Raw genomic sequence first — 51,280 nt, 5'->3', positions numbered from 1 at the left:
CCCCGGTCCTGACCTCGGACCGGGGCGCGCCGCCGTCTCCTCACGTGACCGCCACCGCGGGCACGCTCACTCCTGCTGGCCCCACACCCGGGCGAGGACGCCGCTCAGCACCACCAGCGTCGCGAAGACGGCCGCGGGCGCCTTCCGCCACCACGCCGCGAGGGCTACCGCGCCAGCCCCGTACCAGAGCACCTCGAAGCCGATCCGCGGCCAGTCGCTCAGCATGTAGGTCGCGGTGGGCGCGCCGAAGAGGGCCCACAGCACGATCAGCAGGAGCGGGCCGCCCAGGCCCAGCAGCAGACGGGCGGAGAGGCGGGGGCGGGCGGTGAAACCCCAGCCGCCGACGGAGACGTAGACCACGAGCTCCAGCAGGAACGCCAGACCGAGATTCAGGTTCTTGGCCAGACCGGACACGATCGGGTCACCTTCCAGGCAGGCAGGCAGGCAGGCAGGCAGGCAGGCAGACGGGCCGGTCCCGCGGTTGGGGCGGGGCCGGCCGATCGGCGGGATGTCGGGACGATTCTACTGAACTGCCGTCACCAGGAAGGTGTTTCCAGAACCTCCAGGACGGCCACGGTCCACATGAAGCCGATTCCGGCGCCGGCGGTCACGATCAGGTCGCCCGGCTTCGGGCGGCCGGTCTCGAAGAGCCGGTTCAGGCCGATGATCTGGTCGCCGCCGCCCATGTGGGCGTAGTCCAGGCCCCACTCGTAGACGGTGCGGTCGGGGTCGAGGCCGAGGGCGCCGTGGAAGCCCCACTCGACGATGGTCCTGGACATGTTGGCGTGGACGAACCACTGGGTGTCGCCGAGTTCGCAGTCGGCGTCGGTGAGGGCCTGGGTGAGGACGGTGCCGAAGTTCTTGTTGATCCGGGCGATCGCCTCGTCGTAGGCGCCCTCGTTGCGGCCCAGCCAGTGGCTCTTGCGGCCGGCCAGGTCGACCGGCCCGCCGGTGTGGAACGGCGCCGGGGTCCACGCGTCCTCGCCGCGGTAGAGGGGTTCGAGCGAGGGGTCGCCGTGGCTGGCGGTGGACCGGACCTTGAGGAAGCCGCCCCGGGTGGAGAGCACCACGGCGCCCGCGCCGTCGCCGTAGACGACCTGGTCGTCCGCCTTCCAACGGTCCCAGTAGGGCAGCTTGAAGGCGTCGCCGGTGGTGACCAGGGCGGCGTCGCGGTCCGGGCGGGCCGAGATCCAGGAGGCCGCGACCTCGACGGCGGCCAGGCCGCTGTTGGATCCCTGCCGTACCTCGAAGGCGGCTCCGTGGCCGCCGACGGTCTCGTTCTGCACGTAGTGCGCGGGCGTCCACACGTCCTGGCCCTGGTGCCCGACGCTGGCGTGCACGACCAAACCGAACTCCTCGGCGGCGACACCGGAGCGCTCCACGGCCTGGCGCCCGGCCGCGGCGGCCATGACCGGACCGGTCTCCTCCTCGGACGCGACGCGGACGGCGCGGTAGCCGTTGGCCTCGCGCTCGCCCTCGCCGTAGTGGCCGTCGGCCACCGCCTGCTCGGCGGTGCAGACCTGCTCCGGCAGGAAGGCGCCGAGACCGGCGATGTACAGGTTCTGCCAGCGCATTGCGGGCTCCTCACTCAGGGGTGTGGGCGGTACCGGCCGGCCGCGGCCGGCGCAGCCAGCCTCGCCGCCGCCGCTCGAAGCCCTCTCGAACCGTGGTGCAGCTGCGGGTCCGGCACCGGGCTCAGACCGCCGTCGGCACCAGATCCTGCGTGTCGGCGACGAGTTGGCGGGTGAAGCCGGCGAACTGCTCACCCAGGAAGTAGAAGTGCCCGCCGGGGAAGAAGCGGCTGCGGAACCCGGCCGTGGTCTCCTGCTCCCAGGCGAGCATCGAATCCTGCGGTGCCCAGGCGTCCCCCAGCCCCCCGAGTGCGACGATCGGGCAGCTCAGCGGCGCACGCCGCGCCTGCGGACGGTACGACTCGACCGCCCGCAGGTCGGCACGGCTGATCCGCAGGAACCGCTCGACGAACCCCGGCACCTCGCGGACGCGCTCCGGAGTGCCGCCGAGCCCCAGGAGCTCGTCCAGCAACTCCGCGTCCTCCAGGGTGTGCAGGCGTCGGCGCACCTGCTCCTGGTGGACCGGTGCGACCCGGCCCGAGACGGCGACCCAGGACGGGACCGTGCCCCGCGCCTCCAGCCCGCGGGCGACCTCGACCGCGAGGATCGCCCCCAGGCTGTGGCCGAAGAGCGCGACCGGCGCGTCGAGCCAGGGCAGCACGTCCGCGAGCGCGAGCGAGACCAGTTCCCGCATGTCCAGCAGCGGTGGTTGGCTGTGGCGTTTACCGCGGCCCGGCAGGTCCAGCAGCACCAGGTCCCAGTCCCGGGGCAGGTCCCGGCCCATCGGGTGGTAGACCGACGCGGACCCGCCCGCGTGGTGGAAGCCGACCAGGCGAAGGGCCGGCCGGTCGACCGGGCGCGGTCGTACGAAGGGGGTCATGCGTTCTGCTCCAGGCTCCGACGGTGCGCAGGCACCGCTGCACGGCTGACGACGAAGGTGCTGAGACGGTGGAACATGACGTCCAGCGGGACGTCCTCCAGGAAGAGGTCCAGGGGGAGGTCGTCGACGCCGTACTCCTCCTCGACGGCGACGGTGAGCTGCATGGCGCCGAAGGAGTCGCCGCCCGCCTCGGCGAACGGGCGGCTGCCGTCCAGTTCGTCGGCGTGCAGGATGCCAGCCAGCCGGGAGCGCAGGAACTCCTCCACCCCCCGCTCGTCGTCCCCGGTCGCTGCGCCGGTGCCGGCGCCGTGCGGGGGATTCCCGACCGTGGCCCCGGTGCCCGCCCCGCCGGACGGCGTGGGCTCGTCGACCCAGCAGCGGCGCCGGCGGAAGGCGTAGGTCGGCAGGTCGCCGACCAGCATCTCGCCGGCCGGGCGCAGCGCCTCGAAGCGCAGGTCGGCCCCGGCGGTGAAGAGCGCGCCCAGGGCGGCGAGCAGGAGCTCCGGCGTCTCGGCGGGGTCGGCGCCGACCAGCGGGTGGAGCGTCCCGTCCCACTCCAGCGCCGCGTGCACGCCCGCCGGCAGTGCCGGGCCTCCGGGTTTCACTCGCAGTCCGAGCCGGGCCAGCGCCCCGATGAGCCCCGCCTCGGTCGCGGCCGGGCTGGCCAGCCCGGGGTGGGCGGCGGCCAGCGCGTCCAGACCGGCCCGCAGCGACGGCCCCTCGACGACGGTCAGTCGCACCACGGGCGGATCACCCACGGGTGCGGTCGGGTGCTGTTCGACCGCTGTGCGCAGCGCGCGGGCCAGCTCCGCGCCGGTGCGGCCGGTGACCGCGATCCGGTGCTCGAAGGGGACCCGGCCGACGCGCAGCGTGTGGCCGACCGAACGCAGCCGCTCCCCGTCCGCGTCCTCGACGGCCGCGGCCGTCTCCACGGCCAGTCGGTGGAGGCTGTCCGGGTGCCTGGCCGACAGCACCACCAGTTCCGGCCCGCCGACCGTGCCACCCGCGTCGGCCCGCGGTCGGACGGTGCTCCGGTGGGCCGTCAGCACGGCGTGGGCGTTGGTGCCGCTCATGCCGAACGCGCTGATCCCGGCGACCCGCCCGGCTTGGGCCCCGGGCCACGGCGCCGCCGCGCGGGGGACGGTGAGCCGCGTGCGGTCCCAGGGGATGAAGGTGTTGAGCTCGCCGTCGTCCGGGCCGAGGGCCGCCGGGATGATCCCGTGCCGCAGCATCAACGCCACCTTGATCAGACCGGCGACGCCGGCGGCCGCCTCCAGGTGCCCGAACCGGGACTTGACGCTGCCGATGGCCAGCGGCGACGTCCGGCCGGGGGCTCCGGAGCCGAGCACGGCGTCCAGCGCCCCCGCCTCGATCGGGTCGCCGAGGGAGGTGCCGGTGCCGTGGGCCTCCACCCAGCCGACCTCGGCCGGGTCCGTGCGGGCGTCCCGGTAGGCCGCCCGGATCACCTCCTGCTGGGCCGGTCCGTTGGGGACGGTCAGCCCGGAGGAGGCACCGTCGTGGTTGGTCGCCGAGCCGCGCAGCACGGCCAGTACCGGGCGGCCTTCCGCCTCGGCGTCGGCCAGCCGCATCAGCATCAGCATCCCGACGCCCTCGCCGCGGCCGTAGCCGTCGGCGGCGGCGGTGAAGGACTTGGACCGGCCGTCGGGGGCCAGTGCACGGCTCTGGCAGAGGGAGACCATCAGGTCCGCGGAGAGCAGCAGGTTGGCGCCGCCGACCAGGGCGTAGCGGCACTCCTCGCGGCGCAGGCTCTGCGCCGCGAGGTGCAGGGCGACCAGCGAGGAGGAACAGGCCGTGTCGACGCTGACCGCCGGGCCGGACAGGCCCATCACGTAGCTGACCCGGCCGGCGGCCATCGAGTGGCCGGCGCCGATCCCGTAGTAGGGGTCGATGCCCGACTTGTCCTCGCGGCCGGCGAACCGCTCCGCGTACTCGGAGGTCATGATGCCGAGGAAGACCCCGACGGGCAGCCGGTCCTGACGGCGCATCGCGAGTCCGGCCCGCTCCGCCGCCTCCCAGGCGGTCTCCAGCAGCAGGCGCTGCTGGGGGTCGATCGCCTCGGCCTCGCGCTGCGAGATGCCGAAGAACGCGGGGTCGAAGCCGGCGATGTCGTCCAGGAAGCCGGCCCGGTCGACGTAGGAGCGGCCGGGCAGCCCGGGGCGCGGGTCGTGGACCGCGCGCAGTGCGGGACGGTCGGCGGGGATCGGGCCGCGTCCGTCGGCGTCGGAGAGCAGGAAGTCCCAGTACTGCTCGGGCGTGCTGAGGCCACCGGGCAGTCGCAGGGCGACGGACACCACGGCCAGGGGTGCGTGTCGGGCCTCCTCCAGCTCGCCGACCCGCTGCCTGAGCGAGCGCGAGAGCCGGAGCTGTTCCTCCAGCAGGGCGCGGATCTCTTCGAGTCGCATCGTCGTCCTCACTTCGCCAGGTCGTTTCGCACGGCGCTGAGCAGCTCGTCCAGGCTGAGGGCCCCGAGGTCGCCCTCGGGGCCCTGGCCGTTCTCGTCGGGCTCGTGGGTCCCGGCGGGCTCGTCCATCCCGTCGGGACGGGCGGGCCCGACGGTCGCCTCCTCGGTTCGCCGGTCCGCTGTTCGCTCGTCCTCGGTGGCGAGCAGTGCGGCGACGAAGCCGGCGAGCGCGGTGACCGTCGGGTGGTCGATGGCCACGGTGGCGGGCAGGTCCATGGCGAGGTCGTGGGCCAGGGCGGACCTCAGGTCGATCGCCATGATCGAGTCGAGGCCGAGGTCGGCGAAGCCGACCGTGTCGCGGACGGCGGCCGGGTCGCCCAGCAGCCGGCCGACCAGCGCCCGCACCTCCTCCAGCAGCAGCTCCTCGCGGGCCGGGCCGGCGGCCCGGGACAGCCTGTCCCGCAGCCCGCCCCGGCCTCCACCGGCAGCCGCTCCGGCGCCCGCGGCCCCGTCCGGGGCGCCCGCGGGGTCCGACAGCAGGCCCTGGACCAGGGCTGCGGCGGGGGAGCCGGCCAGCCGCTCGCGGTACCGGGCGGCGTCCAGGGCGACCGCGGCGAGCCGGGCCTGCCCGCCCGTGAGGGCGAGCGCCAGCAGCGGCCGGGCCTGGTCGTCGCCGAGCGCCCGTACGCCCATCCGCTCCGCCGCCCGGGCCACCACCTCGGTGCCGGCCAGACCGGCCCGGTCCTGCGGTACCCACGGCCCCCAGGCGACGGCCGTCGCGGGGACGCCGCGCGACCGCAGCGCGGCGGCCAGGCCGTCCAGGTACCCGTTGGCGGCGGCGTAGTTCACCTGCCCGGCGGAGCCCAGCAGGGCGGAGACGGACGAGAACAGCACGAAGGCGTCGAGCTCCAGCCCGGCCACGGCCGCGGCCAGCGCCTGCGCGCCGCCCGCCTTCGCCGCGAAGACCTGGGCGAAGGACTTCGGCGTGAGCTGCCCGAAGGGCCGGTCGTCGCTGCCGCCCGCGAGGTGGAAGACCCCGCGCAGCGGAGCCTCGGCCGCGGCGGTGCGCACCGCCGCGGCGCAGTCCTCGGGCCGGGTCACGTCACCGGAGACCACCGCCACCCGGACGCCCGCCGCGCGCAGCTCCGCGATCACCGACTCGGCCACCGCGTCCGGCTGCGAACGGGCCATCAGGGTGACGGCGGGCGCCCCCTGGGCGGCGACCGTCCGAGCGACGCTGAGCCCGAGCGCACCCAGGCCGCCGGTGATCAGCACCCCGCCGCGCCACTGCGGCTCGACCGGGGTCCTGACGACGGGCTCCAGCCGGGCCACCCGGGCTCCCTCGGCGCCGAGGGTGAACCGGCCCTCCAGGAACTCGCCGGAGACCGCCCGGCCGAGCAGCCCGCCCAGGGCCGCGGCCTCGAAGCCCGGCTCCAGCGCGATCCGCAGCAGGCGGCGCTCCCGGTCCTCGACCTCCAGGGCGGCCAGCAGGCCCCACACGCTCTCGCGCACCGGCGCGGCGGCGGCTCCGCCGTGGGCCAGCACCGCGTAGGGGGTGTGCCGCACCGGCTCGGCGGCGAGCTGCGCGGCCAGCTCCGTGGTGACGGCGAGCGCCTCGTCGGCGCCGACCGGTCCGTCGCCCTCGAACGCCAGCAGCCGGGCGTCCAGCACCAGGTCGGCTGCGCTCCCGCCGTCGACGTCGGCGAGCAGCCGGTGGCCGAGCGCGTGCAACTGCTCGGCGACGGCCTTGGCCTGCGGGCTCTCCACACCGAGGAGCCGGATCCGCAGCGGCTGCGGGTCGGTGGTCCGGGCCGCCGGCGGCAGCGGCTGCCAGCCGACCGTGTAGGCGTGCGCGGCACCGCTGCGCAGGCTCTGCTCCAGCACCCCGCGGGGCGCGTGCCGGACCCGGAAGCCGTCGGCGACCATGACGCTCTCGCCGTCGGCGCGGAACATGTGCAGGTCGGCCAGCTCCACCCGGCTGCGGCCGCGCGGGAGTTCGTCGGCGCGGCGGACGCGGACGTGGCCCCACAGCTCCTCCCTGCCTCCGGGGCGGCCGGGGAAGGAGAGGCGGTCGGCCGCGAAGGGGATCGCCAGCGAGGGCGCCTCCTCGGCGGTCTCGTCCACCATGAAGCCGGCGATGCTCTGGAAGAGCGAGTCGATCAGGCCGGGGTAGATCTCGTAGTCACCCGGTGCGTCCGGGAGTTGTGGTTGCGCGTAGCGGACCAGTGCCTCGTCCCCGCGGATCCACACGTCGGCGATCCAGCGGAAGGACGGGCCGAGGGTGTAGCCGAGCGCACGGAAGTAGTCGTAGAACTCCGCGCCGCCGACGTGTCGTTCGGCGGAGGCGACGAAGGCCTCCCGGTCCGGGGCCGGGTGCGCGGCCGGCCGCACTTCGCCGACGCGTCCGCTGATGTGACGCTGCCACAGTCCGCGGTCGGCGTCGAGCAGCGAGTGCACGCCGAGCTCGCGGGCGTCGTCCCGCGCGCCGACCAGGATCTGTGCCTCGTAGCGCTCGCCGTCCTTGATGACCAGGGCGCGCGGGCAGACCAGGTCCTCCAGGGCGAACGGCCGGCCGCCGGCGGCCAGTGCGGACAGCACGGTGGCCAGGTGCGAGGCCGCCGGGGTGACCACCGTCCCGTACAGCCGGTGGTCGGTCAGGTAGGCCGGGAAGTCGGCGCGCCGCTCGAAGGAGAACGCCCGCCCGGGCAGGGCGGGCGAGTGCAGCTCGGTGCCCCAGTGCCGGGTGCCGCGCGGGCCGGCGGAGGCCGGCGCCGGGTCGGCGGTCCGGTCGCCGGTCGTGGTCCAGTGGCGGGTCGGGGCGAAGGGGTAGCGCGGCGCCTCGGTGCGGTCGGCGCGGGTGGCGGCCTGGACGGCCGCCCAGTCCAGGGCCCGGCCGCGGTGGTAGAGCGTCTGCGCGGCGGTCAGCATCGTCTGCCGGTCGTCCCCGCCGCGCCGCAGTGACGGCGCGACTCCGCCGGCGGGCGCGAGCCCGGCCACGGAGACCAGGTGGCCGAGCGTGCGGTCCGGGCCGATCTCCAGGCAGAGGTCGACGTCCAGGTCGGCGAGCCGGGACGCGCCCTGGTGGAAGAGCACCGGCCGGCGCACGTGCCGCCCCCAGTAGGCGGCGTCGTACTCGTCCGGGCCGGCCAGCCGGCCGGTGACGTTGCTGATGATCGGGATGCGCGGGGCGGAGAACCGGAACGGCGCCGTGATCGCCACCAGCTCGCCCAGGATCGGGTCCATCAGCCGCGAGTGGAAGGCGTGCGAGACCAGCAGGCCGCGGGCGTGGGTGCGCTGCGCCTTCATCCGCGCCGCGAAGTCGGCCAGGAGCCCGGGCGAGCCGGCGACGACGACCGACTGCGGGCCGTTGACGGCCGCGATGTCCAGGCCGCTGCCGTGCACCCACTCCTCGACCTGCTCCAGGGGTGCCTGTACGGCCAGCATGCCGCCGTGCTCGGTTCCCTGCATCAGCCGGGCGCGCTCGACGACGAGGGCCAGCCCGGCCTCCAGGTCCAGCACCCCGGCGTGGATCGCCGCGGCGATCTCGCCGACGCTGTGGCCGACGACGACGGAGGCGGTCACACCCCACGAGCCCCACAGCTCGGCGAGCGCCAACTCCAGGGCGACCAGTGCGGGTTGGGTGTACCTGGTCTGGTTGACCAACTCCCTGTCCGCGCCGTGGAAGAGCAGCTGGTGCAGCGTGATGCCGAGCTCGGGCGCCACGATCCGGTCGCACGCGTCGAAGGTCTCCCGGAACACCGGCTCGTCCTCGTAGAGCCGGCGGCCCATGCCGAAGTACTGGCTGCCCTGACCGGAGAAGAGGAAGGCGACCTTCGGAGCCCGCTCCGCCGGGCCGTGGGCCTCCTCGCGGGCGAGTCCGGCGAGCAGGTCCGCGCGGGTCCGTCCGACCACCGCCCGGCGCACGCCCAGGTGGGCGCGGCCGCGTCCGGCGGTCGCCGCGAGGCCGCCCGTCTGCTCGTCCCCGGCCTGCTCCAGCCGCTCGCGCCAGGCGGCGGTCACCCGGTCCAGGCCGTCCCGGTCGGGCGCGGAGAGCGGCAGCAGGAACGGTCCCTCGCCGGTCCGCGGCGTCGGGCGAGGCGCGGCCTCGCCCACGACCACGTGGGCGTTGGTGCCGGAGAAGCCGAAGCCGGAGACGCCCGCCAGCCTAGGTCTGCCCCCGGATCGCCAGGCGATCGGCTCGTCCACCACCCGCAGGTTCATCTCCCGCCAGGGGACGCGGGGGTTGCGGGTGTCGCAGTGCAGGCCGGCCGGGAGCAGCTCGTGCCGCAGCGCGAGCACGGTCTTGACGACGGCCGCGATGCCGGAGGCCGACTCGCAGTGGCCGATGTTGCTCTTGACCGAGCCGACCAGCAGCGGACGCCCCGGCTCGCGCCCGCCGCCGAGCGCCGACCAGGCCGCGCCCAGCTCGATCGGGTCGCCGAGCGCGGTGCCGGTGCCGTGGGCCTCCAGATAGTCGACGTCCGCGCCCCGGATCCCGGCATCGGCCAGCGCGGCGGCGATGACCGCCTGTTGGGCCCTGCCGCTGGGGGCGGTGAGCCCGGAGGAGGCGCCGTCCTGGTTGACCGCGCTGCCATGCAGGACCGCCAGCACCCGGTCGCCGTCACGCTCGGCGTCACTGAGCCGCTTGAGCACCAGCACGCCGCAGCCCTCGGCCCGGACGAAACCGTCGGCCTCGGCGGAGAAGGTCCTGCAGCGGCCCGTGGGGGAGAGCATGTGGGCGCGGCTCACCGCGACCGAGCACTCCGGTGAGGCGATCACGTTGACGCCGGCGGCGAGTGCCGCGTCCGTCTCCCCGGAGCGCAGCGAACGCATCGCCAGGTGCAGCGCAACCAGCGAGGACGAGCAGGCGGTGTCGATCGCCAGGGCCGGGCCGTGCAGGCCGAGCAGGAAGGAGAGGCGTCCGGCGGCGGCGTTGAGCGCGGTGCCGGTGGAGTGGTAGGCGTCCAGGGAGTCCAGACCGTCACGCTCCAGCAGGCGCGCGTAGTCGGAGTTGGAGATGCCGAGCCAGACGCCGGTACGGCTGCCCCGGAGGCGGTGCGGATCGGTGCCGCTGTCCTCCAGGGCGTGCCAGGCGACCTCCAGCAGCAGCCGGTGCTGCGGGTCGAGGCTGCGCGCCTCGCGCGCCGGGATGCCGAAGAAGCCGGCGTCGAAGCGGGCCCGGTCGCCGAGCCAGCCGCCCTGGTCGCTGGTGATCCGCCCGGTGCGGACCGGGTCCGGGTCGGTCAGCCGGTCGCCGTCCCACAGGTCGGGCGTGACCGTGCCGACACCGTCGCGGCCCTCGCGCAGCAGGTCCCACAGCTCCTCGGTGGAATCGGCGCCGGGGAAGCGCCCGGCCATGCCGACGATGGCGATGGGCTCGTTCGGGGCGGGATCGGGAGCAGGATCGGGATCGGGCGCAGGGGTTGCGGCGGGTGTGGACGGAGCGAGGGGAGTGGACACGGACGGCGCGGCGGCCAGGGCCGTCGGGGCCGGGGCCGGTGCGGGAGCCGTGGTCGCCGGGGCGAGCAGCGCCAGCAGCCGGTTCGCGAGCTCGGTGACGGTCGGGTGGTCGAAGACGTCGGTGACCGACAGCGGCACGCCGTACCGGTCGGCCAGGTGCAGGGCCAGGTCCGAGGCCATGATGGAGTCCAGGCCCAGGTCCAGGAACCCCCGGTCCTCCGCCAGCGGCGTGCCCTCGGCGTGGCCCAGCTGCCCGGCCACCGCAGCGCCCACGCGGGTACGCAGCTCGGCCGCCCGGGCCTGCTCGGGCAGGGCGAGGACGTCCGCCGCGCCGGATCCGGCGCGGGGCGCCTCTCCCGGGGCGGCAGCGGTGGGCGGCGCGACCTCGGCGAACAGCGGCCGGGGCCGGCGCGCGGCCATCACACCGGCGAACCTCGGCCAGTCCACGTCGCAGGCGAGCAGCAGCGGGTCGGCGCCGGTCGCGGGCGTCGCCAGTGCCGCCGCGCCCGCGTCGGGCGCGAGCGAGTGCACACCCATCCGGGCCAGGTCGGCGCGGCCCGCGGCGTCGGCCATGCCGTCCAGGTCCCACGGGCCGAAGGCGATCACGCTGGAGGGCAGGCCCTGCCGGGCACGGGTCGCGCCGATGGTGTCGAGGCCGCCGTTGGCCGCGGCGTAGGCACCGTAACCGTCGGTGCCCCACAGCGCGGAGACGGAGGAGGTCTGCACGAAGAAGTCGAGCGGCCAGGCACGGCCGAGCAGGTGCAACCACCAGGCGCCGTCGAACTTGCCGCGCAACGCCGCCAGGTAGGCCGCGGTGTCGGCGTCCGCCAGCGCCCGGTGCGGCAGCGTGCCCGCCGCGTGCACCACGCCGCGGACCGGGGGCAGGTCCGCCGCCGCGCTCAGCGCCTCGGTGAGGGCGCGCGGGTCGGCGACGTCGACGGCCGCGTAGCGCGCCTCGACGCCGTCCTCGCGCAGCGAGGCGAGCAGGTCCCGGCCCGGCCCGGCGAGTGCGGCCTCGGGCGTGCGGCCGAGCAGCAGAAGGTGCCGGGCACCGCGACCGGCGAAGTCGGCCGCCAGCGCCCGGCCCACCCCGCCGAGGCCGCCGGTGAGCAGGTAGGTCGCGTCCGGGCGGATCGCCAGTGGCGCGGCGGGCGGGGTCCGCGCGGTGGTGACCCGGGCGACCAGCACCTCGCCGCGGCGCACCGCTGCCAGGTCCTCGCCGCCGGGCCGGTCGAGCAGCCGCAGCAGGGCCTCGACGTCGGCCTGGTCCGGCTCGGCGGGCAGGTCGACCACACCGCCCCAGGACTTCGCGGCCTCCAGGCCGAGCACCGCGGCCAGGCCGTGCAGCAGGCCGTGGTCGGTCGCGGCGACGGTGTCGTCCGCGTGCACCAGCCGGCTGCCCCGGGTGGCGACGAAGGCGCGGCCGGCCACCGACGAGCCGTCGAGCGCCAGGACGGCGTCGGCGGTCGCCGCGCACAGTGCCGCGCCCGCGGCCGCCGGGTCGGCGTCCGTGTCCGGCGCCTGCGGCAGCGGGGTCGCGCGCGGGGCGAGCAGCAGTGTCACGGGTGCGTCCGCGCGCTCCGCCCACAGCTGCCGCCAGCCCTCCCGGGACTGCGGCAGCGCCTGCTGCGTCCAGCCCGCGGGCAGCGCCAGCGGCCCGTCGGCCAGTACGGTCCCGGTACGGCCGGCCGCACCGGCGCGGGCCGCGAGCAGGGCGAGCACCGACGTGTCGTCACCGGCCAGCACCAACGCGGCCTCGCTCGCCCCGCCCTGCGGCGACCACGGGCGCCAGGCCAGCGCCGGACGGGCCAGCGCCGGACGGGCCAGTGCCGGACCGGCCAGTGCAGGGTGGGCCGGCGCAGGGTGGGCGGTGTCGGCCGGCTCCTCCGGGGCGTGGCGCTGCCGCTGCCAGGGGTAGGCGGGCAGGTCGAGAACCCGGCGCGGCAGCCCGGTCAGCGCCTGAGGGGTGGGGCCGTCGACGAGCTCGACCGAGGCGAGCGGCGTCCCCTCGGCCAGCGCCGCCAGCGCCGTCAGCGCGGCGGCGCGGTCGGCGGCGGTGACCCGGGCCCGTACGGCCTGCCGGGCCCGGCCGACGGTGACGGTGTGCGCGTACGCGGCGTAGTCGGTGTCGGCGGCCCGCCGCAGCGCGGCCTCGTGACGGCGCGCCAGCTGCCGCAGCGCGGTCGGCGTGGCCGCGGCCAGTTCGAAGCCCGTCACGTCGGGGGCGCCGGCGGCCTCGTCGGCCTCGGGCCGCGGCGCCGCGCCGAGGACGACGTGGGCGTTGGTGCCGCTCATGCCGAAGGAGCTGACGCCCGCGTACCGGCCGCCGTCCGCGGGCGTCCACGGGGTCAGCTCGGTGGCGAAGCGGATGCCGGTGTCGCTCAGCTCGATGCGCGGGTTGAGGGTCCGGAAGTGGACCAGCGGCGGGACCGCCCGCTCCTTCAGGCAGAGCACCGCCTTGACCAGCCCGGCGATGCCCGCCGCGGCCTCCAGATGGCCCAGGTTCGCCTTGACCGAGCCGACGTGCAGCGGGGCCCGGCCGTTGCGGCGGCCCAGTGCCGCGGCCAGCGCCTCCATCTCGATCGGGTCGCCGAGCGAGGTGCCGGTGCCGTGCGCCTCGACCAGGCCGATGTCCGCGGGCACCAGCCCGGCGTCGGCGAGGGCCGCCTCGATCAGCGCGGTCTGCGCGAGGACGTTGGGTGCGGTGAAGCCGGAGGAGCGGCCGTCCTGGTTGACCGCGGAGCCGTGGACCACGGCATGGACGCGGTCACCGTCGCGTACGGCGTCGGCGAGCCGCCGCAGGACGAGCACGCCCGCCCCCTCGCCGCGGGTGAAGCCGTTGGCGCGGGCGTCGAAGGGTTTGCACAGCCCGTCCGGCGCGAGCGAGCGGGTCTGCTGCACCATCCGGGTGGAGCGCGGCGACAGCACCAGGTTCACGCCGCCGACCAGGGCGGTGTCGCACTCGCCGCGACGCAGCGCCTGGCGGGCGAGGTGCAGCGCGACCAGGGACGAGGAGCACGCGGTGTCGACCGCCATCGCCGGGCCGGTGAGGCCGAGGGTGTAGGCGAGGCGTCCGGCCGCGAAGCAGTGGCCGTTGCCGGTGGCCCAGTAGGCGTCCGGCTCGCCCCGCATCCAGTCGCGGTAGTCCTGTGCGGTGATGCCCAGGTACAGGCCGGTCCGGGCCGCGGCCAGCCGCTCCGGGGCGAGCGCGGCGTCGTCGAGCGCCTCGGCGGCGACCTCCAGCAGCAGCCGGTGCTGCGGGTCCAGGCCGCGGGCCTCGCGCGGGCTGATGCCGAAGTGGTCGGCGTCGAACTCCAGTACGTCGTCGAGGAAGCCGCCGCGGTGCGGCAACGCCTCCCACTCGGCCGCGAAGCGGTCCATGCGCGAGCGCGGCATGGGGCGGACCAGGTCCCGCCCCTGGGCCAGCGCCTCCCAGTAGCCGCGGAGATCGGAGATGCCGCCGGGCAGTCGGAGCCCGACCCCGACGATCGCCAGCGGCTGCGGACCGCCGGCGGCGTCGAGCTGGGCCCGGAGCCGGCGGATCGTCTCCAGCGCCCGGGTCAGCGGGGTGGCGGCGGGTGCGGTGTTGTCGGGGCTGGGTTCCACGGTTCAGCACGTCCTCTCACGAAGGGGAGTGGTTCTGCGGCGCCGCCGGGTGCGACCCGGCGGCGGCCGAGGGCTCAGTCGGTCGTGGTGACCGCCTCCGAAAGCCGTTCGCAGAGCTCCCCGGACAGGGCCCTGGTGTTGCCGTAGGTCCACAGCAGCGTCGGCGAGAGCCTGAGCCCGAACGTCGCCTCCAGCCGGTTCCGCAGCTCCAGGCTCATCAGCGAGTCCAGCCCCAGGGCCTTGAACGGGGTCTCCCGGTCGATCGCCGCGCTCTCCAGCCGCATGACGCGGCCCGCCAGCTCCCGCACCTTCGACTCGACCGACTCAGGCCAGCTGTCGACCGCCGACGCCAGCAGCCCGTCCAGGAACTCGCTGCCCGCGCTCTGCCCGCCGCCCCGCTCGGCCGCCTGGCGCAGCACCTGCCAGCTGCGCAGCGCCGACGTGTCCGGGTAGGCGTCGAACCACTGGCGCAGGTTCAGCGGCACGTAGCCGAGCACCCGCTCGTCCCGGGCCAGGAACCGCTCCAGCGCCTGCCACGCGGCCTGCGCGGTGAAGCCGCCCATGCCGCGCTCCGCCAGCCGCGCACCGCGGCCCTCGTCCTCGGCGGCCAGACCGATGTCGCTGAACGGGCCCCACTGGACGCTGAGGCCCGGGGCGCCGCGGCGGCGCCGGGCGTCGGCCAGGGCGTCCAGGTAGGCGTTGCCCGCCGCGTACGCGGCCTGGCCGGCGTTGCCGAACAGCGCGGCCGCGGAGGAGAACAGGACGAAGAGGTCGAGGTCGTCGCCCCTGGTGAGCCGGTCCAGGTTGCGGGCGCCGTCGATCTTCGGGGCGAGGACGTGCTCGATCTGCTCGGGCCGGACGGTCAGCACGGTCGCGTCGTCGAGCAGCCCGGCCGCGTGGAACACCCCGCGCAGCGGCGGGAGTTCGGCGCGCACCCCGTCCAGTGCCGCGGCCAGCGCCTCGGCGTCGGCGACGTCGACGGCGTAGCTGCGCACCTGCACCCCGGCCGCCCGCAGCGCTTCGATCCGGGCCTGCGCCTCCTCGCCGGGGGCCCGCCGGCCGAGCAGGGCGAGCGCGCCGGCGCCGCCCTCGGCCAGGTGCTCCGCCAGCGAGAGGCCCAGCGCGCCCAGACCACCGGTGATCAGGTAGGAGCCGTCGGCCCGGAACCGGCCGTCGGGCATCGGCTCGGGGCGGATCGCGGTGACCTGCCCGGGGCCCACCAGCACGAACTTGCCGATGTGGTTGCCGTGCGACATCTCCCGCAGCGCCTCGGCGGCCTCGGCGAAGGTGTGCACGACGAGCGGGAGCGGTGTCAGCTCGCCGGCCGTCACCCGTGACCAGGCGTCCGCGAGCAGCCGGGCGAAGCGCTCCGGCCTGCGGTCCATCAGGCCCGCCAGGTCCAGCGAGGCGAAGGTCAGGCTCTTGCGGAAGTCGCCGAGACCGATCCCGCGGTCGGCGTGGATGTCCTTCTTGCCGACCTCGACGAACCGGCCGTCCTCGGCCAGCACCTCCAGGCCGAGCGGGATCGCCGCGCCGGTCAGCGAGTTGAGCACGACGTCGACGCCGCGGCCGCCGGTCGCGGCGAGCACCCGGCCGGCCCAGGAGAGGTCCCGCGAGTCGAAGACGTCGGCCACGCCCAGGCCGCGCAGGTGGTCGCGCTTGCCCGGGCTGCCCGCGGTGGCGATCACCCGGGCGCCGAGCGCCCGGGCGACCTGGACCGCCGCGAGGCCGAGGCCGCCGGCGGCGGAGTGGATCAGGACGGTCTCCCCGGCGCGGAGCCGGCCGAGGTCGACCAGCCCGTGCCAGGCCGTGGTGAGCACCAGCGGAAGGCCCGCCGCCTCCTGGTCGGCCATGCCCTCCGGGATCGGCCGGGTGTGGTCCGCCCGGACGGTGACGTGGGAGGCCAGTGAACCGAAGACGCAGGCCACCACCCGGTCGCCGACGGCCACGTCCGCGACGCCCTCGCCGACTGCGACGACCCGGCCGGCGCACTCGCCGCCGAGCAGGTCGGCCCCCGCGCTGGCGTCCGGATAGGTGCCCATGGCCTTCATGACGTCGATGAAGTTGAGCGCGGCGCAGGTGACCTGCACCTCCACCTCGCCGTGGCCCGGCGCTCGCCGGCTGAGCGGACGGAACTCCAGGCCGTCCCAGGAACCGGGCCTCGCGGGCAGCAGCCTGAACGGCTGGTGGCGGCCGTTCCAGGGGAGGGCGCGCTCCTCCTCCGGCGCGGCGCCGCGGGTGAGCCGGGCCGCCAGGCGTCCGGTCGGACGCAGCGCGACCTGGTCCTCCTCGTCCCCGCAGAGCAGCTCGGCCGCGGTCTCGGCGGCCCGGCCGGCCCAACCGGAGGGCGCGTCGAGCAGCAGCGGGCGCAGCTCCGGGTGCTCGCGGCGCAGCACCCGGGCGAAGCCCCAGAACAGGGCTGCGCCCGGGTCCGGCAGGTCCTCGTCGGCGGCGGCCTGGGCGTCGGCTGTCAGCACCGCCAGCCGGGGCGCCTCGGGCAGTTGGAGCGCCGCGCGGACCACCGTGGTCAGCGTGAACAGCCCAGCGCGCTGCGCCTCCTCGCCGTGCGCGGCCTCCGGCGCCAGGTAGGCGACGCCCTGCGGAGTCCCCGCTGCGCGCAGTGCCGCCGTCAGCAGGGCCGGGCCGGTCTCGGCGTCGAGCGGCTCGGGCACGGCGACGGTGACCGCCGAGCCGCCCGCCGCGGTGAGCGCGTCGGCCAGCTCACGGGCCCGGTCCTCGGCCGCCCCGGCGTGCACCACGGCCCAGCTGCCGGACGGCGCCCCGGTGTCCGGCCGGGGCAGTTCCCGGAAGCGCAGCCGGTGCAGCAGCTCCGCGTCGCTCTCCGGGTCCGCCTCGGGCGCCAGTGCCTGGAGGGTCAGCCCTTCCATGGTCAGGACCGGCCGGCGGTCGGCGTCGAAGAGCACCACGTCGAAGGCGGTGGTCCCGCGGCGCACCGCGTGCGACCAGCCGGAGGTGAGCGGCTCGGTGATCTCCGAGTGCAGCGTCACCCGGTCCACGCCGACCGGTACCACCGTCTCGTCGCCGCCGACCAGGGCCAGCGAGACCTGGAGGGCCGCGTCCCACAGCGCCGGGTGCACGCTCGCCGGGCGGGCCCCGGCGCGGCAGCGGTCCGGCAGCTCCAGCGCGCCGAGCGCCTGCGCACCCTCGGTGTGCAGGGCGGTGACGCCCTGGAAGGAGCTCCCGTAGTGCAGGCCGCGGGCCGCGCAGGCGGCGTAGAAGTCGGCGGGCTGCGCCGACTCGTGCGCCAGCAACGCCGCCGGGAAGAACGGGAGTTCGCCCTCCCGGGCGCGCCGGGTGAGCCGTCCGGTGGCGTGCCGGGTCCAGGTGCTCGCACCGGGGGCCAGCGAGAGCAGGGTGAAGCTGCCGCCCTCGCTCACGTCGTCGCGCCACAGCGCGGAGAGCCGGACCGGCTCCTCGTCCAGGGTGAGGTGGTCGCGGAAGGCGAAGCCCTCGACGGTGCGCGGCGTCGCGCCCGTCCGGGCGCGGGCGGCGGACAGCGCCAGTGCCAGCATGGCGGCCCCCGGCAGCACCACGGCCTCGTGGACCCGGTGGTCGCGCAGCCACGGCGACTGCGCCAGGGCCAGCTCCAGCTCACCCTGCCAGGCGTCCTGCTCCCCGGGGCGCGGGGCGAGGGTGAACTCCAGCGCTCCCGAGGCCGCGCCACGGCGCCGGCCCGGGGCGGTCCAGTGGCTGGCGCGCTGCCACGGATAGCCGGGGACGGGCGCGAGCACCCCGCGGGGCAGCAGGCCGAAGGGCGCCAGGCCGGCGGTGTAGCCGTGCGCCAGCGCCAGCGCCAGGTCGGCCGGGGAGCCCTGGCCGCGGCGCAGGGTGGACAGCACCCGGGCCGGCTCCGGCCGCAGCTCCGCGAGCTGCTCGATGGCGGGGGCCAGCACCGGGTGCGGGCTGACCTCGACGACGTGGGTGACGCCCTCGTCCAGCAGCCGGCCGAGGGCGTCGGCGAACAGCACCGGGCGGCGCAGGTTCTCCACCCAGTAGTCGGCGTCCAGCTCCGGGCCGTCCAGCACGGCGGCGCGGACGGTCGACATCAGCTCGATGTCGCCGCGGCGCGGGGAGACGTCGGCGAGCGCGGTGAGCAGGTCCTCGCGCAGCTCGTCCATCTGCGGGCTGTGCGAGGCGTAGTCGACCCGCACCAGGCGGCAGTAGACGCCGTCGGCCTCCAGGATCTCGCGCAGCATCAGCACGGCGTCGCGGTCGCCGGACAGCACGCAGGAGGACGGGCCGTTGTTGACCGCGAGCGAGACCTGCTCCTCGAACCCGTGGAGGGCCTCGCGCGCCTGCTCGACACCCAGGTCCACGGCGAGCATCAGCCCCCGGCCGGAGGTCCGGCGGGCGATGGCACTGCGCCGGGCCATCACCATCGCGCCGTCCTCGTAACTGAGGATCCCGGCCAGGGTGGCGGCGGTGATCTCGCCCTGGCTGTGGCCGATGACGACGTCCGGCTCCACTCCGGCCGCCCGCCAGACCTCGGCGAGACCCAGCGACATCGCCCACAGCGCGGGCTGGAGCACGTCGATGCGCTCCAGCCACTCCTCGCCCGCCGCGCCGGAGACCACGTCGGCGACGTTCCAGTCCACGTACGGGTCCAGCGCCTTGGCGCAGCGGTCGATGACGGCGGCGAACACCGGGCTGCCCGCGTAGAGCTCCTTGCCCATCGCGCTCCACTGGGAGCCCTGACCGGGGAAGACGAAGGCGGTGCGGCCGCGGGCACGGGCGCGACCGGTGACGGTGCCGGCGGTGCCGGCGGCCGGATCCGCGGCGAAGGCCCGCAGGCCCTCGGCGAGTTCGGCGGCGTCCGCGCCGACCACGGCGAGCCGGGCCGGGAAGTGGTCGCGGCGGTGCGCCAGCGTGCCGGCGAAGGCCCGCAGCGCGACCGGGTCACCGTCCTGCGGCAGGGCCTCGGCCAGCTCGGCGGCGCGGGTGCGCAGCGCCTCGTCGTGCCGCGCGGAGACCGGCAGCAGGACGGGCAGTCCGGGGTCGGCGTCGGCCGCGGCGGCGGGCTGCTCGGGGGCGGAGCGGAGCACCACGTGGGCGTTGGTCCCGCCCCAGCCGAAGGAGTTGACGCCGATGTAGACCGGACCGTCCTGCGGCAGCTCCAGCGGCTCGCGGACCACCCGCAGGTTCAGCTCGTCGAACGGGATCTCCGGGTTGAGCTCGGCGCTGTGCAGGCTGGGCGGCACCACGCCGTGCTCCAGCGACAGCAGCGCCTTGACCATCCCGCCCATGCCGGCGGCGGCCTCCAGGTGGCCGATGTTGGTCTTGACGGAGCCGACGCCGAGCGGGCCCAGGGCCCGGTCGCGCCGCCGGCCGAGCACCCGGCCGATGCCGCGCGCCTCGATCGGGTCGCCGCGGTAGGTGCCGGTGCCGTGCGCCTCGACGTAGGCGACGCGGTCCAGCGGGATCGCGCCGTCGCCGTAGACCTGGCGCAGCAGGTCCTCCTGCCCCGCCGGGTTGGGGGTGACCAGGCTCTCGCCGCCGCCGTCGTTGTTGACGGCGGTGCGCACCACCACGCTGCGGATGCGGTCGCCGTCGGCGAGGGCGCGCGACAGCGTCTTCAGGTAGAGGGTGACCACGCCCTCGCCGCGGACGAAGCCGTCCGCCTGCGCGGAGAAGGCCCGGGACCGGCCGGTGGGGGAGAGGCCGCCGAAGTGGGTGAGACCGATCGACACGTCCGGGGCGAGGATCAGGTTGACGCCGCCGACGAGCGCTCCGTCGACGTCGCCGGAGCGCAGCGCCTGGGCCGCGAGGTGCAGCGCCACCAGTGAGGAGGAGCAGCCGGTCTCCACGGTCAGGCTCGGACCGGTCAGCCCCAGGTAGTAGGAGACGCGCGCGGCGATCACGTCGAGCGCGTTGCCGACGGCGCTGTGCTGGGTCGCCCAGGCGCCCTGCTCCTTGCGGCGGAGCTCGTAGTCGTGCCAGGAGGCGCCGACGTAGACGCCGGTTCGGCTGCCGCCCAGATCGGCGGCCGGGCGGCCGGCGTCCTCCAGCGCGCGCCAGGCCGACTCCAGCATGAGCCGCTGCTGCGGGTCCATGCTCTCGGCCTCGCGCGGCGAGATGCCGAAGAAGGTGGCGTCGAACAGGTCGACCCCGTCGAGGAAACCGCCGACGGACTGGACGGTGCGCTCCGGGTCGAGCTGCGCGGAGGCGTCCCAGCGCTCGGGCGGCACCGTGCGGATGGCGTCGCCGCGCTCGCTCAGCAGCCGCCAGAAGGCGTCCGCGTCGGGCGCGCCCGGAAGCCGGGCGGACAGGCCGACGACGGCGATGAGCTGGTCGGGGTCGTGGACGGTCGAAACCTCGGGCATGTGGAAGACCTCACGTCACGAATGGGGCGGTCACGGTGCGTCAGGCGACGGTGGACGGATCGACGGGGGAGGCGGTGGTCGCCTCCCGGGCCAGGCGCAGATCCTCGGGGTCGATCGGGTGCGGCGCGTTGATGACCTTGCCGAAGACGCGGTACTTCAGCGGCAGCGCGTCCAGCAGCCGGAACCGCGCCCGGCGCAGTGCCACGCGCCACGGCGTGCGCTGGGCCAACGCGGCCTCCTGCAAGCGCTGGTAGCGCGTCACGAAGGTCTTGTGCCGCTTGCGTGCGGCCACGAAGGCGTCGAAGTCGACTGCAGGCAGAGCACCCTGATTGTCCATCAGGCTGCGGGCGACGACCGGTACCAGGCAGACCGCGTCCTGGATGGCCAGATTGACGCCCTGGCCGAGGATCGGCGTGCAGGTGTGCGAGGCGTCGCCGATCAGGACCAGGCCGTCCCGGGCCCAGCGATCCACCTCCGTGGTGAAGATCTCCAGGAAGCCGGTGTCGTCCCAGCTGGTCAGGTGCTCCTCCAGCAGCGGCCGCAACCGGGGATCGATCTCCGCGACGCTGTCGCGGAAACGCGGCAGGCCCTCCGCGCGCAGCTCGCCCAGCGCACGCTTGGGGAGGTTGTGGCCGATGCGCAGCAGGTCCGGGAAGGTCGGCAGGATCACCAGGTGCCGGTCGTCGCGGACCACCAGGTCGGCGCGGTCTCCCCAGTCGGCCGGGCGCGGCAGCCGGATCCACAGGAAGTCGCGCTCCATCGGGGTGACCCGGGCCGGGAGCCCGGCCGCCTTGCGGACCTTGGAGAAGCGGCCGTCCGCGCCGACCACCAGACGGGCGTCGACGAGCGTACGGCTCCTGTCGCGGTGGCGAACCACCGCGCCGTGCACCTGCCCGCCCTTCTCCACCAGCGAGGTGAACGTGGCGCCGGACAGGTAGGTGTGGTTCGGCAGTGCGTCTGCGGCCTCGTGGAAGATGCCGATCAGCGCGGGCTGCGGGATGTCGATGGGCAGCACGCCCACCTCGAACCGGCCGTAGTCCACCTCGAAGACGTCGTGGCCCTCCATCCGCATCGCGACGCCGGAGGTCTCCAGGTAGCCGTGCCCGCGCAGCGCCGGCCCGAAGCCGAGCCGCTCCAGGGTGACCACCGAGGGCGCGGCTATGGTCTCGCCGCGGAACTCGCGGTCGAGCGTGTCCTGCTTCTCGACCACCACGACGTCGATTCCGCGTCGTGCCAGCAGACAGCCGAGCAACGCGCCCGCCGGGCCGCCACCGACGATCAGGACGTCGGTGGTGAGCGTGCGGGTCGCCTCCGTGGCGTCGGTGCGCGCGGTCATGGGGTCTCCAGGTTCTCGAGCCGGTTCTTGGTCCTGGCCAGTACGTCCGCCGCCAGAGCGCCGTCGATGACGCGGTGGTCGAAGGCGAGGGAGACCGTGCAGACGGGGGCGACCCCGACCGAGCCGTCCACCGCCACGGGCACCTCGCGGATCCGGCCGATGCCGAAGCCGAGGGTGCCGGAGATCATCGGGTAGATCGCGCGGACCGCCTCCTGGCCGACCGAGGTGACCGAGAAGACGCCCTGCAGCGCGGCACGGCGCCCCGGATCGCGCATCGCGGTGCGGTAGACCAGCCGGGCCAGCGGCAGCGGCAGCGCACGCGTACGCCGCTGCGCTCCGAAGAGCCCTCGCGGGTCCTCCGGGTCGGCGTCCTTGAACGCGTCGAGGGCCTCCTGCACCTGGAGCACCGACAGCTCCGGCACCGACTTCACGACGCCGGACAGCACGCAGCGCTCGCCCGCCACCGTCCGGTCGAAGAGGACCTTGGCGTGCACGTGCTCCGCGACCGCGATCCTGGGCCGTAGCCCCGCCCGCAGCACCGCACGCGCTTCGGGGGTCGCCGCGACGACCTCGGCGGCGGCCTTGACCAGCAGGCTGACGTAGCCGACCTTGCCGTCGGCGGCCTGCCGCACCTCGCGCATCCGGGTGGCGTCCACCTCGGTGTCGAGGTGGACGTGGCAGGTGCTCCGGGCGTCCTGGAGGAAGACCCAGGTGCCGCGGCGGCCGACCGGAAGCGGGCGGAGCGCGGCGCTCATCGGGCCGACCCGAAGGCGTCGGCCGCCACGGCGGCGAGCTCGGCAAGGGTCCGGGCGCCGCTGAACCCGTCGAAGTCCAGCGCTTCGCCGGCCGCGCGCTCCAGCAGGACCAGCACGCGCATGGCGTTGACCGAGTCCCAGCCGGGCAGGTCCGGCAGGGCCAGCTCCGGGGCCAGTTCCTCCTCGTCCAGGTCCAGTACCTGGGCCACGACTTCGAGCACCAGGGGCTCGGCGGTGGCTGCGGTGGCGCGGTCAGAAGACATCGAGGGGCTCCTTCGTGGAGACGACCGAGATCGAGCTCGGCAGGTCGGCGAGGTCGCGCAGGTCGTGCCGGTGGACCTGGCGCTCGGGGGTCGATCCGGCGTCGGCGCGGAATCCGAGCCCGGGGTAGAAGCCGGCGAACGCGCCGTTCTTGGGGCCGGGGACGTGGACGCCGCGGACGGCGGGCGCCCGCGCGGCCCGGGCGGCCCGCAGCACCAGGCCGACCAGCGCCTGCTCCACCTGGCGGGAGAACACCCGGCAGCTGAGCACGAAGTTCTCGATCTCCCACGTCCCGGAGTCGTCCCGGGTCAGCGCGAGCGCCGCGACGAGACCGCTGTCGCCGAAGCGGTCGCGCAGCCGGGCGCCCAGGAAGGCGGCCTCGCCGGACTCGGCGCGGCCGGTCACCTCGTCCTCGCTGTAGCGGCGGACGGTCAGGTTGAACTGGTTCGTCTTGCCGAAGAGCTGGACGATCCGGGCGCGGTTGTGCGCGGTCAGGGCCTCGACGGCGAGCTCCGAGCCGAGCCCGGCCAGGTACTCCTCCAGACTGCCGGTACGCCGCTGCAGCTCGGTCCGGTCGGCCTCGGCCCGGTAGAGCGCGGTGCGCACCCGGTCCTCGGCGGTCAGGGTCAACAGGTTGAAGTCGCCGCGGGCGGCGACCGTCGCGGCGTACCGGGCGGGCTCCGCCGGCAGCTCCACCGTGGCGACCTCGGGCCGCAGTTCGCGCATCAGCCCGCGCTCGACCGGGTTGTCGTCGACGAAGACCATCGCGTCGGAGCCGATGTTGAGCCCGCGGGCGAGCCCCTGCACGGCCTCGGGCTTGGGGGACCAGGAGGCGGCGATCGCCACGAAGGCGTCCTCGCGCAGCAGCATCTCCGGATGGTCGGCCAGCGCCCCGCGGGCCACGGCGTCCTCGTTCTTGGAGCAGACCGCGAGCATCACGCCCTGGTTCCTGAGGTCCGCGGCCAGGGCCTGGAGCTCCAGGTGCGCGGAGCCGGGGTAGCCGCCGCCGACGCGCAGGGCGGCCACGCCGTCGTCACCGACCACCCCGCCCCACAGCGTGTGGTCGAGGTCCAGGACCAGGCACTTGCGGGCCTGCCCGCGGTCGGCGCGGACCACCCGGGCCAACTCGGCGGCCCAGGCCCGCAGGTACTCCGGCGAGTACGCGTGCCCGGCGGCGTGCCGCATCCGGTCGGTGGCCGCGAACCCGCCGCCGGCGTGCTGCGCGAGGGTCTCCCAGGGGACCACCACGGTGCGCTCGCGTACGGCGGCGAAGCCCAGGATCTCCGCGTTCATCCGCTGCCACGCCGCCGCCAAGCGGGCCTTGGACCGGTAGTCGACCAGCCGGTCCGCGCGCAGCGCGGTGAGCGGCACGGTGGCCAGCACCAGCAGGCCGCCGAGCCGGTCGCGGCACTGGTCCGCCCACTCGGCCAGTTCCACCGGGAAGGCGGCGCAGCGGCGCTCCACCTCGTCGAGGTCGAGGGCGTCGGCGACGCCCTCGAAGACGGCGGCGTCGTCGAGCAGCAGCGCGACCAGCTGCGGGCGGAGCGAACCCAGCGCGGGTGCGCCGGAAAGGATCTCCAGCCGCCACTGGTTGAACCCGGCCGACCTGATCTCGGGCATGGTCCGGGCCCGTACCAGCTCGGCGGTGAGCAGGTGCGGCAGGGCGTCCAGCGTGGAGGAGCCGAGGAGGGCGATCCGGCACTCGGCGAAACGGGACTCCGCGGGCGGCAACTCGTGCCGGCGGGCGTGGAGCAACGCCCCGGCCGACTCCAGGGCCAACGGGTCGCCGAGCGTGTCCAGTTCGTCGAGCAGTGCCACCACGGCGTCGCCCGCGCCGCGGAGGCCGGCCTTCCTGAGCGCGCGCAGCTCCTTGAGCGGGTTGCGCGGCGCGACGGCGGGGGTGCCCGGGACGGTCGTGGTCACAACTGCCCCTTCTCCGCCGCGCGGTAGCGCATGGCCAGGCCCGAGACGATCCACTTGGAGGACTCGATGGCCGTCGCCAGCAGTCGGGCGCCGTCCACGCCGCGCTCCTCGGCCAGCCGCAGGGCGCGGTGCAACTGGATCAGCGGGAGCGCGTTGCCGCTGTTCCCGGTGGTCTCCACGCAGTGCACCGCCTGCTCGGGCCGCACCCCGAGGTGCTGCCGGATCCGCTCCGCCATCACGCCGTTGAGCTGCGGGGTCAGCACGTGGTCCACCTGGCCGACCGGCCAGCCGGCGGCTTCGGACAGCTCCCGCAGCACGGCGTCGGCCAGTTCGGGCACGTGGCGCTCGATCGCCTTGTAGTCCTCCTGGCCCATCGGCTCGCGGCGCTCCTGGCCGTCCGGGCCGGTGACCATCGGTGCGCCGTCCGCGCCGTACCAGCGGACGGTCTGGGCGGGCGCGCGGCCCTTGCCGACGGCGCGCAGCACGATGCGCTCCACCAGCAGGCCGGGACCGTCCTCGTCGGCGTCGACCACCGCGGCTGCCGCGCCGTCGCCGAAGAGCGCGAAGTTGGCCAGCTCGGCCGGGCTGATCCGGCCGAGCCGCCGGTCGGCGGGCCAGAGCTTCACCACACTGTCGGCCCCGATGACCAGGCCCCGGTTCGCGCCGGAACACAGCAACGCCCGGGCGGTGTAGAGCCCCTGGACCGCGCCCGCGCAGCCCGCGGAGAGCTGGAAGGTCGGCAGGTCGTTCAGCCCGAGCCGGTCCGCGACCACGTTGACCGTGGACGGCATCAGATGGTCGGGCGAACCGGTGGAGAGGATGAGGAAGTCGACGGACGCGGGGTCGATGCAGGCGGCGTCGAGCACCCGCCGCCCCGCCGCGGTCGCCAGGTCGCCGGTGGTCTTCGGCAGATCGTCCGGGCCGTCGGGGTCGCAGAAGTAGCGGGACCGGTTGCCGGTCATCCGGTCGAGCCAGCGCTCGTGCAGACCGAAGCGTTCGGCCATGTCCCGGTTGCTGACGGGCTCGCCCGGAAGCACCTCACTCAGGGCTGAGATTCTCAAGGGGCCACCTATCTCCACTCGGGCCCGGTGCGGTGCCGGGCCGCTCCGGCGAGTTGGACGCTAGGCCCCCGATCTCGACAGGGACTTGAGACGCTGTCGAACCGGCCGGCCGGCGGTGGCCCGCACCCCGATGTGTTCGTCCACGGAGCGGAACGTTCCTCACTCACCGTAAATCTTCCGTACGGACAGTGGACGTGCCCGCGCAACCGACCGGGGGGAGAACGGGACCAGAGTGCGCCGAGCAGGAGTGGTGGGACCGGCCACCTCCTGCGAGGGGCTTGTGTCGTGCACCGAACCGGCGGAGGTTGTCTTGGGAGAGCGCAATGCCAGTTCCCAGTCGTCCCAGGCCCAGCCGCGGAACGCAGGACCGGCGGAGTTCGCCCCGCGCATGGCCCAGGGCATCACCTGTGCGGTCGTCGTGGGCATCTTCCTGGTCGCCGTCACCTTCGCGGTGAAGAACCACCTCCCCGCCCTCTCCCTCGTGGGCTTCGTCCTCGTCCTCGGCCTGCTGCTGGCGCTGCAACTGCTGCACTCCTTCCCGAGGTTCGCCCCCCGGGTCGCGCCGTACCGCCGCCAGACCCTGCTGCTCCAGGCGGTGCTCACCTACCTGCCGTTCCTCGTCTACGGCGACGCCTGGCTCGGCATGCCGGGCCTCCTCGCGGGCTCCGCGCTGCTGATCCTGCCGACGGCGATGGCCTGGACGGTCTTCGGGCTGGTGGTCGGCGCCGCCGGGCCGATCGAGTACCTGGTCGGGTACCACCTGGACGACCTGTTCTACAACGTGATCGCCGCGGCCCTCACCGCGTGCATCGTCTCCGGGCTGAGCCGGATGTCCGACCTGGTCAGCGAACTGCAGTTCGCCCGGACCGAACTGGCGCGGGTGGCCGTCATGCAGGAGCGCCTGCGCTTCTCCCGGGACCTGCATGACCTGCTCGGCTACAGCATCGCCACGGTCACGCTGAAGTGCGAGTTCGCCTACCGCGTGGCCACCAGCGAGCCGGACCGCGCGCAGGACGAGCTCCGCGAGATCCTGCAGATCTCCCGCCAGGCCCTCTCCGACGTGCAGACCCTGGCCGGCAGCTACCGCTCCAGGTCGCTGCGGCCGGAGGCGCTCGCGATCCAGTCGATGCTGCACTCGGTCGGCATCGAGGCCGAGATCGACATCCCCGAGGGACTGGACCTGCCGGGCGGCGTGGACGCGACCCTGGTCGCGGTCCTCCGCGAAGGGGTGACGAACATGCTCCGGCACAGCAGGGCCGGACGCTGCCGGATCGCCCTCATCCTCGATCCGCCGCTGGTCAGCCTCACGCTGTGGAACAACGCGGGCAGCGCACACCGGCCGAACGCCGCCGCCGACCACGCCCGCGGGCACGTCGCCGGGAGCGACGGGACCGGCGGAGGGAACGGGATCGCCAACCTCACGCACCGACTGGACGAACTGAGCGGCTCCCTGACCTCACGGGCGGTGGCGGACGGCTACCTGCTGCGCGCCGAAGTCCGGCTCCCCACGGCGGAGGGCGACGCCCACCCGGCCGGTGCGGTGCCGCTCGGGCGGCTGACCCCCGCCCGCTAGGCGTATGCGCGAGCGGTGTCGCCCGCCGTACGGCTTGATCACGGCGAAGACCTCCGGTGTGGGGGGAGGGGCCCGGGCTCCACACCACACCGGAGGTCTTCGTGTCCCACCACAACGCCCGGCCGGGGGTGCCGGCGGGCGACGCCCGGTCGAGCGCGTCCCGGCCGCGGTCCTTGGCCCGCGCCGCTGCCGGGGCGGGCGTCCCGCGGCACCGCCCGGGCGTGGGTCGGGCGATGGCGCGCCGCGGGCGAGGCGGGACGGCAGGAACGGCCGCCACAGCAGGACGACCACCGTCGTTGCCGCACCACGCCCGGTGGCCACCCGCGGATCAGCCGCGCCAACGGTCCTGTGGGTAGGGACGGTTGGCGCGGCTCACCCCCGGATGCCGGCGCGGCTCACCTCGGCCGCCGTCGCGGCCTACAGCCAGCCCGCCTCCTTGGCGATCCGGACGGCGTCCAGGCGGTTGCGCGCATTGAGCTTGGTGACGATGTTCGTGAGGTAGTTGCGGACCGTGCCCGAAGCCAGGAACAGCCGGGCGGCGATCCGTCCCACGTCCTCCCCCTCGGCGGTCAGCCGCAGCACCTCGATGTCTCGCGGCGTCAGCGGGCTCACCTCCGCCTCCAGGGCCGCCAACGCGAGTTTGGGGTCGATCGCGCGCCCGCCGCCGGCCACACAACGGATCGCGTTGGCGAGCACGTGCGGCTCGGAGTCCTTCATCATGTAGCCGACGGCGTGCGCCGCCAGGGCGCGCCGCAGGTTGCCCGGCTGCCCGACGCTGGTGAGGATCAGCGTCCGGCAGGAGGGAAGCTCCTCGTGCAGGTGCCGGCTCGCGGTGATGCCGTCCACGCCGGGGAGTTCGATGTCGAGGACTGCCACGTGGGGTCTCGTCTCCAGAGCCAGCGGCAAGATCTCGTCCCCCCTCGCCGTCTCCCCGACGACGTCCAGGTCGTGCTCAAGACTCAGCAGGGACACCAACGCCTTCCGAAGCATCACCATGTCTTCGGCGATCAGGATGTTTATCAACGCACTCCACCGTGTCTCCCCCGGGACTACTGTCGGAATGTATGACCACATGTCGTACGACAGCGTCAGCATACGGGCCAGCCGGCCGCGGCGGACGTTGTTGGATCGACGGGTGTGTGTGGGGTTGATTGACGGGTGGGTGCGGAGGCCACAGCCTGGCCGATCGCACTCCGCCGACCGGAAGGGTGCAGGCGCTGTCGGGCGGGCGGCGAGGCGCACGGTGAGGTTCGCCGAGCCGCAGCGGGTGGAGGCCGGCGACGGGCGGCCGTCCACGGGGTGCGGCCTGCGGACGCCCGACGGACGCCTCCTACCTGCAACCGTCCGCATCCGCACCGGGCGGCGGCGCCGCGCTACGCCGAACGGCCCGTCCGGGTGCCGGCGGCCCCGGGGGCCGGAGAGGTCATGCGCGGTTGATCCGGAAGACCGGGTAGCCGGGGGCGATGGCGAGCAGTTCCTCGTCGGAGGCGGTGGCGTCGACGCCCTGGAAGAACATGCCGACCTCGAACTTCCACCGCTTGAGGTAGGCACGGAGCACCTCGGGCTTCTCGGTGTCGACCAGCTCGACCGCGCCGAACTCCTCGGCGCGGCGGCCGAGCCGCAGTTCGCCGGTGCCGGTGACCCGCAGATTTCGCACCCACTGGGTGTGGCCGCGCGGGGCCACCAGGTACCGCTCGCCGTCGTGGGTGAGCAGGTTGACCGGGGTGGTGCGCCACTCGCCGCTCTTGCGGCCCCGGACGGCGAGGACCCGGGAACCCCAGACGCTGAGGCCGGCGCGGGTGAGGGCGGCGACCGTGCGGTTGGAGAGGCTCAGCATGGCGGCGTCGAACTTCTTGGTCGGGATGACGTAGCGGGCGCTGCTGTCGGACATTGGGACCCCCATGGTCGCCGGAGCCGCTCGGTGTGAGCAGTGCTCTCGTTCATGAGCACCACTCTGCCAGCGGTCGCACCGGCAGTCAAGAGCAGTGCTCTTGTTTCTGTGCATCGCTCCGGTCATGTGGCAGGCTGTCGGCATGACCGTCATCAAGACCGCCCGCGCACGGGCCCGCGAGGAGCTGACCCGCGAGATCAAGGAGGAGGCCCGCCGCCGCCTGGCCGCCGAGGGCGCCCAGCGGCTGTCGCTGCGCGCCGTCGCCCGCGAGCTCGGCATGGCCTCCTCCGCCCTCTACCGCTACTTCCCCAGCCGCGACGAGCTGCTCACCGCCCTGATCGTCGACGCCTACAACGACCTCGCGAACGCCACCGACCGGGCGCTCGACGCCGCCGCCCCGACCCCGCGCGCCAGGTGGCGGGCGCTCTGCACGGCGGTACGGGACTGGGCGCGGGCCCACCCGCACGAGTACGCCCTGGTGTTCGGCACGCCGGTGCCCGGCTACCGCGCCCCGCAGGAGACCATCGAGCCGGCCGCCCGACTCCCGCTCGCCCTGATCGGCGTGGCGGGCTCGGCGCAGCTCGACGGGGCGCCGGTCGGCGGGGTGCTCGGCGCCCAGCTGGCCGCCGTCCGCGAACAGCTGGCGCCCGACCTCGCGGAGTCGGTGCTCGCCCGGACGGCGATCGCCTGGACCCAGCTCTTCGGCATGATCAGCCTGGAACTCTTCGGCCACCTCGCGGGCACGCTGGATCCGGCGGACGCGTTCTTCGCGTACACCGTCGAACGGATGGCCGACTTCGTGGGCTTCCCCGAGGCGGAGTGAGAGCGTGCGGGGCCGACCGGCGATGATGTGTGCTGCAGTGAGTGAGTGCCCGGAACAGGTACAGGAACTCGTTCACAGTCGAGCCCTGTTCGTGGGGCCGTTCCTGCCGGCGGCCGCGGGCGACCGAGAGGCCGATCTCGTCCGGGTGCCGGAACGACTTCGATCGGCTCGGCGACGAAGGTCGCGACCTGAGGCGGGATTCGGTTGCGCGTCGCGCCGTGGTCGATTCACTCGGGGCCTGCCAGGTCCGCCGGAGCGGGAAGGGCGATGTCCCGGCGGGACCTTGGTCTGGGCGGGCGCGCCGCGTTGTGGCGCGGGCCCAACGTCAGTGGGCGCGTCTAGGCTCGGTTCGACCATGGAGTCCGAGTCAGGGACGTGAGCGTCATGTCGCGTGTTCGAGTGCACAACTTCAGCGTGTCGCTGGACGGGTTCGCCGCCGGGGAGGGACAGACCCTGGAGGCCCCCTTCGGGCATGCCGGGACTCGGCTGGTCGAGTGGTTCTTCCAGACCCGCGCCTTCAAGGCGATGCAGGGCCAGGAGGGCGGCACCAGCGGTGTCGACGACGTCCTCGCCGGGGCCTGGGGGCCCGGGATCGGGGCGGAGATCATGGGCCGCAACAAGTTCGGGCCGCAGCGCGGCCCGTGGACCGACGAGGAGTGGAAGGGCTGGTGGGGCGACAACCCGCCGTTCCACACCCCGGTGTTCGTGCTGACGCACCACCCGCGCCCGTCCGTCGAGATGGAGGGCGGTACGGTCTTCCACTTCGTCGACGCCTCGCCGAAGGAGGTGCTGCGGCAGGCTCGCGAGGCCGCGGGCGGCCTCGACGTGCGGATCGGCGGGGGCCCGGCCACGGTCAGGCAGTTCCTCGCGGAGGACTTGGTCGACCACCTCCACATCGCCCTCGTCCCGATCGTCCTGGGTCGCGGTGAGCGGCTGTGGGACGGTTTGGAAGGGCTGGAACAGCGGTTTCAGGTCGAGTCGGTGGCGACACCCGGCGGCATCACCCATCTGACCTTCACCCGGCCGTAGCTCCGCCGCATGGACCGATCTGCGGCCGCCCCGAGCTGTCGGGGCCGCCGCTTCAGCCGGGACCGCGCCGGCCGCACCAGGGCACCCGTCCCGGGGCCTCGCCCTACGGTGCCGGCGGCGGAGAGGGGTGCGGCAGCATCCGTTCCGTGTGGCGAAGCAAGCAGTCGTTCGAAGCCGGCCCGACCACCGTGATCGGTGAGACACCGCCTACAGCCGTGCGGTCAGCATGAGCTGACACCCCGCAGCCGTGCCGCAGCCCTTCCGGAACCGGCCGGAGGGGCTGCGACGGCGATTCCGGGAGGATCAGGCCGGTGGTGTCCAGACGTACCGGGTGATGGTGGTGATCGCCGTCAGCCCGAGGCGCTGCAGGATCGGGGCGCTGTCGGCGGAGGCGTCGACGTGCAGGTAGCGGTGGCCGTACTCCAGGGCGATCCGGGCGCGCCCCGCGACCAAGGCGCGGTAGACGCCACGGCCGCGCCAGGCCTCCAGCGTCGAGCCGCCCCGCAGCCCGGCGAACTCCCGGTCGCCGTCCAGCATCAGCCACGCGGCCGACACGATCTCCCCGCCGGCCTCGGCGACCAGCAGCGCGGTCTTCTCGGGACGGGCGGTCAGCAGGCCGAGCAGGTGGTCGGCGAGGAACCCCATGTCCTGGCCCCACACCGCGCTTTCCATCGCCACGATCCGCGGCAGGTCGGCTGGGTCGGCGGTGCGGCGGACCGTCACCCCGGCCGGCGGCGCCGCGTCGAGGTCCAGGTCGGCCGCCGGGCCGACCAGCACCGTCTCGCGCGGCTGGCGTACGAAGCCCGCGGCCAGCAGCCTGTCGGGGAGGTCGGCGGGGCTGTCATGGCCGCGGGTCTTCCATTCGAAGGCCTGGCCGTGCGCGGCGAAGTGCGCCGTCTGGCGGGCGATCAGGTCGTCCAGGTCGGCGCCGCGCACCCCCACGTCGCGCGGGGTGCTCACGAACCCGCGGTGGCCGCCGGTCAGGCGCGCCAGCGTGCCGTCGTGGTCCAGCACCGCGTCCGGCCCGGGGGAGAAGCCCCGCATCTGGTCGTCGTAGGCCGCGAGCAGGCGGCTCGGTAGTTCGTCGTCAGTCATCGCTTCGAGAGTCATCGCTTCGAGCCTAGGGACGGCGTCAAGGCGATTCTCCTGCTGGTCCGGGGCCGGGCGGCATCCGTTCCTCCCTCTCACCCGTGCCGGCGAAGCCGCATGGGGCATCTCGACGACCACGGGCGGTAGGACGGGGCCAGCACCGCGCCGTCCACCCGTCGGCTCCTCTCGTGGCCGGACGACGTGTGCTCGACCCAGCAGCCCCAACCGTCACCCGAGGAAGTTGCCGCCGTCAAGACTTCACGTCAGGAAACCCTGGCCACCACAGGCTTGCCCGATGGGGGCCCTTCTGCGGTTCGACAGAACGGCGATGTCGCGCCCGTTTGCGGTGCAGTAGCAGGGGGAATGCGACAACGCTCTTTCATCAAGTGAAGGCAAATCAGCGGCCTAACTCCCGCTTGCCTGCACCCTATTGACGCAACCTATTGACGCCACATGGCCCCGATGTTTCACTTCCCTCCGCGAGGAGAGCGCTCTCACGCCCTTGAGAACCTGCCCGGTCCCACTCCCCACCCGCCATGCCAGGGAGAGTCATGTCCTTCGTCCCGACCCGCCGCACCGTCCTTCGAGGTGCAGCGGTCGCCGCCGCGTTGCCGATGGTCGGCAGCCTCGCGGCCGGCCCGGCCGCCGCCGCGTCAGGCGGCCACGGCGCACCCGATCTGGGCGCCAACGTCCTGGTCTTCGACCCCTCCATGGGCGACGCGGCGATCCAGGCCCGGATCGACGCCGTGTTCAAGGTCCAGGAGTCCAACCAGTTCGGCACCGAGCGCTACGCCCTGGCCTTCAAGCCGGGCACCTACCACGTCGACATCAACGTCGGCTTCTACACGCACGTGCTCGGCCTCGGCGAGCGCCCCGACGACGTCGTGATCCACGGGCATGTCACTTCGGACGCACAGTGGTTCGAGGGCAACGGCACCCAGAACTTCTGGCGGGCCGCCGAGAACCTGTGCATCGTCCCGCCGGACGGCCTGAACCGCTGGGCGGTGTCCCAGGCGGCCCCGATGCGCCGTACCCACGTCAAGGGCGACCTGACCCTGTGGCCCAGCCCGCCCGGCAACCGCTGGTCCAGCGGTGGATTCCTCGCCGACAGCCTGGTGGACGGTCAGGTCGAGTCCGGGTCGCAGCAGCAGTGGCTGTCCCGCAACGACACCTTCGGCAGCTGGACCGGCGCCAACTGGAACATGGTCTTCGTCGGCACCCAGGGCGCCCCCGCCCAGAGCTTCCCCACACCCCCGATCACCACGGTCGACCGCACCCCCGTCGTCCGGGAGAAGCCCTTCCTGACCGTGGACGCCCACGGCTCGTACCAGGTCTTCGTCCCCGCGCTGCGCCGCAACTCCACCGGCACCACCTGGGCCTCCGGCAAGGCCGCCGGGTACAGCATCCCGCTGTCCCGCTTCCACGTCGCCCGGCCGGGCGACTCCGCCGAGACCCTCAACCGCGCCCTCTCCCGGGGCCAGAACCTCCTGTTCACCCCGGGCATCTACCCGCTCTCCGCCCCGCTGGAGGTGTCCCGCCCCGGGACCGTCGTCCTCGGCCTGGGCCTCGCCACCCTCCAGGCGGTCAAGGGCAACTCGCTGGTCGAGGTCGACGACGTCGACGACGTCACCGTCGCCGGCGTGCTCCTGGAGACCGCCTCCGCCGGCTCCCGCGTCCTGCTCACCGTCGGGGACGGCCGCAGCCGCAAGAACCACGCCGCCCGCCCCACCGTGCTCTTCGACGTCTTCGTCCGCGTCGGCGGCTTCGTGCCCGGCGGCACCGAGGTCGGCATCCGGATCGACAGCAACGACGTGATCGTCGACCACGTCTGGATCTGGCGTGCCGACCATGGCTTCGACGGCAGCGTCGGCTGGTCGGTCAACCCGGCCGGCGTCGGCTTCCTCGTGAACGGCGACCGGGTCACCGTCTACGGCCTGTTCGTCGAGCACTTCCAGAAGCACGAGGTGCTCTGGAAGGGCAACCACGGCCGCACCTACTTCTTCCAGAACGAGCACCCGTACGACGTCCCGACCCAGGCCGCCTGGGGTCACCAGGGCACCCGCGGCTACGCGGCGTACAAGGTCGCCGACTCCGTCACCGACCACCGGGCCTGGGGGCTGGGCAGCTACTGCTTCTTCAACCTGCAGGCCGACATCTACACCGACCGGGCCTACGAGGTCCCCGACACCCCGGGCGTCGTCCTCACCGACCTGATGACCGTCTGCCTCAACGGCCCCGGTGGCGGAGGGATCCTGCACTGCGTCAACAACAGCGGCGACCCGGTGCAGAACGGATTCGGCACCTTCTTCCTGAAGAGCTACTCGAACGGCGTGGCCACCGCCTGACGCACCGTCGGGCCGTGCCGCGCGACGGGTGAGGGCACGGGGCAGGGGACACGGGGGCGGCGCCGGGAGGAACCGGCCGCCGCCCCCGTGGATTATCGGGGGTGGGTTGCCGTGTTGATCACCCTTGGCGATGTCGTTCCCACGCCACCGGCTCACGGCTGCGGGGTGCTGTCCGGCAGGGCGACGCAACCGACCGGCAGTGCAGCCGGCTCGCTGCCCGTCGAGAGTTTCACCGGCCGCTCTCTGACGGAACGTGTGTCCCTGGCGGACGTCGCCGTGGCTACTCGCCGAGAGCAGCGCGAACCACCGCCAGGCGCTCCCGGGACTCGGCGATCCACTCTTCGCCCATGTCGAGCGGCACCGCTCGACGGGCTTCACCGAGGCCCGGCTGTCGATCATCGACGAACTGAGTGCCCTGCCGTTCGCCGAGCAGGAGCAGGAAGCCCCGCCACCGGCCGATTCCTGTCCGTCGACCCGGTGAACGGCGGTAGCGCCAACTCCTACGACTACAACTATGCTGATCCGATCAACCGTTGCGACCTGGACGGCAGGAACAGCTGGTCGGGCCGGCTGTTCCGGCCACAACCGACGTTTTCGTGGACGGCGGCCGCCAAACTGGTAGGCCGGGAGGCGCTCGCCAAGGGGAGGCAGCCCCATCAGGTCACCAGGATGCTGACCAACCGCTTCGCCGTACTGGGGGTGGACTACGCGACACCCTGCAGGGGCTGAGGTATGGCCCGGGCTTCCCCTTCGAGTGCTTCTCCGCCGGAGTTGACCCATGGACGAACCAGTGCGAGAAGCAGGCAGGCTGGTCGAAGGGCGGCTGCAGGCAGTGTCGGTGAGGCGAATCAGCGCAGCTGTCGGCGCGCTGACATGCACGGTCGGCCTGTCGGGGTGCTTCATGTCGGACCCGGACCCGTTCCCGTTCGGCTACCGGATGACGGAGGGGAGCGTCGAGGTGTTCGTGCCGATGTGCCCCGAGGACCGCTTGGAAAGCATTCGGGCAGCCGATGTCAGCGGGGAACGTGTCGAGCTCTTCTCTGCGACGCGTCCCACCCCCAGCCAGGCCGACAAGGGAAGCTTCATCATCCACGACAGCCGTGGCTGGGCGCCCGAGGGCTTCGAGGAACGCCAGATCTTCCACAGCTCGACCGACCTCCCCAAGTTGTTGGAAGTCGACTACGGAATCACCAGCGGTTCGGGTGCGGCTGACGTGGCTGACCTGGACAAGGTCGCGGCGGCCACGCTGGAGCCAGGCCAGTACTGGACCAGGAACGGCGTCATGACGGCCGAGCAGATCAACAAGCAATTCCACTGCAACAACCCCGCCTCCTGACTTGTCCGCGGCCCTTGCCCGCTCCCGCCCCTGGAGCGGGCAAGGGCCGCACCTACTGGTGGGTCTCCTGCCTTGACTCTGCCGGGGTTGGTGTTCCCGATGCGAGAGTATGCTCGGCGGGCATGCTCGGGCTGTTTCGTAGGTCGATTCAGCCCGGCCGGGGCGGCGCGGAGTTCCTCGCCCACGGCTTCGGCGAGCACGGCCTCACTCTCGCCGGGCGCCTGGCGGACGCGGTTCGGGCCTGGGACCGGCACGCCCGCGGCCGCGGCTACCCCGAACTGACGATCCACCCCGCCGCGACACCGGTCGAGGACCTGCCGGCCGGCCACGTCCTCGACAAGGCATCCAGTCGACTGGTCTTCCGCTGGCCAGGAGGTGACGCAGCGCCGGGACTCGCGGTCATGGCGGTCAGTGAGGTGGAATGAGTCCGATCGGGCCGTGAGTCGCGTGATCGGACTGGAGTGCGTGGATGGGGACGATTCTCAAGGGCGTAGGCCGCGTGCGCTGGCACGAGTTGAAGCATGCCTATGGATCTGCGGCCGATGTTCCCGGCGTGCTGTCACGGATCGCCTGGGGCGACCGCCGCGCGAGTAGGGAAGCTCTGAGCGATCTCGCGCTGTGGATCGGTGAGCTGGCAGTCTTCGACGCGACCGTCGCCGCTGTTCCCTTCCTGTGGGACCTCGCGGTCACCGAGACCGTGAACTCCCGGGCCGAGGTCCTCGCGTTGCTGCAGACGATCCTCGAACACGGCAACCCGCCGCAGCCGAAAGTGGAACGGGAAGCTCACCGGGCCGTGCTGAGCCGCCGGGTGACCGCGGACCAGCTCACCCACGACAGTGACCCCGTGGTGCGGGCAGCGGCTCAGGACCTGCTGGCTGGGATCGACAGCCATCCGGGCGAGTCCTGTTGCCGGGTTTGATGCAAGGGCGTTCCGTGCTGCTCCGGTGGCGGCCGTCGTACGGCGCGACCAGCTGGGAAGGGCCCGAGCACGGTCAGCTGACGGCCTGCTGCTGTTCGGCGCGGGCGCGGGTGGTGGCGATTCGGTAGGAGGCCTGGTCGATGGCCGCGCCGGCGGTCTGCTCGGTGAGTCCTCGTTGGCCGGGGGAAGGTCACGGCGCGTAGTGGATCACCGTTGCGAGGCCGGCGACCTGGTGCTCGCGGGGCAGGTGGCGGCTCAGCAGCAGGACCAACCGTACTGTGCCCGACCGCTGCCGGGCGCCCGTCCGTCCGGTGGCCCACCCGGGCGGCGTGGCCATCCTGCGAGCGCTTCGCCGTCGGGGCCTCCCGGTCCACCGGTCAGACCGGTAGGGCTCCGGCAGGGTGCCCGTGCTCGCGGCCGCACTCGGTGAGGGCGAGGACTCCATGCCCTTCCACCATGACGTTCGCTCCCAGCTCTCCGGGGTCGACCGAAAGGCGCGCCGCGATGTCGTTGGCGTGGCAGGTGTCGGGGATCCGGAGTTCCTCCTTCACCTGGCGGTACCGGGCACCGAACGTCGCGGAGTCCGAGGGGCTCACGCCGTCGAAGGCGTCGTCGGGGAAGCCGTCCTGATGGGGGAGGAGGTACCCGGATTCGGCCGGGTGCCCGGGGCTGTCGTCGTCGTCCTCCTCGGCGTCGTACGCGTCGTAGTAGCGCACCACCTCGCCGGCTTCGGCGATGCACCAGGCGGTCCAGTCATCGCCACAGCTCATGCCGTACCACTGTGCGGCTCCGAACCGCCGGCTGAGGTCGGCGCACCGCCGACGTACGACGTCGACCAGCGCCTCGTCGCGGTCATCGGCGTCGTCCACGTGGTGGGTGTCACGGGACGAGTCCCCGAAGACCAGCGTCCAACCGTCGAGAGCCGGGCTGACGAAGACGCGGGCACAGCGGTCGTGCGGCCGGTTCCGTTCCCAGGCGTGGTGGTCGTGGTTCCAGGCCGCCGCACCCGTGCGGAGTGTGGCGGGCTCGGGGTCGTCCAGATCGAACGCTTCGAGCACCGCGTCCTGGTCGGTGCTCGGGACCGCGTACCACGATCCACACAGGTGCATGCCTTCGGGCACCTCGGTCCGGCGTTTGATCCTGGTCAGGCGCCGCCAGGCCTCCTGGTCCCGGCCGTCGAGCGCGGTCGGCCCGCCGATGGCAGCGAGCGCCTCCAGGATTCCGGCCCGTACCCTGAGCCCGGTCGCGGGCCGGCGTCGCAGTCGCCGCAGCAGCGGGACGGCTCCGGGGCCGATCGCCTCGAACGCCCACATCGCTCGCCGGCGGACATCGGGCTCCTCGTCGCCCAGCATCGGAACCAGTTGGTCGACGAACGTCAGAGCGGCCGCACCCAGGTTCTGGAAGGCGAAGAGCGCGGTGCTCCGGACCTGCGGGTGAGAGTGGTTCAGGAGAGCCGTGTACACCCCGGGATCGGCCACCTTCAACCGTCCCAGTGCCCACCCGGCCCGCCTCGTCACCTCAGGTGAGGTCGCCGCAGTGACCGCCTCCACCAGGGGGCCCAGAGCCGGCTCGCCGATCCGGGACAACACGTCCGCCGGGACCGTCCAGTCGACGGGTGACCGCTCGTCGCACAGCACGGCCAGCACCGGCCCGACGGCGTCCGCCCCTCGGGTCACGAGGGCATCGCGTGCCGACCGGGTCCGGTCCCAGGTGCCGGAGAGCTCTTCGGTCAGCTGTTCGTCGTCCATGGTCGGCACCATAGCCGTGTGGACTGACAGGCCCCCGGGCAACCGGAAACGCCGGGGCGTGGAAGGGAGCGGTGGTCCCGCCCGGACCGAGCGTCAGGTGGGCGGATCGTCATCCTGAGTAGAGCTATGCCAGGCGAGGCAGGCGTCGCCTCAGCCGTCACGTCGTTGGCTGGTATCACCGGTGGCGGATCTCGCTAGAAGGACCGGAAGACCCCTGCGGGGTCGAGCCGGGCCGCATCGGCGACGTCCGCGAAGTCCAGGTTCCCGATCGAAAGGTTCGCGTGGATGTCGTGGACGCCGGCGGGGACGGCGCGGACCGATCCGCCGTACGCCTCGAACTCCTCGTCGCTCCCGCAGTCGTCTCTGGTCAGGACGGCCACCGCCAGCAGCGCGTGGTCGTGGTCCCCCATCGTGGTGCGGTCGGCGAGGAAGACGACGCTCAGATCCTCGTCCGCGGACACGGCGGTGACCACGGCGTGAGCCGCGGCGCCGGACCACGCCGGGTCATCGACGATGTGGACCACGGGGTCGTAGTCGCCGTCGCCCCAGGACTTCGACAGCTCGTTGCACAACGACTGCCAAGCCGGCTCGTCGCTGAAGTCGGTTCTGATGATCAGCGCGGCGAAGTCGTCGCGGCCGGTGACAGCGGGCAGCACCTTCAGGCTCCGGTCTCTACGGGTTGATGTACCGGTACAAGATGTCACCCTTCGGAGAGAACCGGCGGCGCCGGTCAGCCCGCTCCGCGCCAGACGTTGTCGAAGGCCGCGTCCTCGATGGCGCGGCGTTGCCGGACTGCCTCCAGTTCACGGACCGCGCCGTCGACGGCTGCGAGCACGGTCAGGACGGAGTCCTCCACCCCGGTCGGCTCCTCCTGCGCGCGGGTGTCGCCGATCCCGGCGGCCACCGCGAGGACGGAGAGGACCAGCTCGTGGGACGCCCAGCGTTCGGTCGCCGCGCGCCGCTCGGGGGTGTCGGCGGGCACCAGTTCGCCCGCCCCGAAGGGGGTCCGGTGGCGGCGCCGCCGGGTGAGCTGCCCCTCGGCCTCCATCGCGGTCAGGTAGGCCGTGGCCAGGCCACGGCCGCGACGCCACAGCCAGTCGTCGACCGACTCGTACGGGGGCTGCCGGAGGAGTGACGACGCGGCCCGGTCCAGCAGCGGGTCGGTGGTCGTCGTCGGTCGGTCCGGCATGATGCGTTCGTCGTCCAGCCGCACGGAGCGGGCGGCGAGGAGGTCGGCGAGTTCGGCGCCGGCGAGCGCGAGGGACAGGTCGCCCTGCCGGGGCGGCCGGTCGAGTGCGGCGTCCAGGGCCAGGATCACCAGGTCCCGCGGTGTTGTCATGGTGTGTCCTCGATCGTCGGCGCCCGCGGCCTGGGCGGGGGCGGCCTCTGGTGGTCAGGCTATGACCGCTCCGGGTGTTCCGCAGACCGGGCTGCGGGGTACGTGGTCAAGGGCGGGAGCATGGCTCAGGGTGGCGGGCAGGTTCCAGGGGCATGCGGGTCGGCCGGGCGTCGGCTGCTCATTCCGGCGGATCCGATCGGGCCGTGAGTCGGCCACGCAGCTCCGTCGCCTTGCGCAGGGCCGGCGCGACCAGGGCGGGTTCGTGCTCCGCGCGGTGCTCCAGGAGGACGATCGCCTCGTCCAGGTCCGTACGGGCCACGTCCAGCCGGTGGTCCACCAGCAGGTGAACCTTGACCAGGCTCAGGAGTGCGCCCGCGAGCACCATGTCCGCCAGGTTCCGACCGTCGGCGAGCCCCTGCCGGGCCAGCTGCACCGCCTCCGCACCGACCGCCAGGGCCTGCCCGGTGTGTCCGGCCTGCGCGAGGCAGATTCCGAGGGTGGGCAACGTCCTGGCCCGACCGGGTCCGTAGACCGCCGGTTCGGCCTCGACGAGCCGGTCGTAGAGCTCGATCGCCTCGGTGGCTTCTTCGAGCGCCCCGGGCTGCGGGGGGTCCGTGTCCGCCCGGCACTGGGCGAGGGCGGCCAGCGCGTCGGCCACGATGTTCTCGAAGGCCGCGATGCCGGTACCGCCGACGGACCGGGCGGCAGCCACCGCGCGTTCGAGGACCTCCACCGCCGCCGGATCGTCGAGGTCGCTCAGGAAGCTGCCTCGCAGGGTCAGCGTCATTGCCGTCCCGGCGTGGTGGATCGGCTCGGTCTCCGGGAGCAGCTGGAAGCAGGCGGCGGCCTCGGTGAGCGCGGCCAGCGACTCGTCGGCCCGGTCGACCGTCCAGAGCAGGCCCGCGTAGGCGGTGAGAGCGGTGGCCGACTCCGTGGCGTGGGCGGCGCGTTCCGGCTCCGGCAGCCCGCGCCACAGTGCCACGGCTTCCGCTACCCGGTCGATCGCCTCGCTCTGGCGGTCCGCCCGGACCAGCAGGTTGCCGAACTGGCCGAGAGCCTGGGCGAGCCGGGCCCGCTCGGCGTCGGTGTCGGACGTGTCCCGGAGGTGCCGACGGATCACCACCACCTCCTCGGCGGCGACGACGGCGTCCGACAGCCGGCCCAGCCGGCCGAGCTGGTTGGTGAACAGGTGGAGGGAGTCGGCCAGCGAGGGCCGGTGCCGGAGGGGGTCCATCTCGGCCAGTCGGCGGCGCGCCGCCACGATCGCCTCGACGGCTGCCAGGGCCTCCGTCGACCGCCTGGCGGCCAGCAGCAGCCTGCTGAGCGTGTTGAGGAGGGACGCCGGCTCGGGCAGTCCTGCATGGGGCCGGGCGACCTCGACCGCCTCCAGCGCGATCGGCACGCTCTCCTCCAGTCGGTCCAGCTCCTGCAGGCACGTGGCCTGGTGAGTCAGGTAGCGGGCGAGGCTGGTCCGGAACGCCCCGGGACTGGCCTCGGCCAGCTCACGGCCGAGGGCGACGGATTCCTCGATCCGGATGAGAGCCTCGTCCGGCCGCCCGTCGGAGCGTAGTTGGGCGCCGATGTTGTTCAGGCATTTGGCCAGGTCGGGGCGGGCCGCGACGGCCTGGTCCTCCGGCAGCGACCGGTAGATCTCCAGGGCGCGGACCGGCGCCGCGAGGGCCTCGTCGGCGAGACCCGCCTCACCACTGTGGTTGCCCAGGGACACCAGGGCCATCGCGTGATCCGCAGCGAAGACATCCGGGAGGGTGCGGTGGAGTTCACCGTAGAGCTCGGCCGCCTCCTCGGCCGCCCGCAGGGCGCCCTCCTGGTCGCCGGCGTCCGCGAGTTCGTTCGCCAGGCCGTTCAGGGCCCTGGCCAGATCGTCGGTGTGGGCGGCGGGGCGGGTCTCGGCCAGCACACGGTACAGAGCGACGGACTCCTCGATCGCGGCCAGCGCCTCGCTGCCGTGGCCGACCTCGGCCAGCCGGATGGCGAGGTTGTTGAGGCTCATCGCCAGATCCGCCGTGTACGCGTCCGGGCGCCGCTCGGCGAGCCGGCGCCGGACTTCCACCGCCTCCCGGACCGCTGCAAGGGCCTCCGGTGCCCGGCCCATGTCGCCCAGGCAACTCGACATCGTGCCCAATACCAGGGCCAGTAGTGGCCGGTAGGCGTCCGGCTTGCGTTCCGCCAGCGGCCGGAGCAGGTCGACGGCCTCCTGGCTCCGTTCCAGCGCCGACACGTGGCGGCCTTCGCCCGTGTGGCACAGGGAGAGGTTGTTCAGGCCTGTCGCGAGATCCGCCAGATCGTCCTCGGCGCCGGTGCGCGCCCGGTGCCGCCGGCGCTCCACGACCTCCTCCGCCGTTGCCAGCGCTTCCCGGCCGAAGCCGAGATCCTGCTGCCGGATGGCCAGGGTGGCGAGGGAACGTAGCAGATGCGTGGGGTTCGCGAGGGTGCCGTCCGTCTCCAGCTGCCGGAAGACACGGACGGCCTCCTCGGCCGCTTCGAGCGCCTCCTGGCGCCGGCCCAGCTCACCGAGGAAATTGGCCCGGTTGTTCAGGCAGGCCGCCAGACCGTTCCGCGCCCGCACCCCATGGGGGTCCGCAAGATCCCACTCCTTCGCCAGCTGCCGCAGCAGGGCGATGGCCTCGTCGACCTCCGCGAGCGCCTCGGTCTGCGCACCGACCTCGCTGAGGTTCCTGGACAGCCCGCGGAGGTAGCCGGCGAGGGTGAGCACCTCCTCGGGCGTGCCGCCGCCCTCCGTGCGCCGGGCCTCGACCAGCCGCTTCAGCACGGTGACGGCCCAGGGCCCGAGGTTGTAGGAGAAGTCCGGGACGGCCGCGGCCCAGGCCGCCAGGGACTCGGCGGTGGTGGACGGCGCGTCGAGCAGGTCCCGCAGGCCGTGCAGGATCGGCTCGGGCTCCTCGACCTGGGTCGCCACGGCGATCGCGGGCAGTGCCAGCGCGTCCGGATGTCCGGTGCACAGCTCCGCGAGCAGCGGGGCCAGCCGCCCGACCAGCGGCCGGTGGTGGGCGGCACGGGCCAGCACCGTCAGGAACCGTTCGGCCTCCGCCCGGTCGATGCCGTCGACCAGGGCGGGGGCGAGGCGCCAGTGCTGCAGGACCCGCTCGCCGACGAAGCGCTCGGCGAGCCGGTCCGGTTGCAGGGTCCCCCAGGGTCGTCGGCCCGTGCCGTCCGGCGGGTAGAGCGTCGCGATCCACCTGTCCACGTCGCCGCGCAGGCGCAGCTCCCCGGGCAGGCCCGGCACCCGGCGCAGGACGCCGTCGGCCTGTCGGCGGTCCTCCGGGCCGAGCAGGATCGCGGCCGCCAGGGCGTCCTTGAAGGCCTCGCCCTCGGGCGCCCCGTCCTGGTATCCGAGCAGCTTCAGCGTCCGGCTCCAGTACCGGGACTCGTGGCCGAGCACTCGGGTCTCGACGTCGTCGGGCTCCGGGCTACGGCTCGCCAGCCCCGGGCCCGCGGACGGGGTACCGCTGCCGGTCGGCGTGCCCCGGTCGAGTAGATCGGCCAGGGCGGTCATGTGCAGGGTCAGGATGTTCTCGAAGCCGGCGCGGCTCAGGTCCGGGACGGGCAGGGCGGCGGCCAGCGCGGGCCAGTCCGGGCCCTGGTAGCCGCGTACGTTCGGGAGCTCCCGAGCGAAGGCCTCGGCGGCCTCGCGGTACCGCGCCGCCCGCTCGCCCTCCTGCTCGGCGAGGGGCGGGAGTTCGACCACCGGCGCGACGCCGAGGAGGTCCTCGGCCGCGCGGCTGGCCTTCCTGGCCTGCTCCCACCAGGAGCCGGCGGTCCGGGCGACGAGGAGCAGCTTGAACGGCACCCGCCGCTCCCGGACGGCCTCCAGCAGCAGCGACAGCTGGTCGAGGCGGCCCTCGACGTAGTCGATCACCACCAGCAACGGGCCCACCGTCTCCCGCAGCGTCTCCAGCCGCAGGTCGCCGGGGTGCGTGGCGGTGCGCAGCCAGACCACCGCCCAGGGGAGCCCGTCCGGAGCGCTCTCCTCGGTCCGGCGGCGGTCGGTCAGGCGGCGCCCGAGCTCCCGGACCAGCCGGGTCTTCCCCTGGCCGCCGGGGGCGTGCAGCAGTACGGCGCTCAGGCCGTCCTCGCGGCACCAGGCGACCAGTTCCTCCAGCAACCCGTCGCGGCCGTGGAACCCGACCACCTGCCGCTCGGCCTGCAGCAGTGCCGACGGCGAGCCCTTCGGCCCGGCGAGGTCGACGGACCTCTCGTCGACCAGGTCGCGGAACTCGGCCGGTTCGAGGAGGAGCGAGTCGGCTCCGTACCGCTCCAGTGCGGCGCGGAAGTCCGGGTCGAGGTGCAGCATGTACGCGGGGACGACCTGGACCTCGCCGTGCCCGAAGTGTCGGCTCTCCGCGACGACGACACCGACCACCATCCGGTCCATCAGCACCGCGCCGCCCGACAGGCCGCCCCACGGCAGGCCGGGCCGGTCGTCCAAGGTGGGCGGGGTGCCCTTCAGGCTCATCACGTACCGGTTGCCGGCCACCCCGCTCCCCGGGTTGATCCAGCCCGTCTCGTGTCTGGCCTCGACGTAGTCCTGGCCCTCCTGGGCCGCCTCCGGGACGCCCCAGGTCTCGCAGCGCTGTTCGGGCAGCGAGGTCACCAGCCGTCCCCAGCGGGCCGCGGCGTCCCCCGGTGGATTCCACCGCTCGTCCGTGACCTGCACCAGGGCCGCGTCGTCACGGCCTCCGCTCGTACCGCGCCACACCACCCGCCCGCGGTACGTCCCGGCGGACCCGGGCTTGTACACCTCGACGGTCGCCGCGTCGCGGACGACGTGGGCCGAGGTCAGGACGAGCCGGGGCCCGACCGAGTAACCCGATCCACGGCCCGACGGTCCTTCGACCGCCACGGCGCGTTCCTGCTCCATGCCGCCCCCTCAGGCCTCTCCCGCACGCCGATGCCCCCCTGTGGCCCGTGCCGGTCAGCCGAGGCGACGACCGGTCACGTTCCCCGGGCCCTTCGGCCGGTCGGCCGCGCCGCTGATCAGCAGGTCCGTGCCGTCCTTGCTCCGGGGCGTCAGGGTGAACGAGACGCGGTGCGTGCGCCCGCGGGAGACGCCGGCCCCCGCCTCCGCCGACACCGCCCAGACCCGGAACTTGCCGCCGGCGTTGGCGTCCGCCCGCAGCTCGACCTCGAACTCCATCTCCACCGGCCCCACCGTGAAGGCCACGTCCTCGCCCACCCCGCGCGCCGCGGCCTCCAGCAGTTCGTCCCGCACAGCGGCCACTGCGTCCGCCAGTCCGATGTCCAACTCAGCGACTCCGTCCGTAGGATCGTGCTACCCAGCCGACACCCTAGGAGAAGCGGGACGCCACCCGCAGGCCAAACGGCGATTCGCTGGTGGAGGGCTTGACGGGGGGCGTCGCCGTGGTCGGGCTTCGGCGGCTCGCGGCCGTTCTCGCCTCAGGCCCCCGAAGTCGCCGAGCCGGACGATCAGTTGTGAGGCGGGGCGACGGGGGCTCCATCGCGCCGGCCCCGTTCGGCGAGCCAGGCGACGAGGCCGAAGGCGCAGGCGGTCCAGAAGCCGGGTGCTCCGTAGGCGGAGCCGAACAGGACGGTGGCGACGGTGGCGACGAGGGCCGAGGTGAGGGCGACGGCGAAGCAGGCGTTGGAGAGTGCGCGGCGTCGGCTCATGTGCGTCCTTTGCGTGGTGGGTACGGACGGACGGGTGCCCCGGGCACGCTGGAGTGCGTGCCCGGGGCGGCTGGTTCAGGCGGGGGACCTGTCAGCAGGATCGACGGTAGGGGATCCCGTACGCGCCGTGGGCGTAGACGGGTACGTACCACTTGTGGTAGATCGCGGCCCCGCCGCCGATGCCGAGGCAGCGACCGGTGTTGGAGGCCCAGTTGGCGATCAGCTGGATGGTGCCCCAGTAGATGGCGAGGATGGCTCCGATCGCGATGGCAGCCGGTGCGGCGGGCGGTGCGAGCACCGAGACGAGGGCGGTGATGCCGCCGATGATGGTGTAGCTGTACCAGCCGTAGTTGCCGATGCGCCAGGTCCAGAGCCTGTTGAAGTTGGCGGTGAAGACGGCCCCGCCCCAGCCGGTGCCGGTCCAGGAGGACGCGGACCAGTAGCGCCCGTAGACGCTGCCCCAGGAGTAGTAGTAGGTCCTTGAGGCGCTCCAGCGGCCGTCGAGGTCGGTGCAGTTGACCGGGTCACCGGAGCAGTACTCGTAGGAGTTGGCGTTGCCGCCGTAGACCGGGTCGGTGGACAGGAAGCGGCCCGTGGTGGGGTTGTAGAGCCGAACGCCCATCAGGGTCACGTTGGACGGGGTGTCGGAGGCGCGCTGGTAGGCGCCGAGGTAGCCGTAGCGGTTGGTGGCGGTTCCCGGCTTCAGGTTGCCGTACTCGTCGGTGTCGACGGCGGTGGGCGTGGCGCCGGCGGCGAGCGGCACCTGCAGGTTGACGTCACCGTGGATGTTGGTGAACTGCAGGACGGTGTCGCCGGTCTTGGTGGTGAGCGCCTCCAGGCCGGAGCCCAGACCGGAGACGTTGCGGGTGACGGTGCCGGCCGCGTCCTCGGTGATCCAGCGCGGGGTGTCGTTGTCCGCGGAGTAGTGGTTGACGCTCGTCGCCCCTGCGGTCCAGCTGCCCGAGACGTTGGTCTCGGCCTTGGTGGAGCGCATCCGCTGGTTGGAGTCCAGCGTCCAGGTGGTGCGCTTGGTTCCGGTGGTCTGCTGCTGGACGAGGTCGTTGCTGAAGTAGGCGTTGGTGGTGCCCGGCAGCGCCGTGGTGCGACCGAAGGGGTCGTAGACGTAGCCGGTGTCGGTGAGGCGGTCGGCGCTGTCGTAGGTGTGGTTGGTGGTGGTGCCGCTGGTCGGGCAGGCCGCGCCGGTGGCACCGGTGGCGGTGGACTGGGCGACGCGGTTGGCGCGCTTGTCCAGGGTGTAGGTGCGCAGGGTGCAGGCTCCGGCGGTGGTGTCCTGGACCTGGTTGAGGCGGCCCGCGCCGTCGTAGGAGTAGCGCTGGACCGAGCCGGCACCGTTGCTGGAGGTGTGGGTGGTGACCTGTCCGTGCACGGACTGCAGGACGGTGTCGGCGAGCAGGGTCGCACCGTCGCTGTCACGGGTGTAGGTGCGGACGGTGGTGGCGCCGGTGGGGTCCTGCTTGCGGGTGAGGGTGTAGCCGCCGGGCAGCTTCTCGCTCACCAGGGAGCCGTCGGGGTTGTAGGTGGCGGTGAAGGTGCCGGCGACGGAGTCGGTGAGGCTGACGGGTACGCCGCGCGGTTCCTTGGCGTTGTCGTAGGAGTAGGTGACGGTCGTGGGGACGCTGTCGGAGATGACCAGCGGGCGGTCCAGCGCGTCGTAGCTGGTCGTGGTCGTGGCGCCGTCGGCGTCGGTGTAGGTGACCTGGCGGCCGAGCTTGTCGTAGCCCCGGGTGACGGTGCCGCCCAGGGTGGAGGTGGAGGTGAGCAGCCGGCCGGTCTGCGGGTCGTAGGCCTGGGTGACCTCGGGGACGGCCTGGCCGAGGTTGCTGGTGATCTTGGTGGTGGTGATCCGGCCGACGGCGTCGTAGGTGAGGGCCGTGGTGCGTTCGGCGCTGCCGGAGGTGTCGACCGTGGTCAGCGGCTTGCCGTAGCGGTCGTAGGTGACGATGGAGTCGACCGTGGCGTTCGGGTTGGTGCCGCCACCGGTGATGTCGCCCGCGGGGCCCGTCCAGCACACCAGGCCGGCCCATTCGGGGCGTCCCTTGCACCAGTTGGCGGTGGTCCCGGAGCCGTCCCAGTAGACGGTGACCTTGGTGCCGGCGTCGTCGCCGGTGTTTCCCGGGAGGCTGACGTCGGTGACGCGGCCCTGGGCGTCGTACGCAGTGGCGTTGGTGAGGCCGAGGCCGCCGGAGTCCTGGGTGACCAGGGTGGGCAGGCCCTTGGCCCAGTCGTACTGGGTCACGGTGACCCGCTTGTCGGCGAGCAACGAGTCGTAGCCGTTGACGCGCAGGCCCGCCGTGGTGATGGTGAGCTGGTCCTCGACGGTCGCGCTGCCGTCGGTGGGCCGCCCGTCGTCGTACTCGTTGACGCTCCACGAACGTGCGGCGACGGCGCTGCCGGCCGGGGCGAGGACGGTGGTGCCGGACTTGAAGTCCTTGGTGAGCTCCACCGTGTGCAGGGGTCCGAACTCCTCCAGGAGCCGGGTGCCCTTGTCGTTGTAGTACGAGTAGTTGCCGAGGAGTTCGGCCCGCTCGTCCGTGCTCAGGCCGGCGATGCCGAGCTCGGCCTGCGCCGCCGTGTCGGCGGGGGTGAGGCCGAGCGCGACGGAGCGGTTGGCGGCGCTGAGGGTGCGCACGGTGTTGCCGAAGCGGTCGTACTGGGTGGTGGTGACGTGGCCGCCGGGCTCGGCGGTGTTCACCAGGCGTCCGGAGGCGTCGGTGTAGAGGATGGTGGCGCGGGTGTAGTCGCCGGCGTTGAGGTTGCCCCCGGTCGGGGAGGCCGGGACCTGGTCCGCGGGGAAGATGGCGGTCGCGTTGGCCGGCAGGTCCTTCTGGTTCCACGCCCGCACGTCGGCGGGAGCCATCTGCAGCGGCGCCTTGGTGCCGGTCAGCGGAACGTTGTAGGCGACACTGGTGGTCGCGGTGCCGTTGACCGTCGCCGTGGTGCCGGGCGCCAGGGTGGGCCGCGAGACGCCGAGGAGCATGCCCGGTCCGGAGACGCTGCTGGCACCGGCGGTGCCGTAGGCGAACGTCCAGGGCAGTTCGCCCGCCGTCGTCAGGGTGGCGACGCGGCCGGCGCCGTCGTAGGTGTAGGCGGCCTTCAGCGGCGTGGACAGGCGCGGGTCCCACGCTTCGCGAAGGCGCCCGGCGCTGTCGTAGGCGTACTGGGCGACGGCCGTCGCGGTGGCGTTGGTCGCCCCGGGGTCGGTCGCCCACAGCTTCACCTGGCTGACCCGGCCGGTGAAGTCACCCAGGGCGGACGAGGTCGCGCTGGTGGCCGTGGCGTAGACGTACTCCAGCACGCGGCAGCCGGCGGTGGCCGGCGTGCTCTGGCAGGTGGAGTTGGGGACGGCGGTGCTGGGCGCGATGACGTACTTGGGCCGGGCCAGGGTGGACGGGCCCGAGACCACCTTCTCGGAGACGATGGTGGTGGTCGACTCCCCGGTGGGCCGGTAGCTGGTCGAGGCGTTCCACACCGTCGACGCCGCGTCGACCTTGGCGAAGGTCGAGGTGACGCCCTCGGTGTCCTTGAGGGTGAAGGTGCCGCTGAGGGAGCCGGTGAGCGTCAGGCTCTCCGCTCCCGTCTCGGGCGTCCAGGCGCCGCCAGCGGCGGCGGTGAAGTTGACCTGGATCCCCTCCGGACGGACCACCGCGACCGAGGTGGCCGAGGTCTGCTGGACGAAGGACCACGAGGTCGACGTGACCGAGGCCGAGGTGCCGGCCGTCCATTCCGGCCCGAAGATCGCGACCTGTCCCTCCTGGTCGGCGCCGGCCGTCGGCCGACGGGAGGAGGCGGTGCGGGTGACGGCGAGCCCGAACACGGACGCGTCGGCGCCCGAGAGCGTGTAGTCACCGGTGAGGGTGTTGACGCTGCCCGGACCGACGCTCTGCTGCGGGGCCGTGCCGGCGTTGCGGTCCACCGTCACGTTGACCGTCTGGCTGTTGCCGGTGGTGGTGCCGTCGGTGAAGCGGGCCCGGATCTGGACGGCACTGTCCTTCGCGAGGGTGCCCGTCAGGTTCCAGGTCAGCGGGGCGGGCTGACCGGCCGACACGGCGACCGGCCAGCTGACCGGGCCACCGCTGGAGGTGACGCTGACGTCGGCGGCCGGGATCGTCTTCCAGCTGTCGGCGTCGCCGAGGCGGTACTCGTAGGTGGCGCCGGTGTACGAGGTGCGGCCGATCGCGGACAGCGTCACGCTGCGGGCCGGCCGGTCCCCGTCCACGGGGGTCAGCAGCGCGGCGCCGTCGGCGCCGATCCCGAAGCTGTACGAGGTCGCGGCGGCGGTCAGGTTGCCCGCGGCGTCGACGGTCCGGACGTAGAGGGTGTGCCAGCCCGACGCGGGGTTGATCGCGAGTTGCAGCGGGTCGCCACCGGTCCCGTCGGTGGTGTCGTAGAGCCGCTCCGGGGTGCTCTCGTCGTCCAGCCCCCAGGCGTAGCCCTGACCGTCCGCGCTGACGGTGTCCAACGTGCAGGTGGCACCGTCGGTTCGGGGAGCCGTCCAGGTGCCCGCCCCGTACCCGGTGCAGTAGACGGTCGCGGCGGCGGGACGGGTGGTGTCCACGACGAACGGCGTGTAGGCACTCCAGCCGCTGTAGTCCGTCCCGTCGTAGGCCCGGGCCCGCAGACGCAGGTGCTTGCCGTCGGGCAGCCCCTGCCCGGCGGGGACCGTGAGGAGCGCGTTGACGCCGGAGGCGGTCGCGGACGACATGCCGGTGAAGGCGTACGTGGTGTCGGCCACCGCCGGGTCCGCGGACAGCTCGAACTGCGCCTGGTAGGTCCCGCCGTCGGCGTCGACCGCCTTCGCCCGGAGCGTCGGTGTGGCGCTGGTGGTGTAGTGCACGCCGCTCACGCCGTGCACCGACTCGGGGGAGACCGCCCAGGACAACGGGGTTCCCGGCGCCGTGTTGGCACTGGTGACGGCGGGTGCGACGAACGCGGGTGTGGCGGCGACGACCTCACCGGTCGTCAGTACGACGGTGGCCGCCTCGGCGGCCATGGCGAGGGCGACGACCGCGGCTATGCGCCACATCGCTCTCCTGCCCGTACGGGGGATAGGCAATTCCTGCTCCTTCATGAGGCCTCCGGATGTCGAAGGTCCGCAGAATGAATAGCAGACCGCCGGTCGGCTCCACCAGACGTTGAGATCAATTCGCCGTCGGCCGGGCCGGAAATTCATTTCCCCGACGCCACCGACGCCCCCCGGCGCCGGTCGGGATCGGTGAGGGCGGGGCCGCCGATCAGCGGCACGGAGTGCGAACGAAAGGGGTTCACCGCTCCGCGGGACGGACGGCGGCGTCGCCCCCGGTCTCGCGCGGAACCACCCCGGCGCTCCCCCCGCCGAAGTTCCCGGACGTTCGCCGCCCACAAGCCGATGACGAGCTCATAGCAGCAGGTCAGAGTGCCTCATGCGGCCGTCGTTGGTCCTCCGTTGGTGAAATGTTGGAGCACTGCAGCAGAGTCCTGACCGCCGGACCGGGGGTGAGGGAATCACCTATCGAGTGGGCGTGTCACAGCATTCGCCGGACCCGATCGCAGCAGTTGGCAGACAACAGAAACAGGCCGCTCGCGGTCTCGACCGGGATCCGAGGAAGACACACGAGAGTGCCCCTCCTTCAATTCGCCAGGTACGGCTTGCCGGCGCCGCAAGAAGTTCGCATCTCTGAACCTCGCGGCACCGCCTGGAACGTCGGATCACTCGAATTTTGTTCCGGGTCGTTGGGCTTTCCCGTCGAATTCCCGGAAATTCGGTGAATTCTCCCGCTCGCGGCGCTCGGGCCGCCGGGGCCACGGCGAAAGAGCACCACACTGCGGTCGTCCTGCCGCGCGGTCCTGACCGGCGGCCCCTCCCGAAGAGCCCGGCCCGGCGAGCCGGGGTCTTCGGGAGGGGTGC

At 73.7% G+C, this 51,280-nt stretch carries 29 protein-coding genes; 7 read left to right on the top strand and 22 right to left on the bottom strand.

The window, feature by feature from the left end; translation table 11 throughout:
- Positions 1-66 precede the first annotated feature (66 nt).
- The 11 genes from ACFTWP_RS17390 to ACFTWP_RS17340 form a co-directional block, all read right to left on the bottom strand.
- Complete coding sequence (locus ACFTWP_RS17390; protein ID WP_380265413.1) at positions 67-414, bottom strand: YrdB family protein; 348 nt, start codon at positions 412-414, stop codon at positions 67-69.
- Between the two features lie 122 nt (positions 415-536).
- On the bottom strand, positions 537-1,574 hold the full coding sequence (locus tag ACFTWP_RS17385; protein ID WP_380265412.1) for a ketoacyl-ACP synthase III family protein: 1,038 nt from the start codon (positions 1,572-1,574) through the stop codon (positions 537-539).
- A 121-nt stretch (positions 1,575-1,695) separates the two neighbouring features.
- On the bottom strand, positions 1,696-2,451 hold the full coding sequence (locus ACFTWP_RS17380) for a thioesterase II family protein (RefSeq protein ID WP_380265411.1): 756 nt from the start codon (positions 2,449-2,451) through the stop codon (positions 1,696-1,698).
- Positions 2,448-4,874, bottom strand: a complete 2,427-nt coding sequence (locus ACFTWP_RS17375; protein WP_380265410.1) for a beta-ketoacyl synthase N-terminal-like domain-containing protein — start codon at positions 4,872-4,874, stop codon at positions 2,448-2,450. The genes ACFTWP_RS17380 and ACFTWP_RS17375 overlap by 4 nt, the downstream gene beginning before the upstream one ends.
- A gap of 8 nt (positions 4,875-4,882) precedes the next feature.
- Positions 4,883-13,939, bottom strand: coding sequence for an SDR family NAD(P)-dependent oxidoreductase (locus tag ACFTWP_RS17370; RefSeq protein WP_380265409.1), 9,057 nt, complete (start codon positions 13,937-13,939; stop codon positions 4,883-4,885).
- 74 nt (positions 13,940-14,013) lie between these two features.
- A complete protein-coding gene (locus ACFTWP_RS17365) occupies positions 14,014-20,280 on the bottom strand; it encodes an SDR family NAD(P)-dependent oxidoreductase (RefSeq protein WP_380265408.1) in 6,267 nt (2,088 codons plus the stop codon).
- Positions 20,281-20,320: 40 nt separating this feature from the next.
- Positions 20,321-21,616 carry an FAD-dependent monooxygenase gene (locus ACFTWP_RS17360; protein ID WP_380265407.1) on the bottom strand — a complete coding sequence of 432 codons (1,296 nt, stop codon included), beginning with the start codon at positions 21,614-21,616 and terminating at the stop codon, positions 20,321-20,323.
- Positions 21,613-22,371: a 2-oxo acid dehydrogenase subunit E2 gene (locus tag ACFTWP_RS17355; RefSeq protein ID WP_380265406.1), complete on the bottom strand. Its 759-nt coding sequence runs from the start codon at positions 22,369-22,371 to the stop codon at positions 21,613-21,615. Before ACFTWP_RS17355 ends, ACFTWP_RS17360 begins: the two co-directional genes overlap by 4 nt.
- Positions 22,368-22,634 (bottom strand): acyl carrier protein, encoded by a 267-nt coding sequence (locus ACFTWP_RS17350; protein WP_380265405.1) that lies wholly within the window; start codon positions 22,632-22,634, stop codon positions 22,368-22,370. The genes ACFTWP_RS17355 and ACFTWP_RS17350 overlap by 4 nt, the downstream gene beginning before the upstream one ends.
- The gene (locus tag ACFTWP_RS17345) at positions 22,624-24,555 is read right to left on the bottom strand and encodes an HAD-IIIC family phosphatase (protein ID WP_380265404.1); all 1,932 of its coding nucleotides are present in this window, start codon (positions 24,553-24,555) and stop codon (positions 22,624-22,626) included. Before ACFTWP_RS17345 ends, ACFTWP_RS17350 begins: the two co-directional genes overlap by 11 nt.
- Positions 24,552-25,616, bottom strand: coding sequence for a 3-oxoacyl-ACP synthase III family protein (locus tag ACFTWP_RS17340; protein ID WP_380265403.1), 1,065 nt, complete (start codon positions 25,614-25,616; stop codon positions 24,552-24,554). The genes ACFTWP_RS17345 and ACFTWP_RS17340 overlap by 4 nt, the downstream gene beginning before the upstream one ends.
- A 388-nt stretch (positions 25,617-26,004) precedes the next feature.
- On the opposite strand from ACFTWP_RS17340, the gene ACFTWP_RS17335 reads away from it, so the two are divergent.
- The gene (locus tag ACFTWP_RS17335) at positions 26,005-27,189 is read left to right on the top strand and encodes a sensor histidine kinase (RefSeq protein WP_380265402.1); all 1,185 of its coding nucleotides are present in this window, start codon (positions 26,005-26,007) and stop codon (positions 27,187-27,189) included.
- 417 nt (positions 27,190-27,606) lie between these two features.
- On the opposite strand, the gene ACFTWP_RS17330 is transcribed toward ACFTWP_RS17335, so the two are convergent.
- Both ACFTWP_RS17330 and ACFTWP_RS17325 read right to left on the bottom strand, forming a co-directional pair.
- On the bottom strand, positions 27,607-28,212 hold the full coding sequence (locus ACFTWP_RS17330) for a DNA-binding response regulator (protein ID WP_380265401.1): 606 nt from the start codon (positions 28,210-28,212) through the stop codon (positions 27,607-27,609).
- Positions 28,213-28,612: 400 nt separating this feature from the next.
- Positions 28,613-29,026 carry a nitroreductase family deazaflavin-dependent oxidoreductase gene (locus tag ACFTWP_RS17325; protein ID WP_380265418.1) on the bottom strand — a complete coding sequence of 138 codons (414 nt, stop codon included), beginning with the start codon at positions 29,024-29,026 and terminating at the stop codon, positions 28,613-28,615.
- 196 nt (positions 29,027-29,222) lie between these two features.
- Between ACFTWP_RS17325 and ACFTWP_RS17320 the strand changes: the two genes are divergently transcribed.
- Complete coding sequence (locus tag ACFTWP_RS17320) at positions 29,223-29,903, top strand: TetR/AcrR family transcriptional regulator (protein ID WP_380265400.1); 681 nt, start codon at positions 29,223-29,225, stop codon at positions 29,901-29,903.
- Between the two features lie 384 nt (positions 29,904-30,287).
- The gene (locus ACFTWP_RS17315) at positions 30,288-30,932 is read left to right on the top strand and encodes a dihydrofolate reductase family protein (RefSeq protein ID WP_380265399.1); all 645 of its coding nucleotides are present in this window, start codon (positions 30,288-30,290) and stop codon (positions 30,930-30,932) included.
- Positions 30,933-31,235: 303 nt separating this feature from the next.
- On the opposite strand, the gene ACFTWP_RS17310 is transcribed toward ACFTWP_RS17315, so the two are convergent.
- The gene (locus ACFTWP_RS17310) at positions 31,236-32,042 is read right to left on the bottom strand and encodes a GNAT family N-acetyltransferase (RefSeq protein ID WP_380265398.1); all 807 of its coding nucleotides are present in this window, start codon (positions 32,040-32,042) and stop codon (positions 31,236-31,238) included.
- Between the two features lie 530 nt (positions 32,043-32,572).
- Between ACFTWP_RS17310 and ACFTWP_RS17305 the strand changes: the two genes are divergently transcribed.
- The 4 genes from ACFTWP_RS17305 (at position 32,573) to ACFTWP_RS17290 (ending at position 36,621) form a co-directional block, all read left to right on the top strand.
- On the top strand, positions 32,573-34,366 hold the full coding sequence (locus tag ACFTWP_RS17305) for an adenylyl cyclase (protein WP_380265397.1): 1,794 nt from the start codon (positions 32,573-32,575) through the stop codon (positions 34,364-34,366).
- 778 nt (positions 34,367-35,144) lie between these two features.
- On the top strand, positions 35,145-35,702 hold the full coding sequence (locus tag ACFTWP_RS17300; protein ID WP_380265396.1) for a hypothetical protein: 558 nt from the start codon (positions 35,145-35,147) through the stop codon (positions 35,700-35,702).
- Between the two features lie 122 nt (positions 35,703-35,824).
- Positions 35,825-36,127 carry a hypothetical protein gene (locus ACFTWP_RS17295; protein ID WP_380265395.1) on the top strand — a complete coding sequence of 101 codons (303 nt, stop codon included), beginning with the start codon at positions 35,825-35,827 and terminating at the stop codon, positions 36,125-36,127.
- Between the two features lie 44 nt (positions 36,128-36,171).
- Positions 36,172-36,621 carry a hypothetical protein gene (locus ACFTWP_RS17290; protein ID WP_380265394.1) on the top strand — a complete coding sequence of 150 codons (450 nt, stop codon included), beginning with the start codon at positions 36,172-36,174 and terminating at the stop codon, positions 36,619-36,621.
- A 190-nt stretch (positions 36,622-36,811) separates the two neighbouring features.
- Here the strand turns inward: ACFTWP_RS17290 and ACFTWP_RS17285 are convergent, their stop codons facing one another.
- From ACFTWP_RS17285 to ACFTWP_RS17250, 8 genes are all read right to left on the bottom strand, one after another.
- Positions 36,812-36,958 carry a hypothetical protein gene (locus ACFTWP_RS17285; protein ID WP_380265393.1) on the bottom strand — a complete coding sequence of 49 codons (147 nt, stop codon included), beginning with the start codon at positions 36,956-36,958 and terminating at the stop codon, positions 36,812-36,814.
- 40 nt (positions 36,959-36,998) lie between these two features.
- Positions 36,999-38,369 (bottom strand): HEAT repeat domain-containing protein, encoded by a 1,371-nt coding sequence (locus ACFTWP_RS17280; protein ID WP_380265392.1) that lies wholly within the window; start codon positions 38,367-38,369, stop codon positions 36,999-37,001.
- Positions 38,370-38,563: 194 nt separating this feature from the next.
- Positions 38,564-39,025 (bottom strand): DUF6924 domain-containing protein, encoded by a 462-nt coding sequence (locus ACFTWP_RS17275; protein ID WP_380265391.1) that lies wholly within the window; start codon positions 39,023-39,025, stop codon positions 38,564-38,566.
- Between the two features lie 74 nt (positions 39,026-39,099).
- Positions 39,100-39,708, bottom strand: coding sequence for a GPP34 family phosphoprotein (locus ACFTWP_RS17270; protein ID WP_380265389.1), 609 nt, complete (start codon positions 39,706-39,708; stop codon positions 39,100-39,102).
- A gap of 178 nt (positions 39,709-39,886) precedes the next feature.
- Complete coding sequence (locus ACFTWP_RS17265) at positions 39,887-44,608, bottom strand: tetratricopeptide repeat protein (RefSeq protein WP_380265387.1); 4,722 nt, start codon at positions 44,606-44,608, stop codon at positions 39,887-39,889.
- Positions 44,609-44,662: 54 nt separating this feature from the next.
- Positions 44,663-44,992 (bottom strand): trypco2 family protein, encoded by a 330-nt coding sequence (locus ACFTWP_RS17260; protein WP_380265386.1) that lies wholly within the window; start codon positions 44,990-44,992, stop codon positions 44,663-44,665.
- A gap of 182 nt (positions 44,993-45,174) precedes the next feature.
- A complete protein-coding gene (locus tag ACFTWP_RS17255; RefSeq protein ID WP_380265385.1) occupies positions 45,175-45,375 on the bottom strand; it encodes a hypothetical protein in 201 nt (66 codons plus the stop codon).
- Between the two features lie 91 nt (positions 45,376-45,466).
- Positions 45,467-50,419, bottom strand: a complete 4,953-nt coding sequence (locus ACFTWP_RS17250) for an RHS repeat-associated core domain-containing protein (RefSeq protein ID WP_380265384.1) — start codon at positions 50,417-50,419, stop codon at positions 45,467-45,469.
- Positions 50,420-51,280 lie beyond the last annotated feature (861 nt).

This window comes from Kitasatospora sp. NPDC057015 (assembly GCF_042673745.1).
Classification (GTDB): Bacteria; Actinomycetota; Actinomycetes; order Streptomycetales; family Streptomycetaceae; genus Kitasatospora.
The sequence above is the reverse complement of the archived record's forward strand: the minus strand, read 5'-3'. Positions and strand labels throughout refer to the sequence as shown.

Coding starts and splice junctions, on each gene's coding strand:
- ACFTWP_RS17385 (WP_380265412.1), bottom strand. CDS start 1,574: ATGCGCTGGCAGAACCTGTACATCGCCGGTCTCGGCGCCTTCCTGCCG.
- ACFTWP_RS17380 (WP_380265411.1), bottom strand. CDS start 2,451: ATGACCCCCTTCGTACGACCGCGCCCGGTCGACCGGCCGGCCCTTCGC.
- ACFTWP_RS17375 (WP_380265410.1), bottom strand. CDS start 4,874: ATGCGACTCGAAGAGATCCGCGCCCTGCTGGAGGAACAGCTCCGGCTC.
- ACFTWP_RS17365 (WP_380265408.1), bottom strand. CDS start 20,280: ATGCCCGAGGTTTCGACCGTCCACGACCCCGACCAGCTCATCGCCGTC.
- ACFTWP_RS17360 (WP_380265407.1), bottom strand. CDS start 21,616: ATGACCGCGCGCACCGACGCCACGGAGGCGACCCGCACGCTCACCACC.
- ACFTWP_RS17355 (WP_380265406.1), bottom strand. CDS start 22,371: ATGAGCGCCGCGCTCCGCCCGCTTCCGGTCGGCCGCCGCGGCACCTGG.
- ACFTWP_RS17350 (WP_380265405.1), bottom strand. CDS start 22,634: ATGTCTTCTGACCGCGCCACCGCAGCCACCGCCGAGCCCCTGGTGCTC.
- ACFTWP_RS17335 (WP_380265402.1), top strand. CDS start 26,005: ATGGCCCAGGGCATCACCTGTGCGGTCGTCGTGGGCATCTTCCTGGTC.
- ACFTWP_RS17325 (WP_380265418.1), bottom strand. CDS start 29,026: ATGCTGAGCCTCTCCAACCGCACGGTCGCCGCCCTCACCCGCGCCGGC.
- ACFTWP_RS17320 (WP_380265400.1), top strand. CDS start 29,223: ATGACCGTCATCAAGACCGCCCGCGCACGGGCCCGCGAGGAGCTGACC.
- ACFTWP_RS17315 (WP_380265399.1), top strand. CDS start 30,288: ATGTCGCGTGTTCGAGTGCACAACTTCAGCGTGTCGCTGGACGGGTTC.
- ACFTWP_RS17310 (WP_380265398.1), bottom strand. CDS start 32,042: ATGACTCTCGAAGCGATGACTGACGACGAACTACCGAGCCGCCTGCTC.
- ACFTWP_RS17305 (WP_380265397.1), top strand. CDS start 32,573: ATGTCCTTCGTCCCGACCCGCCGCACCGTCCTTCGAGGTGCAGCGGTC.
- ACFTWP_RS17300 (WP_380265396.1), top strand. CDS start 35,145: ATGGACGAACCAGTGCGAGAAGCAGGCAGGCTGGTCGAAGGGCGGCTG.
- ACFTWP_RS17295 (WP_380265395.1), top strand. CDS start 35,825: ATGCTCGGGCTGTTTCGTAGGTCGATTCAGCCCGGCCGGGGCGGCGCG.
- ACFTWP_RS17290 (WP_380265394.1), top strand. CDS start 36,172: ATGGGGACGATTCTCAAGGGCGTAGGCCGCGTGCGCTGGCACGAGTTG.
- ACFTWP_RS17285 (WP_380265393.1), bottom strand. CDS start 36,958: ATGGCCACGCCGCCCGGGTGGGCCACCGGACGGACGGGCGCCCGGCAG.
- ACFTWP_RS17280 (WP_380265392.1), bottom strand. CDS start 38,369: ATGGACGACGAACAGCTGACCGAAGAGCTCTCCGGCACCTGGGACCGG.
- ACFTWP_RS17270 (WP_380265389.1), bottom strand. CDS start 39,708: ATGACAACACCGCGGGACCTGGTGATCCTGGCCCTGGACGCCGCACTC.
- ACFTWP_RS17265 (WP_380265387.1), bottom strand. CDS start 44,608: ATGGAGCAGGAACGCGCCGTGGCGGTCGAAGGACCGTCGGGCCGTGGA.
- ACFTWP_RS17255 (WP_380265385.1), bottom strand. CDS start 45,375: ATGAGCCGACGCCGCGCACTCTCCAACGCCTGCTTCGCCGTCGCCCTC.
- ACFTWP_RS17250 (WP_380265384.1), bottom strand. CDS start 50,419: ATGTGGCGCATAGCCGCGGTCGTCGCCCTCGCCATGGCCGCCGAGGCG.